The organism is Sphingobium sp. D43FB (assembly GCF_002312805.1).
GTDB lineage: Bacteria > Pseudomonadota > Alphaproteobacteria > Sphingomonadales > Sphingomonadaceae > Sphingobium.
The window spans coordinates 1-57,671 of the sequence record NZ_NMUA01000013.1; the positions used below are offsets into that span (position 1 = coordinate 1).

Here is a 57,671-nt window from a genome sequence, read left to right on the forward strand (position 1 = left end):
AACTGCCGCCGCGAACCTAAGCCTCTGCAAGCTCAACCAAACCCAAAAATGTAGTGGTAACACTCGCGCCGGTGCGTGCATGTCATTGAACAAAAATGCCTTTTCCAAAAGCACTGTTCAAGTTGGGTCAAAGCTTCCACGCGGCTGAAAAAATATCAGCTCGCCGACATTGCTACTCAGGTATGGGTGATGCGCAGCTGCGGTCTCACCATTTCACGGGCAACCATTCGTCACCTCGCTAGGCCGCTGAATTGGAAGCGACCCGATTATAACGCGGTATGCTTTACTGACGCCGACGTGACTCGACGAATAGAGAGCCATCTCGCCAGCCGCGAGGAAATCGCAGCAAGCGCTCGCGCAGTAATACGCGGCGCGGAGGTGCTGCGTGAAATGGGATCTCACTGCACACGCCCGTTCGCCTGCGAATTTCTGCGCCATTGTGGAAGTGCGTGCCAGGTGCCAACTCAATTTTGAAATTTTGGGCTGACCGCTTAGGGTCGTGAACTCCGCTGGCACGAAGGTAAGGTGATGGTGCCGACCTCGGCGTGCTGCGCTTCAATGCCGTTGCCGCCCTTCCTACAGCGCCTGGCCGATGCGTTTTCATCAGGAGCACGACTTCGAAGAGATTATACAGTGTGATGGGCTGCGTCAGAAAAAAAAGGCTACACACATGTGACCGGTAAAGATATTCTCGTGCCCTTATCAAATCAGTTACCCCGCTTTACTAATTCGTGGCACCACTGGATTAAAGTGGTCGAGGCACAAATTTTGACGGGGGTGTATGCTAGAATATCTGCCTATCCAGGCCCACTATCACGCCCATCGCTTAACGGTTGCCGGTACAGCGGAAGATGCCTTTACCCGATCGTTGACATCTGCCCGTGTGGAGATGAACCCGCACCAGGTGGACGCCGCACTGTTCGCGTTGAAAGCTCCCTATGCGAAAGGGGTATTGCTCGCCGATGAGGTGGGCCTTGGGAAAACGATCGAAGCTGGACTGGTCATTTCTCAAAAATGGGCGGAGCAGAAAAAGCGTATTTTGCTTATCGTGCCCGCATCGCTTCGTAAGCAATGGCAACAAGAGTTGTTCGACAAATTTTCGCTACGGAGCCAGATACTCGAAGCCCGCACTTACAGCGAGCTGAAGAAGGGGGGGCAGGTCCGCCCGTTTGAGATTGGCGGCGGAATCCTTATCGCGTCCTATGAGTTCGCCGCCCGCAAGGCTGACGAAATTCATGCGGTCCGTTGGGACTTGGTGGTTTTTGACGAAGCCCACCGTCTCCGCAATGTCCATCGGAAAAACACCGCGAAGGGGGCAAAGGCGCTTAAGCAAGCAGTCGATGGCGCGTTCAAAATCTTGTTGACCGCCACCCCCCTACAGAACTCTCTAATGGAACTATACGGCATTGTGTCGATGATAGACGACATGCATTTCGGCGGCGAAAATGCCTTCCGCACACAATATGCCGGAGCCTCTACTCCGGCATCGCAGGAGATGTTGCGCGAACGCCTGAACTCGATTTGCCATAGGACTTTGCGGCGTCAAGTGCAGGAGGCTGGCCATATCAACTTCCGCCAGCGCCACGCCGTCACATTTAAATTTGACCCCTACGACCAGGAAACATCGCTTTACGAGATGCTTTCGGCCTACCTGCAAGATACCGGCACAATCGCCTATGGTGGACGGACGAATGCACTCGTGGTCCTTCAAGCTCGTAAAAGCTTGGGGTCATCGACCCGCGCGGTTGCCAGCTACCTCGATACGCTACTGCAACGGCTCCTCACCAAGCAGCGCGCAGCGCCCGATATGACAGACGATTTCGAAGACAACTTTGACGAGGAACGCGACGCGTTTGAAGATGACAGCGCGGACGGCGGCGAGGAGCCAATTGATCCGGTCAAGCTGGCGGCAGAGATAGCTTTGGTTGAAGGGATGCGCGATCTTGCCCGGTCAATCGGCATCAATGCCAAGGGCGAGAAACTAGTCCACAATCTCCCCGGCGTGCTGGACGAGATCAGGGCTAAGGGCGGTAAGCGTAAGGCGGTAATTTTCACCGAAAGCGTGAGAACGCAGAAATATCTGAATCAACTGCTCACCGACCACGGGTACGGGGGCGAGATCGTCCTCATGAACGGCTCGAACAACGACGATGAGAGTCGCGCCGTATATGCGGAATGGAAGGCGCGCCACGCCGGAACCGACCGTATTTCAGGTTCGAAAACAGCCGACATGAAGGCAGCTATTGTCGAAGCCTTCAAAAGCGACGAGAAAACGATCCTAATCGCCACCGAAAGCGGCGCTGAGGGCATCAACCTTCAATTCTGTTCACTTCTCATCAACTATGACCTGCCGTGGAATCCCCAGCGCGTCGAACAGCGGATTGGCCGATGCCATCGTTATGGGCAGTTGGTCGATGTCACCGTCGTAAACATGCTCAACATGAAGAACCGGGCGGAAGCTCGCATCCACGAACTACTGGAAAAAAAGCTACACCTGTTCGACGGCGTATTCGGGTCGAGCGATGAGGTGCTGGGTATCCTCACCGATGGCATCGACTTTGAAAAGGAAGTGCTACGGATCATGCAGAAGGTCCGTTCCGATGAGCAGGCAGATCGCGAGTTTGATGAACTGACCGCTCGGATTCAGGATAGCATCACTGCCGACCTTGAAGCTGCCCGCGCGAAGGTGCTGGAGAATATGGATGGCGATGTTGTCGCCAAGCTCCATCGTCGCAACGAGGCTCTGGCGATCATCGTGCCGGACTTCAAGCAACGCCTGCTGATGCTGGCAAAAGCCGAATTGCCCGACGCCGTGTTCCCGCGTCCTGACAGCGAGGATTTCGCGTGGGACGGAAAACAGTGGACCACAAAATGGCCGCTGGCGGACGAAAACGATTGGCAATTTTTTCGCGCTAATGAGGGTCTTGGTAATGACCTGATCGAGCGGGCTAAGGCGCGTGTGCTGAGCGAAGGCGCGGAAACGATTACCTTCGACCCAACCGCCTATGCCTATCCCGGCCAGCTCGGCGGCGTGGTGGCACTGACAGGACAATCGGGGTGGCTTCGGGCATTCAAGGCGGTGATGCCAACGCCAGGTGCGGAGCGTGAAGAGATCATTGTCGTTGGTGAAACCGATGGGGGCGAGATGGCCCCCCCGCCGGTCTGCGACAAGATGATGCTGGCTCCGGCCCAATCCAGTGGGCGGGCCGAGAACATACCCGCTGCCCGGTTGTCCCAGCTACAGGATTACGAGTTTGGCCACTTCTCCGAGCGGATGAAGCAGGACAATTACAAATGGCTGATCGAAGAGGATGAACGGCTTAACCGCTACGCTCGCGACATGGAAATCGAGATCGAGTCCCAGATTGCCACGCTCGACGCCGAGCTGAAGGATTTGCAACGGCAAAAGCTTTCTCCCAGCCTTAGCATGGAGGAAAAGGTGGAGTTGATGCGCGAAGTCAAAAAGAAAAATGATACGCGCGACGACCTGAAAATGAGCCAGTTCGAGGTCAAGAAGCAGATCGGCAAGGAGATAAGCGAGAAGCTTGATGCGTTCTCTGACTTACTGAACAAGGAGCCTCGCTTGGAAGAGATGTTCACCCTGCGCTGGACGGTGGCGTAACCCATGCTCGCGGAGTTCGGACAAGCTCCTGTTTGCCTCGAACTCGACCTCAACAGCTATGACGGGCCTTGGACGCATGTTGAGCGCTTTCGGGCGCGGTCTGGTTGGCTGATGGTGGCCGATGCTCGTTTGACGAGTGGCCAGCATGAACATGAGACGAGTGTAGTGGTTGCCTGTGATGAATGGGGGGAGCCAGTGCCGAGTTTCATGGCACCTAACCTGCTTGCCTGCGCCTGCTCATTCCCAATGCCATGCGCGGATTACCCTCCCGACGAATTGGAAGAACTGCTTCGCCTGGAAGGGCGCGAACTGAAGCGTCGCTGGCTTCGCGAAAACAACATGCACCTCTCGCGCCTGCATTCACGTGGGATTGAAGAGATCGCCATATTGGAGGGGCGAGCCGCGCGGGATGTGGATTCCATTGATAAGCACGTCGCCGATATACGGCGAAGGCGTCGATTGTTAGGTGTGTCGGAAAGCCATCGGCGATTTTTCGACGAAACCATCGTGGAACTGGAGCAGGCGCAGGATGCTGTTGTAGCGCAACTTACCGCCGACAGGGCTGTGATCCGACATCGGATGGAGCAGGCGGAGAGTGACCTGATTGCCCAAAGCCGGATAAAAATCGAGTTCCGGCCTGCCTATCAGGTGAACTGGTTCGTCCGGCCTGAGCGGGACGAGGTGGCCGATATGGTGGATGACATTCGCAATGCCCCGCCCATTCCTCGCGACCTATTTTCCCACGCATTGTCATGGCCTCAGCCATCTTTGGCATTTCGGGTAGACGCTGATCGCCAGATACGACGGGTCGATACAGAGATTTCGCGCTTGGAGAGGCGGGCCGCCACCATCACCTACTCCCTTGGCGAAGGTTCGGCCTCATTGCGTTTCGGCGATCGAACGGCATTGCGTCGGGATATGAAAATCGTGAAGACGGCATTGATTGCCGCGCGCCAAGAGCGGGCGGGTTGGATTGCGAAGAGAAACGGTAGCGGATGAGTAAGAAAACCAAGCTGGAACTGACCTGGCCCGGTAAGGAGGAGCGTCCCAAGCTGGAGCCGCGCATCCTGATCGAACATCCCGAAAAGAGCTATCACGCGGCGACGCGCCGTGAGGGCGACGTGTTCGACAATATGCTCATCAAGGGGGATAATCTGCTCGCGCTCAAGGCGCTGGAAGCGGATTACGCGGGCAAGGTGAAATGCGTTTTCATTGATCCGCCCTACAACACGGGATCGGCTTTCACCCATTATGATGACGGGCTGGAGCACTCGCTTTGGCTAAGTCTCATTCGCGACCGGCTTGAAATGATAAGATGCCTGCTTTCCGACAGCGGTTCATTATGGATTACAATTGACGATAACGAAGCTCATTACCTCAAAGTTTTATGCGATGAAGTCTTTGGGCGCAGAAACTTTGTATCGAACATAGTTTGGCAAAAGACACTGACCAGACGTAATGACGCTCGCGCTGTTTCCGCTGCTCACGATCACGTCTTGGTTTACGCGAAGTCATTTTACGGCTTTGAGGTCAACAAGCTTGATTCAGGGGCAAAACAACGGGCTACCTACACCAATCGTGACAATGACCCACGAGGGGATTGGCTGGCAGTGCCATTTCATGCGCCGAATATAAGGCCCAATCTCACTTATGAAATCATTACTCCAGGTGGGCGATCATTATGGCCTCCAAAGGGTAGGTGCTGGAGCACGACAAGGGAACGCTTCGAGGAGCTTCTTGCGGATAATCGGATTTATTTTGGGCTGGACGGCAATGGAATGGCTCAACGAAAGAAGTTTTGGGATGAGTCGGATAACAAAATGGTTCCTTGGTCTTGGTGGGGATACGAGGAAGCAGGAGACAACAGAGAGGCGAATAAGGAAGCAAAGGCTATTGCAGAGAATGCCGGTATTCAGGAAAAATTTGACACTCCAAAACCTGAAAAATTGCTCAAACTGATTATCGACGTAGCAACCAACCCCGGCGACATTGTGCTCGACTCCTTCGCAGGTTCCGGCACCACGGGTGCAGTCGCCCACAAAATGGGCCGTCGCTGGATCATGGTCGAGATTGGCGACCATGCTGACACGCATATCGTCCCGCGCTTGCAAAAGGTGATCGACGGCAGCGATCAGGGGGGCATTTCCAAGGCGGTCGATTGGCAGGGCGGCGGCGGGTTCCGCTATTACACTCTGGCACCTTCGCTGCTCGAAAAGGACCGTTGGGGCAATTGGGTGATTGCGCGCGAATATAACGCGGCGATGCTGGCGGAGGCGATGTGCAAGCATCTGGGCTTCAGCTATGCCCCCTCGCAGGACGAGGCGGAATATTGGCGGCACGGCCAGTCGAGCGAGACGGACTTTCTCTATGTCACGACGCAGAGCCTGACGCATGAGGCGCTACGCCTGTTGGCCGAAGAAGTCGGGCCGCATCGCACGTTAATGGTCTGCGCCAAGGCATTCAGCGGCAATCTGGACAGCTTCGCCAATCTCACGTGCCGCAAAATCCCCTCGACCATCCTCACCAAATGCGAATGGGGGCGGGACGATTATTCGTTGAATGTCGCCGCCCTGCCCGAACCGGAAGCGCCTAAGCCGGAAAGTGCCGGGCCGTTGTTCGATGTGAGCGATGCTGGGGGACAAGCCGATGGCTGATGCTCCCGTCACGCTGACGCAAAACCAGCGCATCCGCCGCCAAGTCGCGCAACGCCTCTCGCTCCGCAAGCCGCAGGAAGAGGCGCTGAACATCCTCACCGACATTGCCGACCGGATCGACTGGCGCGGTGAGGTCGATTGCGCCGCGCTGCTGGCGGAGATTGCCGCTGCTTATCCATCGGTCGAAAGTTTTGAGCGGGCCTTCCCCTCGCTGTGCTTCGCGCTGGCAACCGGCGTCGGCAAGACGCGGTTGATGGGCGCGTTCATCACCTATCTGTATCTGACGGGCCGCTCCAAAAACTTCTTCCTGCTCGCACCCAACACAACGATCTATGACAAGCTGGTCGAGGATTTCTCGCGTCAATCTTCCCCCAAATATGTATTCCGGGGTGTTGCTGAGTTCGCCCAGACCCCGCCGATAATCGTCACCGGCGACACATGGGACGAAGGGCGCGGCATTCGCGGTAGCCAGCTTATCGGCGACGCTATCATCAACATCTTTAACGTCGATAAGATCAACAAGGAAAAGGGCCGCATTCGGTCTTTCCGAGAGACACTGGGCGAGAGCTATTTCGATTATCTGGCGGGTCTCGATGACCTGGTCATGTTGATGGACGAAGCACACCGCTACCGGGCGAAGGCGGCCGCGAACGCCGTATATGACCTGAAGCCCAAGCTGGGTCTGGAACTGACCGCGACGCCGAAGACCGTCGGAGCCAGCCCCAAGGACTTCAAGAATGTCATCTACCAATATGGCCTCGGCCAGGCGATGGCGGACGGCTATATCAAGGAACCCGCCGTCGCCACACGCGAGAACTTCCGCCGCGCCGATTATGACGATGCCCAGCTTGAGCGGATCATGCTTGAAGACGGCGTCACCTACCACGAACAGGTCAAGGTTGAGCTGGAGCTATATGCGCGGCAGACGGGCCGCGCCGTGGTGCATCCGTTCATGCTGGTGGTCGCGCGCGATACCGCCCATGCGAAGGATTTGCACGCCTATCTGGAAAGCGATGCCTTTTTTGGCAGCGCGTATCGCGGGCGCGTGATTGAGGTTCACTCCAACCAGACCGGCGAAGAGAGCAACGAGGCGATGGCGCGGCTGGTGAGCCTTGAGCATGACGCGCAGACCGACATCGTGATTCACGTCAACAAGCTGAAAGAAGGCTGGGACGTCACCAACCTCTACACCATCGTGCCGCTGCGCGCGTCGGCATCGGAAATCCTCACCGAACAGACATTGGGGCGTGGTCTGCGCCTGCCCTATGGCGCGCGGACGGGTAACGAGATGGTCGATACGCTGACCGTCATCGCCCATGACCGGTTTGATGATGTGATCCGGGAGGCGCGCAAGCCCGACTCCATTCTCGCCATGAAAACGCTGACCATCGGCGAAGGCGGAGACATTACGCCGGAGCATCGTGAAGTCGTCTCCATGCCCACTGCAGCGGAAGCGGTGTTCACCGGCTGGCAGTTAGCGCTTCCCGGCCATGTTGCCGAAGAGCGCGCCGCATATGCCCCGCCCACGCCAGAGCAGGTGGCCTATGCCGACGCGACGATGCTGTTCATCCGCGATAAGTATGAGCGGACGCTGACGGGTGGGCTTGCCGACCTTCGCAAGCCCGAAGTGCAGGCGGAGATTGCCCGCGACGTGCGGAAGGCTACGGAGGCAGCTCAGGGCAGTTTCGAGACGGTCATGCCGACTGCCGACGTTGAACGGCTGGTCGCTGAGATTGCCGTTTCTGTCGCCGACAATAGCATCGAGATACCCGAAATTGTCGTCCTGCCTAGCCGTGAGGTCAATTTCTGGTTCGATGACTTCGACCTGAGCAGGCTGGAGACGATCCGCTTTCAGCCCAGCTCCGACACCATCCTGATCCGCAATCTGCGGACGGATGTGCAGCGCGAGTTGGCGCGCGCGCAGGAAGGGCCGCGCGAGACGCGGACAGAAAACTATATCCTCCGTCATCTGATGGATTTCCCGGAAGTTGATTACGACAGCCAGGCCGACCTTCTCTACAAGCTATCAGGCCAGATGGTAGAAAGGCTCCGCACTTACCTCTCCACACAGGAGGAGGTTGATGCCGTCGCGCTGGAGCATGGCAAGGCACTGGCCCGTTTCATCTTCGAGCAGATGCGCGCTCATTACAGGGAGACCCCCGCCGAATATCGTGCGCGGCGGGTCCGATCCTTTAAGGCATTAAAACCACAGCAGTTGGGGGTGAGCCTGGCGAAACGATTGCCACTTATACAGGCAGCGAACCCGCTGTCGTCTACGCCCGGCTACCTGTTCTACGGCTCCAAAAAATGCCCATACCAGTTTCAGAAGTTTGACAGCGACCCTGAACGCCGGTTCGCCGCAATCGTCGACAGCGACCGGATGCCTGCCGTGCTCAAATGGCTGCGTCCGGCCAGTGGCCAATTCGACATCGAATATGATCGCGGGCGGCGTTACGAGCCGGACTTCGTCGTGGAATGCGATGACTGCAAATTAATTGTGGAAATCAAAGCTGAGCGCGAATTGACCGATCCGATCGTTCTGGAGAAGGAGCGGGCAGCGATGATCTGGGTCGCCAATGCGAACAGCTTCGCGACTGAGGGGGACGGTAAACCCTGGCGATACATCTTGCTCGCGGACACCCAGGTCATGGAGAGCCTGACATTGTCAGGCCTGTTGTCGCGCGCCAGCGAATGAAGTGCTCGCGCGCCGGCGCGCATCATGCGGCATAAAAAGTAGGGAGAGGACGCGAGAATGCCATTTAATCTAAAAGGCGGCCGCCCGAAGAATATGAACCAAGGCACCTATTGGGTGCAGCGGCAGGTCGCCGGGCAAACCCGTGTCGAAGCTCACGAGAGGCGTATCGCAATGGCAAATGAAAAGGCGACTGCCTTCAATGAGCGATATGAGAGGATCGTGCAGAACTGCATTGGATATCACTCCCGGCACCAAGGTGAAGCCATGTCTGGGACGCAAAAACAGGTTACGGCCCTGACGGAAAAAATAACGGAATATGGTAATCTGAAAGAATGGATCGATAAGCATATCGATGATGCCAAAAGCACAGATTTGAACAGATTAGCGACTCTTGGTCGCGCCGTCATCGTGAGTTGTGCAAAGGCCCGAAAACAGGATGTGCATTATGAGGCGTCATCGAAAGTCCTGACCGTATCTGGCGTCGCCATGAAATTCGGCTGATCCAGCAGAGGGGCCACTAGTTTTGTGACGAAATTACCAACATTTTACGGTCGTGTCGCCTTGGCTGCTTTTGCTGACTATCTCGCTGAGGATCAAGGCGGGTGGGAAACGCCAGAAAAGTTGCGCGGGGTCACCAAGCGAAATGGATATGCCAATCATCTCGCTGTTTCCCACTTTCTGGATGAGCTGAAAGCTGTCCGTGCGCGACGCGTCTATCTGGCAGACGGCCGCACGAGCCCAATCTGCCGCGCTCGTTTCCGACAACCCGGTGAACAGCCTGATTTACCCGCTCAAGAGGGGGTCTTCGGCTTTGGCAAAGTCGTAATTGGATTGAACGGCATCAGGGCGAGGTCGTACGCGACAGGCGTTCTCATGATCGCCGACAGATGGGGAGATGCTGTGTGCTACGGAACATCGCCTAACGCAGCGTTTGCCGACATTGCCTGGGAAGCCGATGAGTGGGACTTACCTGACCCTACCTGTTGATTGCCATTGAGAAGTGATCGTGGGAAACCTGCCCCCAAACTGAGGGCCTCGAAGCCGCGATACCACCGGCACCTAAGTGAAACGGTAGTAGCCAAAGCGCTGAGGCCCGTTCCAATTCACGCAACTCAGTTCAAATCAATTATGTTTGCCAGCTGAGCCGCAACGAGCGGCTCCGCTAGGGCGCGGACGCTACGATGGTGGGTAAACAGAAGCACCTGATTGATCTTGCCGAACTCAGCAAGCAACTCGAGCGTGGACCGGCTGCGCTCATCATCGAAATGCACCAGAATGTCGTCCGCGATGAAGGGCAAAGGCTCCGTCGCACCGGCATAATTCTCAAGGCTAGCCAGCCGGAAGGCGAGGAAAAGCTGGTCGCGTGTGCCGTCGCTCATGGTAGCGACCGCAGCAATACCGCCATTGGCTCGCCGTCCGACCACGACCGGATGGCCTTTTTCATCGATATCGGTCTCGATTCCGGCAAATTCACCAAGTGTCGTGGCTCTGAACAGTTCGCCTGCCCGCGCAATGAGCGGATCTTGCTGTTCTGCGCGGATCGTTGCCATGGCAGAAGTTACTAATTCGCGCGCAACCGATAGCTCGAGATAGCGTTCGAGGGCGAGATGCATCTGCGCTGCCGCCGCTTCGCGTTCGGCAACGGCGTGATTAACCTCGCTCTGGCTTAGATAGGCAGCAAGGTTGTCCTTTCCCGCCTTCTCGGCGAGAATGGCTGCCTCAATTTCGCTCTCGATCTCGGCAGCACGCGATGTCTGCTCGTTCAGTTCCGCGCGAACCTCATCAAGGTCGCGTTCATTCCATTCCGCCCGCAATGCAGCAAGATCAAGCTTGTCGCCCACGTCCGTCGCGGTGCGTTCCGCAAGAGCGATCTCATCGCACAAACGCATGCGTGATTCACACCGTGATGCTGCGTCCAGAAGGGCCCCATCATCGCCGCCATCAAGTTTTGCCGAAGCAGCGAGGGTAGCCAGCTCCTCGCGAGCAGTGCCGAGGGCCTCTTCCGCTTGGTCGGCCTCAACCTTCGCTTCCTCAAAGTCGGGCAGTACCCCATCATATTGGGTTTGCGCTGTTGCGTTGTCGGTAAACCGGGCCAGCAGCATCTGCGCTGCAACCACACAGTCTTCGCCGATCTCGATGGCGAGTTCAGTCGCGACGCTGCGGACATCCTTCGCAAGGCTCGCCTCGTCTTCGTCCATGCGCTTCAGCCGCTGGCGGGCCTGCCCTATTGCCGAAAGCACACCGCGTGCGCCAACCCATTCGGTGACCGCACTGTTGGCATCTACCGGCGAAATGTCGGGTTTGAGCCCCAGCGCGCCTGTTGCCGCAGGCCATGCTGTGTCCCAGGCACCCTGTGCGTCCGACAGTCGTTCCACTTCCGCTTCAACCAGCTTGTGCTGCCGTTCGGAGTCGAGGCGGTCCCGTGTGTCCCTGGTATATTCGGCATGTGCATGTTCGTGCCGGGAGATGGCGTTTTGCACAGCGCCGACCCGGGCCGCGAATGACAATGTGGTATCGAGCTTTCGGTTCTGTTCGATCCGTTCGAGCAACTCAACGGTCGGCGCAAGCTGGGCCTCCTCCAAAGCCAGCGCATTGGCCGAAATCCGCAAGCGTTCTGATTCATCCAGCACCAGTTGCCGTGCTTGGCCAAATTGGAGCAGAGACGCCAGTTCTGGGTGCTTGACCAGAACCTGGGGAAAACTGTTCCGCCATTGCGCGATGCGCACTTCCGTCTGCGCGACAAGCGCGGCCGCCTCAGCCTCTGCCGTCTTGACCGCTGCCCTTGCCTCCGCGACCCGCCGCAAGGTGAGTGCAAGCGATGCAGCCCGCTCTGCCTCTGCGGCGCGGCGATCGGCAAGTTCGTCTGCAGACAGGATTGCCGTTTCCAGACCGTCAGCAAGAGCTAGGCGAGCAGTGCCGTCATCGGGCAGCTGGCCCGCGACATATGCCGATTTTATCGGCCTCCAGGCATCGGCGCGCAGGGTGCGCGCCTCGGCAAGTGATACATCACTCGCAATGGTCCCGGATGCCTGAAGCGCGCCAATCTCTGCCTCACCGGCTGAAATCTCGCGCTCGGCCTGTCGCTGTAGCTTAGCTTGATCCTCGATTTGCGAGGTCAATGTTTCGCGCGCGGCCTGCTCACTGCGAATGTCGTCAACGCAGGGGCATGGCAGGGCAGCAAGCCCGTCAACGGTATCGAAGCCAAGCGCTTTGAGCCGTCCGGTCAATGTTGCGCTGTCAGTATCCAGCGACTTCTGACGTGCCTGGTGTGCCGACTTCTGGGAAGCGAGGCTGGCAAAGGTCGATGATGACGCCTCTGGCAGAGCATCATGCCCTGCCAGGCGTGCCGCCTTCAAACGATTGTCAATCTCGGCAAGTGTATCCGCGATTTCGCCAAGGCGCGTTCTGGCAGAGGCAAGGCTGGGACGGCGCTCCATCATCTCATCGGCAAGCGAGCGCACAAGATTGAGGGCAGACTGGTCCGGAATCAATTGGGCAAGGTTCGCATCGGCCGGCAGGCCAAGCATGCGGCGCAGTGCCGCCAGTTGAGCCTCACCATCGTCAATTTCCCGCTGACGATTGGCACGATCGGAGCGGGCTTTGCTGACGTGAATGGCGCGTTCGGCCAGATCACGCACCCTCTGTTCGGAGGCTTTGAGACCTGGGTTTACCACTAGCGCATCAAGCCGCGCCTTCAGGCGGTTCCGCCGCTCTATCGCGCCCTCGAGCCGCTTTTCAGCCCCGTTGCGCTGGTCCAGAGCATTCCGCATCCTTACCGCGAAATCATCCGGAAAGGGCGCGACATCATCATAGCCGACCAGATCCAGAATAAGGTTGGCCAGCTGGCGCAAGTGCGGCGCGACGCGTAGGACGCGCTCCAGCCGGGACGTTGATGCACCAAGGCTGCGCCGCTCGGTGCGTAGGGCCTCGAGCTTTCCCCCGGCTGCGAGCGATGCCTTACGCGTCTGCTCAAAGGTTTCCCGGGTGAGTTGCGCGCCGCGTGCCGTCTTTTCGGCTGCCTCGAATGCCGTCAGCTGCTGGTAGAAAACACGATTTACCGACCGCCTCGTATCGAAGAGCTTGTCCGCTTCGCCGTTGATACCTTCGAGGCGAGATACCAGCGTGCGCAAGCCGCCGCCTGCTTCGACGATCAGACGCCCGATGTCGCCATCGGCGTGAAGCAATCGCTCCCCGCCGTTGCGCAAGGTTTCGTGGTTCAGACCGAAGAGCGTTTCGAACCGCTCTCGTGTGATGGCACCCAGCACCGGCGCAAGAGCGGTGTCATCTAGCGCCGTGCCGGACAGGTCAGCCAGTGTCTTGCCGTTGCCCTTGCGGCGCTTGAGCGTCAGGGTGCTGCCATCAGCCATCAGCATCGAAGTCCCGACGCGCATGCCATCATATCCGAACAAGCTGCCGCGCTGAGTATTCTTGGGGATCGAGAACAGAAAGTCGCTGATCGCCTCGAGACAGGTACTCTTGCCCGCCTCATTGGCACCGTACACCACCGTGAGGCCCGCCGTTTCCGGAATGGTGAGCTCGCGACTGGCGAAGCCGCCATATTTCTCGAGGCCGAGTTCAGTCAGGCGCATGACCAGCCTCGCTAACTAGACTGCGCGCAAGGGCCGCCGCGCGTTCGGGGATCTCAGCACGCATCTGCTCGATAAAGGCATCGGCATGCGCGCCAGCGGGCAGTTTTGTCCGAATATCGGCAAGACGCGCTTCGAGCACTTGTGCAATCGCGCCGTCCTGGCTTAGGCGGACTACCTCCTGATCAAGCCTTCCAGCCACCGTCGGATCGACCATGCCGAGGGCCGCCGGATGTTCGGTATCCAGCCTCAGCTTTTCGAGCCACACATCATCCGAGAGCGTTGCCAGCAATGTTTCCACGTCCTCGCGGAAGACGGTGCGCTCGAGGATCAATCTGGAATGGAGCGGTGTCGTTCCAATTACCGTCAGGCGAAGGGCGATAGGCCGTCCGTCGGCCTGCTCTGCGCTTTGTGCAATATGTCCGCGAATGACATCCAGTAATTCCCTGTGTTCGCTCGTTCCTGACACATCAACTGTGATCGATGCCCAGCGCACCACATCGAGCGCGCGATGCTCGAGACTGGTGACCTTGCCGTCATTGACTTTGACCAGAACCGCCCCCTTGGGACCCGTCTCTCGTGGGTGTCGGCCCTGAAGATTGCCGGGATAGACGATGTGCGGGTGCTCGCCGAGCACGGCATGGGCGTGGACATGGCCAAGCGCCCAATAGTCGTAGCCATGATTGGTGAGCTGCTCGGGCGTGCAGGGCGCATAACGAGCGTGATGACCTTCGCTGCCCGCACATGCCGTATGGAGAACGCCGATGTTGAACAGCGCCTGGGTTGCTGCCGGATATTCGCGTGCCAGATCTTCGGAGACATCCGGACGGGGGAAGCTGCGACCGTGGATTGCGACCCCGACATCCTCCAGACGATGTGTGGCGGCCTTGGTCTTTGGAAAGACATGGACATTGCCCGAAAGGGACAGCTTGTCGGCAAAGCGATTGGCTGAATCATGGTTCCCCAACACCATGAAGACAGAAATCCCCGCTTCGTCGAGCCGTCGCATGCCCGCCATAAAGTAGAGCCCCGTCTGGAAATTACGTAAATCTCCATCAAAAATGTCACCGGCCAACAGAACAAATCGACAGCCTTCATCAATCGCAAGCGCGATGAGATTGTCAAACGCTTCGCGGGACGCTGCTTCTACGCGCGCTGCAAAGTCAGCCGATTTTCCCGCTAATCCAAGTAGGGGGCTATCAAGATGAAGATCAGCGGCATGAACAAACGAGAATCCAGTCAATCTATTGCACCTCTTTTAGGCCGGATTGACACATGCTCCGCAGCCGTGCCTTGATATCATCGCCGCGAGCGACGTCGATGGAAAAAAGTTCAAGGCGATCTTGGCACGAATTGACGCCGTAATCGCCGATCAGTCCCTCATCGCATCCGGCTTGGTCATGATGAGGGTAAAGTAAGGTCAGCCTCTCGCATTCATAAAGGCGACCATAAGCCATCATCTGATACACGTCGGCTTGCGATACGCCACGTTTGGGGTCATCGATCCTTGCGGTAATCCGTTTCCATTTGGTGTCGACCACCTGAACTACAGCATCGCCCCGCTTAATCAGGATGTCCGGTCGAGTCTGGAAGACCTGCCTCAGATCGTCTGCCTCCAGGCAGTACAGCCGCCCGCCTTGGCTGACGACACGCAAGTCAGTGTCACCAAGGGCCCGTTTGAGCATCCGTGCGATATATTCCTCAAACAGCATGTTCATTTCGAACAGCAGTGAAAAACCATCACTGCCTCCGGCAGACGTGGTCTGAAACCGCTCGCCCAGCAGCAGGCGCGCTAGGTTCAGCAGTTCACGCCAGCGCCCGTTCGTGCGGTCTAGGACCACATCGTCCCACCGAAGTGCCTGCACCGGCAGGTCGGCGATATCCGCATAGGCAAACGTGAGTTCTCTAAGACGTCTTTGGTTGTCAGTCGTTCGAGCTATACGGGAGAGACGGGTGATCGCCGCTTTCATGATGCGATTGAGTGCGATGTCCGACGTCAGCGCATCGTAGCGGCAGGCCAACCGTGAAGGATCGACCGCCAGCGTTGTGAACTGGCGCGTCACATTCAGCCGCCCGCGTAAGGCTGGAAGATCGTCGGCGTGCTCGACATAGCGGCGAGGTATGCCCTGCCGCACGGCATTAACCAGCTTCTCGGAAAAAAGGCGGATCAGGATCTCAAGTAGTGTTTCACGCTGCCAATCAAGCGCTGTGACTTGGCCAGCATCGATCTTCAGGTCAAGCGCAACCGCGAGCATATGGACGAGGCGACGACGAATGCTTCCGGTCGCCTGAGAGCCATCTTCGTTGGGAATATCGATCTTCGGCAGGATTTCGAGCGCACAGCCCCCGGCGGCTATGACGCCGACGACGCCGCGTGCTCTAAGCGCCTTGCGACCATGGTCCAGCACCCCACCTCCGCCCCGACCCGCTAACGGCGAGGCCGCCGCAACAGCAGCGATCCGATCCGCCGCATGGGCAGGGATTTCGTCTGCGGCATCACCATAACGCAGCGTCTCCCATTCAAGAATTGTCCGGCGAATCACGCCGAGGCGAAGCCGCCATAAGAGAAGGTGTCGCGCACGCTCCAACGATAGCGCGGTGCAGCATCCTCATCGCCGCCCAGACCCTTGGGCGCTTTTAATCTACGTCGATCGATGAAGCGGCCTTCCCGATCACCTTCGCCATCATCGCCGTCACCCAACACGGCAGCGACCTTCGCCCAGTCCTCGTAGAAATATTCAGCAAGGAGCGGGATAACTTTATTCCGCATGACCTCGTCCACCTCGTCGCGCGTTTCACAGCGGATGAAATAGGCATGGCCGATCTGATGCTCGCGGTCGAAAAGATATTCGATCCGCTCGTTGACTGTCGCGAGCAATGCGGCAAGATCGATGCCATCGACCGTTCCCAGCAGCGATGCGTCAGGCATAAGTTCGCGAAACTCAAACCGACGACGCAGCGCGGTGTCGAGAAGCGCAATTGAGCGGTCAGCGGTGTTCATGGTGCCGATGATGTGGAGATTGGCGGGCACGCCAAATTCCTGCTTGGAATAGGGCAATCGGACCGTCAGTGCATTCTCCTGGCCAATCCGCTTGTCCGGCTCCAACAGTGTGATCAATTCACCGAAAACCTTGGAGATGTTGGCGCGGTTGATCTCGTCGATGATCAGCACGAAGGGCTCCGGCGTGCCGAAGGTCGCCGTCGCGCCACCGCTTGCAACGATCTGCTCCAAACCATCCCAGTTCACGTGTCGGCTGTTCATTTGATACGCGGAAACTTGGCTTAGCTCCTTATCGTAGATGAGCTCCCGCGGCAGGCTTTCATCGCCATGCCAGAGCCAGCGCACAGATCGACGATGATTATATTCGCCGTTCGTCCCGGGCACGAACTGGTAAGGACCAGTAATTTCACCGACCGCGCGGAACTTACGATTGCCGTCGGAGATGACGATTAGCGATCCGATCTGCATGTTGATGCGAAAGGCATACATCTGAGACATATTGGGATCGTTGCCGCTGGCGTCGGGAAAATCTTGCCGCCAACGTTCTTTGATTGCATCCCACGCATCGTAGCGAGGGTCCGACCAGTCGACTTCTCCACCCCAACCAAGCACGACATAGCCGTCGCGAATTGCGTCCTGATAAATAACATCGTCCTCAGACGCCCAACTGCGTCCCAGAGACATTTTGAAGATCTTCCGATTGCGGTCGATAACTGGGGCATCGCCACCTGCTGCCCTGCCGTGATTGCTCGCAGCGAGCTCTGCAATGAGCTTGAAGACGCCGTCTTGCGGCTGAAGGCTGAACCCCACGCTGCCGCTAGCGCCCTCGTCTTGCGCTGCTGTCACCGGCCGGAGCCCCTCGACAAAATCCTCATAGCTGAAATTTTGATGGAAGGTGACGAACGCGATCCGTCCTTTTTGGTGTAGCGATCGGTACGATGACATCAGCGCCTCGCGGTCGTCTCGCACCACGGTTTCACCGCACAAGCGGACAGCTTCCTCTGCGGTCGCATATGTTTTGCCGGTGCCGGGCGGTCCATAGAGGATAAGGTTCGTCGGCATTATGGTATGATCCCTCATAGCAGTATCGGCGGGTTCGTCAGCATTTTCGGAAATGCGCTTCTGGCAGGTCTCCCAAATGAAACCCTGCACATCCCAGAGATCGCGGGGGTTCCAACCCCATTCTTCGCGCATGATGCGCGCGATCTCTTCAGCGAGCGTGATGACGTGCCGCATTTCGTCTTCTGTCAGGGGCTGCTGCCCGAATGCCCCTTTGCCGAGCAGCATCTTCGACGCATTGTCAGTGGGCGTGGAGCGGATACCAAGGACGCGCTGCCCATCAACCAATGCGCGGATCATAGTGGGTATCGTGCGGCTTTCCGCGAAGGGACGCGCTGGCGTTCTTGTCGAAAGCATATGCCATGTGTCCGACGCAAAGGCGGATATGGCGTCTATCGGGTTATCACCGCGGGCTAGCCGACCTGCGGCTTGTTCGATCTCGCCTGGCTCCTCGCGCCGGATATCCGTCACCAGTTTGGCGATGCGCCAATCCAATAGGCTGCTTGGCACACCGCTCTTGCCAGCGACGAGGTCGAGCAGCATGGCACCTAAAACTTCATCGCTTTCAGCATGTTTCTCGCGCATGATAGCTGACGCCCGATCAAGCAGGACGCGTTTGGATTGATCTTCCGCAGCAAGATATCCGCCGCTGTCATCGAAAGCCTTGAAGTCTGGATATTTCACCTCAAAAAGCTGGCGCAGTCGCTCCAGAACGGACCGATCAAGGTCGACTGTTTCCAGAATACCTGACTGTGCGGGAATGCCAAGTTCTGCGGCTATCGCGGGGTCGAGTTCATATCGGACTAGCGTCCGCTTTCCATAGCCTACATAATTGGCGGGCCCTGTGCCGTCGGTGGCCTTAACCCGTGCTAGACGCCCATCGATCAGCATCGCCCGGGCTACATCTATGATCTTATCGACCTCTTCCGCGTCGCTTGTCTTGTTGGTGGTGCCTGGACGCTGGAGCCGGTAGGCTGATTTCTTTGTCGCGCGATTGAAGGTTCGCGTCGGTTGGAAAGCCTGACCGTTGGTGCTGAACAGGGTGAGCTGGCGTTTATGGGAACCCGCTGGATCCTTGGACAGGATGTCAAAACCGAGATGTTCCAGATGCTCGCGGGCCTCGGTCCCATTACACGTCTCGCTATTACGCGCTACATCGCCAGGCATGAAACCAAAGGCGCTACCGAAAATTGCCTTGGACGGATAGCTGCGCCCGTCGTGCTCGACCTCATAAGTTATATTGCGATCAGCAAATCCATATTTTTCCATGAAGGCCGGACGGCCGATCTGATCGAATTCCTCCAGCGCTGAAAGAACCGCATCCTTATTCGGGCGCATTATTCACCTTCCTGGATCATGCTCGGTGCAGCACAAGGCCACGACCACTGCTTCCGTATCATGCCCGCAGTCGGTGCGAAGCGCTGCCCCGAAGTTGTTCGGCGCAGTCAGGCGCGCGCCTGTCGGGCTCGCACAGCCAGTGCTGGATCCACAAGTTCACAGGTTGATCTGTCGCCAGGTTGATCCGTTCCCATTGGTGCATATCCGCCTGTAAGGTTGACGAAAATTGGATTGCTTGACGCGCCAACCAGATGCTTTTGCAATGGGTCCAATTCGCCCTTATCTGGATTAGGGGGCAAATTGGACCGCAATCTATGCGTCGTGGAGGTTAGGCGACCGAACTGCCTGTTCCTCGCCTGGTCATGAGCTTAGTATATTCAGCCTCTTCCTCAGGCGTAGGGAACGTCAATCCGTCGAGCCCGTCCACGACCGGCTGGAGCTGGTGGATAGATTGAAGATCCTCCAGGAGATGCGCCCTGCTGTAGGTATCGGGATCAAGAACGGAACCGTCGAAACGAAGGAGCTTCAGATCTTCGAGACCGTCATGACGGTTAGAATATCGGTCATATGGCCGGTCAAAGTCCTCACAGCGGCTGGGGAGCGACTTATGGGTCTCCCTGGTGCAAAACACTGTCGGTATGAGCCAGCAGTAAAGAAGGCGCTTACGTGCCTGCTCGATATCGCCATCGCGCATTGCCATCAGCACTAACGATTTGACCTGAGAAACTGGGAAGGCATGTTCGCGTTCCTTCAGGACGAGTTGACGGCCGTCGCGTTGCTCGCTGAAAAACTGAGGTCGCGCCTTGCTCGTCCAAGGCAGCAGATGTTGAGCCCGAATCAAGTCTCCAACGGCTTCTCGGCGCATCCGCTGCGCAACGCGCCCGAAGTTCGGCATTTTGTCGACCAAAAGGCTCAGGAATCGAACGTCGGCATCCAGCTTCGCGGGCAGGTAAAGGCCAGCCCAATCGGCAACTTTCACCCCGTGCCACCCCCGATCGAGCCATGCTGACCAGATTGCAAGCACATCCTTGGTGTCGGCCTTTACTTCGCCAAAACCCTCTCCATCATTGCGATGCTCTGGCCCAAAATCGTCATCGAACATATGCTCATTCCTCCACCTTTTCGCCCACACTATGTCTCTGAAATTGATAATATTTCGTGTCGGAAACCAATCTAGTCCAATAACCTGGTCTCTTTGCATTGCGCTTCATCTTGCGCGCAGCCGATGTGGTTCACATGCGATCATGCAGCCGTGGTACTATATGATGGTAACCCACATCATATAGTATCACGGCTAGGATACTCGCGTCGTCTGTAGGGTAGCTGCGTCAGGCGGCGCAACTGTCAGTTAAAATATCCAGGACGTTCTCCCGCTGCTCGTCAGCAAACTGCTTTGCCCAGCATAGCCCATCGACCAGTTCCATTTGAGCGATGGTCGAACAGGGTATCTCCAGCAGTCTTGGGTTAGCGTAGATTACCGCCAAGCACTTTGCCCTACTGATTGCGACATTCAGCCGGTTCCGACTGTAAAGGAATTCGATGTTCCTTGGCAGGTCGTCGCCAGATGACGTTGCCATGGACACCAGCACAACCGGAGCTTCTTGACCCTGAAATTTGTCGACCGTACCCACGCGCGCGCCTTCAGGTAGAACGCGTTTCAACAGCTCGACCTGCATATTGTAGGGCGAAACAACAAGGATGTCGTCTGTCCCGATCAGATGAGTTTCGCCATGCCGATCGGTCCAACGACCACCTAAGAGCGCGCGATAGGTCAGCGACAGGCGGTCGGCCTCCGGTTGAGAGCGCTGGGTACAATCGCTGTGGTGCACGTCCACGAAGCGCAGGCCCGCCGACGCGATCGCATCGGAGTCACGCGCGGGATCCACATCGAGACGCTGTCGCGCAGTGGAGGCCTCAGCTTCAAGGCGGCTTTCATAAACCGCGTCTGACACGAAACGACAGAGATCTGGATGCATGCGTCGCGTGACAGGCAGGAACACGCCCTGATCAGCAGGCACGGTAGCATGACCTTTGAGCAGATAATCAAGTGCGGACAAGCCACTATCGCCCGGATGAGTCCCCTTGATCGGCTGCGACAGCTGCATTTGGTCACCCACGAGAACAATGTTGCTTGCTGCCACCCCCATTGCAATAATATTGGCGAGGCTGACCTGACCGGCCTCGTCGATGAAGAGATAGTCGAACGCCTCGTCCAGTTCCTCGCGAGCAAACAACCATGCAGTCCCGGCTACCAGACGGTGGTGTGCTTCAACCCCGCTGCCACTGCCGCCAACAACGTCTTCAATCCAGCCGCCGGTGCCAAGGGCTTGATCTTCGCGCGTCGATTTCTTCATACCACGACATTGCAGGCCCTGAGCGATCGCCTTCGTCTCCACGTCCGAGAGCAGGTTATTGATCGCCTTGTGGGAGTTCGAGGCGATCCCAACCCGCTTGCCTGCCGCCAGCAGAGCGACGATCGCCTGTGACGACGTGTAGGTCTTGCCTGCGCCGGGCGGACCTTGGATTAGCAGGTAGCTGCTGTCGAGAGCTATCAGCGCGTCAACAGCACCGGTAGTCGCATCGACACCTTCCGCCACAATCTCCCGCCCCGGCTCGCGATCAACTAAACGCGGTCGATCCCTGCGTAGTATGGCAGTGATCGCGTTATATCGTTTACCGCCAGCAGCGATGAGCTCGGCATATCGGTAGATGGCAGCCCGGAGCACCGCGTCGCCGATTGGGCCAGTAGGGATCAGCGCTGTTCCAGGTTCGATCGGGGATCGGCTGGGACCGAGTTTCAACTCGATAATTCCCTTATCTTCGTCAAGCGAAACAATTTCGCCAGCCGGTTCCAGCGTTCCGGAGCGTAGAGGTGTGTCACCGATACGCAGCTTGAAATCTTGCGCTGGGAACGTGAACGCGTGAATGACCGAGCGCTTTTCTTTTCGAGGCGGCATCGTTGGATGAGGCATCAGGTTTGCAAGGCATTCGGCATCATTCAGCAGGGCCTCTTCGTCCATGTCTTGGCGAGCGAACATAGCCCACCAGGATGGCTTCGCCTCGCGGCGATGGAACTCCAGCAGATTTGCAAGGAGCTGTCGCCATGGTTCATCCCTACGATCCGTCAGCGCTTCGGCAAGCCTGCGGGTGCGTTCGTCAGCGTCTTGGCGCGCAGCCGTCTTGACCGGATCTGCAGGAGCGATCTGCCGCCCCTCAAACCATAGCGTTTCAGGAGGCCGCAGGGATAGCAGCCAATCGCGACACATACGCGTCGAGCGGCAATCAATCTCGTTATATTCGGCTATCTCGCGCAGAAGTTGTTCGCCACCGATCTGCCGCCACCGCTCGTAGATAATGATGCTGTCACCACCATTCTTTACCTCGCCCTGACGTCCACCAGGAAGGTAGAACGCCTCCATGTTCTTGATCGAGTAGCGCGGCTCAGACGTTCGAATGGATTCAACCACCACCCGGTAAAGATCTACCATCCGGTCACTACGCAGCAGATCGTCCACTTGGGTTTCACGCGTGCCGTGATACATCGCCAATTTTTTGAGCGCAGTCTGCTCATAGGCCGCATAATGGTAGATATGCGCATTTGGATGACGCGCGAGACGATCGATCATGAAATCGATGGTTTGCTCGAACGCAATCTTTTCGCTCGCGCGGTCATGCGCCCAAAATTCGTGGAAGCAATCTTCGTTTGCATGGTTGAAGGCTACGATGCCGAACAGATACTCCAGACCGCCATCGAAGAGGGGGTCGCCTTCCATGTCGAAGAATAAGTCACCATGATCTGGCAGAGGTAGCCTCTCGAAGCCCCGACCCGACGATGGCGGGAGAAGCTCGACCAAGCGGTCGCCCGTCTGACGTTGATGCCCTTGAAGGCGGGCCTGATTAACAAGCCTTGTCAAAGTGGCTGGCTGCATTCCAGGGACGCGGGTCTCGACGGGGGTGGCTGCAAGCTGTCCGATCTCATCAATACCCTCTGCACGCAGGGCGCTGATCTGGCCGCGTCCCATACCTGCAATGATCGAGAGATGGTCTGCCGCATCCCACTCCGCCCCGCACTTCTCGGTCCAGCGGCAAAATGTGCAGTGGCCACAGGGGTCGCCTGCCGACGTGGTAGGCGGCAAATTGACAAATGTTTCGAAGCGTCGGCGTGCAACATTGAAGTAATGGAGTACCGAAGATGTGCGAAGAGAGGTAATTTCGCCCGATCCTAACACCACATGCATCGCAGGCGGCGCGACGCCCTGCACATCGGTGAGCATGTCTGCATACACACACAGCTGGAGTACGTGTTTCGCTTTCGCCGATCGAGCAAGCTTGGTATCGGCAACATCGTATGCGTATGAACCCAACGACGATGTCGCATCGTTCCGTCTGATCAGGAAGTCAGAATAGCCATGCCAGCGGCCAACTAGAAAAGCGCCTTGGTAGATGACATCATGCCCCTTCTGCATGGCCCGTCGCGTGGCATCAGCACGCTCCTCAAGCGGGCCGGTCGACGCAATCTCAACTACAGAACGACCTTCCTCCTGTAAGCGTCGAAGGTAGGCGCGCTCATGCTCGATGCCCTTTTGCTGTAGAAGGGCAGCGTATTCGTCGTCTGACGCGGCAACCATGGGCGTGACCAAATTAGTCGTGTCCAACACCGTAGCATGCGCGCAGCCCATGAAGTTCACGAGGTCGCTTGCTGAGAAGATGGTATTGCCGCCGTAGTTCCGCATTTATCCCCCTATCACGGACTGACGTCCGCTGGACTGCATCATTCATGTCTAGCATGATGGAGCCACACGACAGATCCTGTCGCATGGGAAAGGTTTAGGATGTCCTATCGCAATGCGATCGATCTTCTGACTATCGCTGCTCATGCAGCAAGTGCGCGTGGTATCAGCCTAGACGAGATATCCGAAATTTTGGAGCGAGACTATCGGACATCGCAACGCGTCATTGCGGCACTTCGAGAACGCTTCCCTGAGTTGGATCATTTCCGCGATGAGGAATCGGGAAAGACGCGCTGGCGACTTCCTAACAAGGCCATCGCACCATTGCTCGTGCCGACAGCCGAAGAACTCGCGGCACTGACTCTAGCAGAGGAAATGCTTACAAACGGCGCTGGTGCCGATCAGGTGCAAGCATTGCGCTCGTTGCATGCGAAGATTTTAGCGCTGATCCCAAGTGAGCGTAGCCGCAAAATCGAAGCTGATGAAGAAGCCCTTTTGGTTGCTCTCGGTCATGCGACGCGCCCAGGGCCAAGGCCCGTTGGCCGCGAAACGATCGACCTGGCCATCTCAACTGCCCTCAAAGGCACATCGCGGCTGCGCATACGCTATCGCGGCTGGAAGGATGCCATCTCTCGCGAGCGAATCGTTGCGCCACACGGCTTGCTGTTGGGCGCAAGGCGGTATTTGGTCGCTGTCGATCTCGAAAAGGTCGGCGGCGGGATCCAACATTTCCGCGTCGATGCCATTGAAGAGGCTGTAGTGCTGCCAGAATCGTTTGTTCGAAGGTCGGGCTTCGACCTCGACACACACGCGGAGCGATGCTTCGGTTCCTACCAACAAGAAGATGGAATACACGACGTGGCGTGGCGTTTTGCAGCTCACGCCGCCTCGCGTGCGGAAGGCTTTCTTTTTCATCCATCCCAGATCGTTGAGCATGAGCCCGGCGGATCACTGCTTGTTAGATTTCGCGCGTCCGGCCTACTCGAAATGTGCTGGCACCTATACATGTGGGGAGACGCGGTTGAGGTGATATCTCCACCGGAGCTTATGTCGATGGTGAACGCATATCGCCGATCAGACTTTGCATCGATGCCATGACGATGTGGGGCCGGAGAGATGCCCCTCCAGACCCCTTATCCCGGCATCAGCAGTCCGGAAGGTCGTCGAGATTATTTTTCGACGTCGTGTCGCGATCGGTACGCAAATATTTTCCGGTTGATCCGTTCACCACTCGGATTTTGGTTTCCGGATAATGCGTCCAATTCACCCAATATTCGTGGGTGCCGGATTCGATATCGCTGATCGCGTCCGCCTTGACCCGCGGGGACCAGATTTCTCCAGAGTTGCAGAGCTTTGTGATGTCACCCTGCGAATTTTTGCCCGTAGCTCGGACGTATCGTTTCGCCATAATATTCTCCATCGCGTTAGCGACTCATGTTTGTCGCAAGTATCAAGATGGGATCGTGACACGACAGATCTTGTCGTAGTCACGGATGGCAATCGGAATGTTTGCTTTGTTCAGGGCATGGCTTATGGCTTAGCGGGGACTCCTGACTCCCGGATAGTTGCTATGGCGAACCTGATCGCCCGCCGAATCGAATCATTGCGCCTGCAGCACCGCCATCGCCCTTATGTCCGAGTTTTCCACCTGCCCGCGCCCACCACATAGGATGCTGGTAAGGCGGCCACCCGTGCGCTGGAGCCCGGTCCAGTTCATGATGCAGGTCCCGGCGCTGGCAGGGATTGGATTGTCGCCGCTCGCCAGGTAGATCCGCTCGACGGCCATCATCTGCATAAGGTCGGCACCGAAGCCCTGCTTTCCCTCGATGGTTCCCGCGAACCCGAGAATCCTGCCATCGTCGCCGCTCTTGTCTGTGAATTGGATAAGCACGGTTCCGCGCTCCGTGCGAGCGATGACCGCACTGTCGCAAGCGAACCGACTAGGGTCGCCATTATCGATCGTGACACCGGACTTTGGATCACAGGTGCCATTTATCACAATGGGCTCGTCGGGAGCCTGAGCATGCACAGATGAAAAAACGCATAGGGACAAGGCGATGCCGAGGATGGCCTTCATGCTTTTCGCTCCATCTGATTGGGTTGTGTTTGCTTTGAAGAGCCAGGCGCGACCGGCCGGACGTGGCCGCATTGGGGGTGGCGTCTACAGCGGATCGTCACTGCACCATCCTCCGCGGTATGCTCCACCAAGCCTCCCGTAATGCACTTCGGGCATTGCTGCAGCCTGGCACCATCGACCGTCTCGAAGCGGAGGTCGTCGCCCGCAATACCGCATAGTTCGGCTATGTAGCGGGAGGGTTGCCTGTCATTGTAGAGCAGGAATGCGCCACGGCTCGCACGCGTCAGGGCGACGTAGAAGAGGCGGCGCTCCTCAGCATATTCAAATGTCTCGGGCCTTGGAATGACGAGATTGAGAAGTTCGTCGTCCTCGATCCGGCTAGGGACACCATAGTCGCCCTCACTGACATCGAGAAGGATCGTGTAGTCCGCCTCGAGGCCCTTCGAGCGGTGGAACGACAGGCCTGACACTTCGATATTCCGGTATGAGGGCGGTTCTCCGTCGAACGGATCCAGTAGGTTGTAGCGCCACAGCACCAGAACCTTCAGCCGATCGCCCTCGTGCTTACGCCACTGCTCCGTTATTCCCTCAAGGAAGGTGTCCAGACGGTCAAGCAGCCTATGGCAGGCGCCCGCGAACTTCAACTTGGTCTTTTCCACCTTAACCGGGATCGCCCGGATCGAGCGCGGAATCGCCGGACGCGACGATTTCACTGTCTTGGTCATCTGCGCCGGATTTTTCTGAATGAAGGCGGCGGCAGTGTCGGCGAGTAACTGGTTGCACCGGTATGTGCGTTGCAGGCGGCCTTCCCACGATGCCCCGAAGTGCGTCTCGAAGTCAGTAAACAAGGTGATGTCGGATCCGGTGAAGCGATAGATGGACTGCCAGTCGTCTCCGACCGCGAAGAGCTTGGTGAAGGCGCGCTGATGCTTGAGCGCCTTGATCAGCCTAGCCCGCGGATCAGATATGTCCTGGAACTCGTCTACGAGGATCAGCGAATAGGGGGACTGATATCGGCCAGTCTCAACCAGTCTGACGGCGTCCCCGATCATCGAGTCGAAGTCGATGCGGCGCTGCTCCTCAAGCTTTCGGGTGTATGCATCCGTTATGGCCGCCACTACCCTGGCGAATCGCTCGGCGCGCTGTGGATCGTGAAGGGACTTCGCCTTTTTGAGCAGAATGTCGAGGGTCAGGTTGCTCGCGCGGATGTGCTTGATGCAGACGGCGATGATTTTGCGATAGTGATTGAGAACAACGGGATCGACAGCCTTCATTACCTCCTCCAGCGGTCGTTCCACGAGCGGCATTCCGCGACTTTCGAGTTCACCCTTCAATCGGACGAGCAGCGACCCATCGCTCGCCTGTGCCGAGGTCGTCTCGAACAAGTCCGCACCCAGTCGCGCATAGGCGGCGCGCTTCAGCCCGGCATGCTTCACATAGTCAGGAAAGGGTGAGGTTCCATCGGCATTAATGGCGAAGTGTTCGTGGATTGTGTTGGTGGCCGGGTAGTAGAAGTCCGGATCGATCCATCTGTCGCTTCCGTCCTCGTCCTGGGTCTTGGTCCGGCGCTCGTATGTGAAATCGACAGTGTTCAGCCAAAGCCAGTTGGCAATGGTCTGCTCTTCCAGTGACTTGACGTATTCGCCAGAATAGGTGCCGATCTCCTTTGGCCTTCTGCCCTTATTGTCGGCCATGTAGGCGCGATAAGATGCCTGATCCTTGAACTCGGCCGGCGGAATGTGCGCCTTTGGGTAGAGAATGAGGATTTCCACCCATAACCGGCGGAACTCCTCGTCTGTCTCGACCAGTTTTTCGATGATGCCGTTCAGGAAGCGCGCTTCGCCTGTTGCGCTCTCCACCCAGTTCACCATCTGCGGAGGTCGTCCCTCAACTTCCTTGATGATGCCGAGTCCAAGCGCGTGGAAGGTCGTGACACGGCATTTCAGGTCTTCGGCGGGGATGCCAAGCTGGCGGGCGATGCGCTCCTTCAATTCGCCCGCGGCATGCTTGCCGAAGGCGAGCACGAGAATCTCCTCCGGCTCGTGCAGCCCCTTTTCAAGGACATAGGCCACCTTACCGACCATGGTCGCCGACTTTCCTGAACCCGCCGATGCGACGAGCAGGTTGCTGTCCTCGAGCCGGATGCAGGCTTCCCGCTGTTCCTCGGATAGCGGGAAGCCGCCTAGATCATTGAAGAAGCCCTCGAAGGCCTGCATCTCATACTCAACGAAATCGTCGTTATAGCGCTGACGCTGGCTGGCGTCGGTCAGGATGCTGAACGAGGCTGGCAGGCTGGACCGCATTTCAGTGGGCATGTGGCCATAGCTGAAAAGCGGATGGGTCAAAGCCGCCGAGGCGTCCCCTGGGACCGATGCGATCGCCCGGCTGATGTCGGACTGCGCCAGATACTGTCGTCTCGCCCTGACGATGCCGGTGATGGCGTCATCGACGACCTTCAGTTTCTCCCGGTCTTTGCCGATCAGGTCTGAAAGATGGTGATTTACGAAAACGCGCAGATCTTCATGGAGGCCACGTGCGGATTCGCCGGTCAGGCCCGTAAGGGTCTCGAGGCGGTTCCTCATCCGTATCTCGACGGAATGCCACAGCAGGGCCTTGCTGACCGAAACGGCGGTGAGGTCCATGCAGGATATGTCATCCTCGCCGAGCCGTAGCCGGTCGCGACGCGAACGATCGAGCACCAGCTTCCAGTTCCTGCCCAGAAGCAGGCGAGCCCAGAGGCTCGGGCGATATGTCTGAAAACGGCTAAACATCCTGATCGATTAGACTTGCTGGACAATCAGCTTCGATGGCTTGCCCAAAGATCGGTCTCCACCGCAGCTATCGCCCATCTGCCTACACTTTATGCCGCTTGTTTCCACCACCGGTGCTGCAGTTCCGGTCGCCGTGCGACCTATGCAGACGGTTCCACTGCTGGAGAGGCAGCCGGATGATCCGCCGTAGCTTCTGCCTCCGCCGTTCCGTTTCCTTGTGAAGGACTTCCTCCGGAATTCCTTGGTACCAGAGGTTAATGAGTAAGGCCTTGGCAAGGAGAAGCGCGATGATCTGCCTGAATCCTTTCCGCAGGTCGTCTGCGGATATGATCGAACCGGACCGACATACTCGGGCGCAAGGATCCGAGCGATAACGTCAATGGTATATTCCGCTATCGGAGCAAGCGCGGCGGCTGCCGAGGCGTCATTCGGCGACCAGTGTTCCAACCGCTTCCCAATCACTCAGTTTCTTCGAGAATATTCAGATTAACAGGCAAATACCTAAAATCCTGCAAACGGGCGCGCCATCCGCAGATGTTTAGTGACCGCTTAACGGGCAATATCACGCGCCATTGCCCACCTTGCCTGCCACGCCACCTCGTTGTTCGATAGTGGCGAGTCACGCGTTACCCAAGCAGGTATGCGATGTCGGCCTCGGTCAGCTTGGCCCGGATTGCACTGTCACCCTCCCAGAGCATAGCGGCAAGCGCTCGTTTTTTCTCCTGAAGGCCGAGTATCTTCTCCTCGATTGTGCCTTTGGCGATGAGGCGGTGGACAAAGACGGGCCTAGTTTGGCCAATCCGGTGCGCACGGTCGATGGCCTGCGCTTCGACCGCTGGATTCCACCAGGGATCGTACAAGATCACTGTGTCAGCAGCGGTAAGGTTCAGACCGGTTCCCCCAGCCTTGAGGCTTATGAGGATGACGTGAGCTTCGCCGGCCTGAAATTTGCGCACAGGGGTGTTGCGATCCTGCGTCGCACCGCGGATTTCAACATAAGTTATGGCCAGCGCGTCGAGTTCGGGCTTGATCAGGTCGAGCATGGACGTGAACTGGCTGAACAGGATGATCCGTCGCCCTTCGCGCAGCAGTTCCGGCAGCATCTCCATCAGCCTGGCGAGCTTTGCCGAGCCGACGGCCTTCTCCATGCCGTTGCCGTTCGTTTGCGGTAGAAGGCGCGGATCGCAGCACAGTTGCCGCAGCTTGAGCAAGGCATCGAGGAAGACGATCTGCGAGCGCAACAGACCGACGCGGGCAATCTCGTCGCGCACCCGCTTGTGCATAAGCAGGCGCAAACTTTCGTAAGCGGCCAGCTGGTTCTTTTCGAGGTCGACCCAATCTTGAATTTCCGTCTTGTCGGGCAGGTCGCCAGCAACTTCATCTTTGGTCCGGCGCAGCATGAAGGGCCGAAGGCGGCGTCGGAGCATTGCTTTGGCGGTAGGATTATCATCTCGGGAGATCGGACGGTCGAGCACCCGTTTGAACTGGTCAAGTGAGCCGAGCAAGCCAGGCGTGACCAGGTCGGTCAAGCTCCACAGGTCGGTCAGCTGGTTTTCTACTGGTGTGCCCGACAAGGCGATAATCTGTCCTGCTTTCAGCGCCTTTGCCGCCTTGAAGCCAGCTGTTTTGGGGTTCTTGAGCGTCTGGGCTTCATCAAACAGGATGAGTGACAACGTTTGGGCGGCAAACTGCGCGGTGTCGCGCACCAACAGGGGGTAACTCGAAACGATGATGTCGGCGTCACCGAACTGGTCATGCAGGTTGTGCCGGTCATTGCCGTGCCAGAGAACGCTGCGCAGTTCGGGAACAAAGCGGGCAATTTCTGCCTGCCAGTTGGGCAGCACCGAGGTCGGGCAGATGATCAGCGCGGGGTCCCCCAGCTTTCCCGCGGCTTTCAGCGTAGCGATGTGCGCCAGGGCCTGGACAGTCTTGCCAAGCCCCATGTCGTCCGCCAGCACGCCGCCAAATCCAGCGCTGTGGAGCACTTGCAGCCAGTCCAGACCGTGCTGCTGATAGGGGCGGAGCTCTGCTTTAAAGCTCGTCGGCGTTACGGTCGGCTGCAGATCGATGCGGGCAAGGGCGCGGGCAAGTTTGCGCAAGTCATCACTGCCGCGCCAGCCAATGCGGCCTGCGCTCGCCGCTTCGAGATCGGCCAGCACGGCGATATCGCTACGCGGAAGGCGCAATTTTCCTGATGCCTCACGATCGTGGAGGGCAAGCTCGAGCAGCATCGCCAGCACCGGCCTGATCTGTTCGATAGGCAATTGCACCAGCTTACCCGGACGGATCGCGATGGTGATACTGTCCCCAGTCTGGTCCAGCAATTGCGGGCCGAAGTGCGCCAATAGCTGTCGCAATATGGGCAGGATGTCGACGACTTGCCCATCAATCCGGGCACCAAGGCTGATATCGAACCAATCCATGCCCGATGTCGTGACATCGAACTGCACATCCTCACCGCCGACCTCGGTGATGGTGAGCTGCCACCTGGGGCCATATTCGATGCGCCAGCCGTCGGTGCGCAACTTTGGCAGCGCGGTGTGCATGAACAGCGCGAAATCGGTGGCTTTGGCCAACGCGACCGGGGCAAAATCCCATTGCAGCGCAGGTTTGGTTTTCAGCTCTGGAAAGCCATCCAACGGGATGAGGCCATGCACAAGCATCTGGTCGAGCGCCCGGGTTTCTGCCGCAAGGTCGCGTCTGAAACGGATAAAGCCCGCATCGCTGTTGGTTATGATCTCTGCTGCATTTGCGTTCGGCGTCACGCGGTATCCCGTATAATCAAAGCTGATCCGCGCGCAGGCCATATCAGCCTTGTACGTGGACGATGCCTGATAGCCGCGCCGACGCGGCATGATGGCATCAACCTTGTCTTGAACGAAGGTCAGCACCGGGACCGGGTGTATAGCGCCCAAGTCCTTGAGGCCCGTGAGCGTTGGTGCGGGTACGTCAGCGCCAGCGATGTCTTCCCAATGGATTGCTAATTGCGCTACGGCATCGGGCGGCACCGGGGGCATCAGCAACACGCGCTGGGCCAGCGCTGGATCGGTGATGCCGGTCACGCGGTGCACCGTTCCGGTGGCGTCGTCGATAATGACGGGTGGTGCGTTTGCGAAAAGCAGTTGCCCCTCGGCCAAGCCCTCCAGCGATGGGCGTTGTTCGCCGTTTGTAAGGCTCTTCCAGCACCATCTCGCCGTTTGATCTTCGCCCCAATGCAGGGTTGGCCCATCGGCCTTTCGCCAGCGTGCCCGGCCGGTCGCGATCGCCTTTTCGACCAAATCGCTTCCCGCCAGCCCTTTGGGCGAGGTGTGCGTGTCGAGATCGCCGGTATAAGGATCCATCCGGCGCACCAGCCATTGATCGACCGGATCCAGTGGCATCTGGCTGCTGCGCAACTGATAGGCATTGGGTTTCTGCCATCCGGTCTGGCCGCTGCCGCTCTGCCCCATTATCCAGGCCGCAATGGCCAGGCGCTGCGGCAGAATCTGTCCCGATATTGGCAACGCCTTGCCCTTGCGGCTCTTGCCGTCGTGCAGGGCGCGTGGCGAAAAGACGTAGGCCAGATCCACAGTGCCGCGTGCGCGCACGGTTGCTTCGGCCTGGGTTTCGCTCAACCATTGCTGCAAGGGCGCGGGCAGTGGAAGCGGCTTTGAAGCCGCGTTCGGCACTATGCGATGCTGCACCGCACCCGATGGTCCGTCAGCGTCTGATGCAGCGCGTGCTTGTGCGGCAAACAGCACGGCGGCACCATGCTTGCAATCGAAGCCGACCGGGCAGGTGCATTCGATCAAGGGTTCTTCGTCTTCGCCATCCAGATCAGTGAAGGCAATCGTAACCTCATACGGGTGTCTGGCACTGCCTTTGACGGCGGCGATGATCAGCGCCATGTCCGTGTCAATCGCAAGGTCGCTCACCCGGCCTTGCTGCCAGTAGGCATAGCCCGCCGTGACCATATTCTTGGTCTGGACGGCGTTTGCGATCAGTGTCGAGGTTATCGGCGGTATCATCGCCCACAGCATTGCCGATGATGTCGGGTCTGATCAAGGGACCGCGCATCCGGCAGGAGGCGCTATATGGCCACGACATATGGGGTGAACCGCCCCGGCTTTCCCGGAGGCATTTTCAATTCAGTCATGCGACCATATCGAGGTTCTCAATGGCCGCATAGTAGTTGGCTTCGGCTTCGGCGGGCGGGATTTGCCCGATGGGGCCGAATAGGCGGTGATTGTTGAACCAGTCGACCCATCGCAGCGTGGCCATTTCCACGGCTGATACGCCCGGCCACGAGCGCTGCCGCCAGATGACCTCCGCCTGGTAGAGGCCGTTGATCGTCTCGGCCAAGGCGTTGTCATAACTGTCGCCGACACTGCCGACCGAGGGCACCAGATTGGCCTCGGCAAGGCGCTGGGTGTAGTTCATGGGCAAGTATTGAACGCCCCTGTCGCTATGGTGGATCAGGTCGTCCTCGGCACTTGGTCTGCGGGCACGGATGGCTTGCTCCATGGCATCCAGCACGAAGCCTGCCGTGGCGCTGGTGCCGACCCTCCAGCCCACGATCCGCCGGGCGAAGGCATCGATCACGAACGTGACATAGACGAACCCCGCCCAGATATGGACATAGGTGAAGTCGACCACCCACAGCGCATTGGGCCGGCTAACGCGGAACTCGCGGTTGACCTTGTCCAGCGGGCATGGAGCCTTCGGGTTACTGATGGTCGTCACCGTCGTCTTGCCCCGGCGCACGCCAGCCAGTCCCATGGCGCGCATCAACCGCTCCACGGTGCACTTGGCAACGTTGATCCCTACGCGGCGCATCTGGTGCCAGACCTTGCGGGACTATAGAGGCCAAACCTGTTCTCGTCGATGCGCTTGATCGCCTCGCGCTTCTCGTCGTCGCGCCGAGATCGGGCCGGACGCCTGCCGGGATCGGCAAGGCGGGCAGCGTGTTCGTGGTAGGAAGACGGGGCGACCGCCAGTTCGCGGCAGATCGGCTCGATACCCAGTTCTTCCCGGTGAGCGTCGATGAACAACATCACCATTTGCCGTGGCGGTCGAGTTCCGCCTGCGCAAAATATGCCGATGCCTTGCGCAGGATCTTGTTCGCCCGGCGAAGCTCCTTGACCTCGCGCTCCAGCGCCTTGAACCGATCACGATCACTGAGGGCCTGCAACGCTGGCCCCGCTCGTCGGCTTGCCTGCGCACGGCACCAGCGGCGCAGCGTCTCGGTCGTGCAGCCGACCTTCCCGGCAATCGACGTCAGCGCCGCCCATTTCGACGGATAATCTCCGCGGTGCTCTTCCACCATCCGAACCGCACGATCACGAAACTCAGGCGAGAACTTGTTCCTTGTATTGCTCATCGTGGCTCCTTCTCACAGATAGGAGCCTCCGGGAAAGCCGGGGCGGTTCACTGGCGGGATCGCGACGGCTTTGGAGAAAGTTAAGCTAGGCTAAAGCATTTGTTCCTAGTCCCCGCGCTAGCGAGGAGCGAAGGAGCCTGTATGCCGGACTATATTGAAGCCTACACACATAATCAGGTTGCAGTAGATTTCTTGCTCGATGGGTTTAGCGATAAGCTGGGCGACAATCGCCTGGGGGATGACCTGCCCACGCTCGTTGAAGCTGAAGATTTTCAGCGTCTCTCGCGGACCCTTCAATCATTCAATGCCTTCTACGCCATGGGGCGCCTGTCGAACGAAATCCGTCACAGCAATTACATCGCCTTTCTCCTCTCGCCGACCGAAAACCACGAATTTGGGGCACGTCTCCTACACCGGCTGTTTCCAGTATTTGCAGGAACGGGGCCAGATGATGCCTCGGATGTCGCTGACATCGTGGTAATGCGCGAATATGACGTCGTAGATGAGGAGACCCGCGACAATATCGGGCGCCTGGATCTGCTGGCATATGACCGACGCAAATGTAGGGTTGGCGTTGTTGAGGTGAAGGTAGGGTCAAAACTAGGCCCGCAGCAGCTCGAACGCTATCGGGGGTGGGTTGATCGCTATTTTTGTGCGGCCGACGATGACATCTGCTGGGACGGCAATCTAATATATCTAACGCCATCACATGGATTGTCAGAAGCCGCTCCAATCATTCCCTATCGCATCGATACTGTGTCCACGCGTGACGTGGCGGAAGATCAATATTGGACTGCGCGCAGTTTTGGAGACATCTCAGCGATATTTGACGCTTTCTTGGATGAGGAGAGGGAAGCGGGACGGAATAATCCAGCGCTCGATTCTCTGGAGCAATATATCATCTATCTGGGCCACCACATTTGCCCCCGCGAGGGATGCCTCGCCCCTATGGCCCGAACTATTGCGGAGGTGCACGGCCCAGCGCTTCGGCGCCTGCGCGAGGCAAGGCGTGATCTGCGTGAACAGGCTGTATGTGCATTGACCTCGCACTTTGCGGCCATTGGCCTTCAATTGAAGCCCAAAAGGGGCGGTCATTTCTTGAGTGAGAGGAAATCGGTCGTCGATCTTGTCCCAATAGAGGCAGCTTTCGGCTGGCAGGACGACGTCTTTGATGACCTTCGTTTCAGCTTCAATCTCTTCGATGCCATCCCCTGCATCACCGTCGAAACTCGGACAAACGACAACGAGCGTTGTCGTAAGTGGCGTGAAATACTGAACTATAAGGTCACGGATCGAAAGCCGGGAAAACGCGTACTCACGTGGAAATTTGCCCTGCCTAGCCCGATCAATCCTTACCCTGTGACCAGCGAAAATATTGGAGGATTGGTGACACATGTGGCGTTACGGATCGCACAAGTTGATGCAGCTTTCTTGAGAAAATTAAAGGCCTAAAGCGGAGAGCCTTAATAGTTGACGATTTGGTCCAATCGTCTGCTACAAAGCTTGCCTTGTTGGCACTGTTTGATTGTCCAGATTTCGCAGTTTTGCTGGGGATGGAAAACTCGGTTGCGGCTCCTGCCGCCCCAGCCAATCCTTCTTCTCCACGCTATCCCGCCGCGCGCCAGCTTGCCCTTCGCGTCCCGCTGTCCTAAAGCGCGGCCATGCCCGACATCACCGCCGCGCCGCTTTCGTCTGACCTCACCGGTCGGGCGCTGTTTCCGCATCGGCATTTGCTGTCGATCGCTGACTTGAAGCCTTGGGAAATTCGTTTCCTGCTGGACGAAGCGGAGCAATGGGCGACGGCCAATCGCGGCAAGGCGCGCAAGCATGATGATCGGCTGGCGGGCATGACCCAGATCAACGCTTTCTTCGAAAACAGCACGCGCACCCTTTTGTCGTTTGAGATTGCGGGCAAGCGGCTGGGGGCGGATGTCGTCAACATGCATGCGGGCCAATCGAGCGTGAAGAAGGGCGAAACGCTGATCGACACGGCGATGACGCTCAACGCCATGGCCGCCGATGTGTTGGTCATCCGGCACGCCAGTTCGGGTGCGGTCGCGCTGATCGCGGACAAGGTGGACTGCGCGGTGTTGAACGCGGGCGATGGCTGGCACCAGCATCCCACGCAAGCGCTGCTCGACGCGCTCACCATCCGGCGGCGCAAGGGCGGGTTCGAGGGGCTGATCGTCGCCATTTGCGGCGATGTGCTGCACAGCCGCGTGGCGCGATCGAACATGCTCTGCCTCGCCGCATTGGGCGCGCAGGTGCGCGCGGTCGCCCCGCCCACGCTGATGCCGCCTGAAGTCGAGATGCTGGGGGCGACCCCTTACACCCGGCTGGACGAAGGGCTGGAGGGTGCGGACGTGGTGATGATGCTGCGGCTGCAGAATGAGCGGATGGACGGCGCCTTCATTCCCTCGGCGCGCGAATATCATATGCTCTATGGGCTGACACCCGAACGGCTGGCGATCGCCAAGCCCGACGCCATCGTCATGCATCCGGGGCCGATGAACCGGGGCGTGGAGATCACCAGCAGCGTTGCCGACGATCCCGATCGGTCGGCGATCACCGAGCAGGTCGAGATGGGCGTCGCCATCCGCATGGCGTGCCTGGACGTGCTGACGCGCCGGGCGCGCGGCGTGGCGGGATGGGCATGATGATTAGGCTTTTTCTGTCTGTCATCCCCGCGAAGGCGGGGACCCATCTCCCGGCCTTGCACCGAGGGAAAGCGTCGGAGATGGATTCCCGCCTGCGCGGGAATGACGAACTTTTATGTTGGATGCGCCGCGCATGACCAAGATCGCCATCATCAACGGCCGCCTTGCCGATCCCGCAGGTGACGCGCTCGTCCCCGGCACGATCCTGATCGAGGGCGACCGCATCGTCGCGTCCGGTGACGTCACGCTGCCCGACGACGCGCAACGGATCGACGCGGCGGGGCTGGTCGTCGCGCCGGGCCTCGTCGACCTGGGCGTCTTCGCCACCGACAAGCCCGCCTTCCATTTTGGCGGCATCACTCGCGCGGCGCTGATGCCCGACCAATCCTCGCTGCTCGATGATGCCGCGCTGATCCGGCAGGCGACGCGCGCGGGCAAGCCCGATTTCTGGGTCCACCCCATCGCCGCGGCCACGCGCGGCCTTGCGGGCACCGAACTGGCCGAGATCGGCATGATGCAGGCGGCGGGTGCCAAGGCGGTCGGCACGGGTCGCCAGTGGATCGCCGATTCGGGCGTAATGCTGCGCGTCCTGTCCTATGCGTCGGGGCTGGGCCTCACCGTCATATCCCATGCCGAAGATAGCGGGCTTACCGCGCGCGCGGTCGCGACCAGCGGCGAAACCGCCACGCGCCTGGGCCTCCCCCATGCCCCCGCCTGCGCCGAAGCGATGGCGATCGCGCGGGACGTGCTGCTCGCGCGCCAAACCGGCGCGGCGATCCATTTCCGGCTGGTGACGACCAAGGCGGGCTTCGACCTCATCCGCGCGGCCAAGGCGGAAGGGCTGCGCGTCACTTGCGGCATCAGCCCCGCCTATCTGTTTCTTGCCGACAATGCCGTCACCGATTTCCGCACCTTCGCCCGCCTTTCCCCCCCGCTCCGTTCGGAGGATGACCGCAAGGCGTCGATCGCGGCGGTGGCCGATGGCACGGTCGACGTCATCACCTCCAGCCACGATCCACGCGGGGCGGAGGACAAGCGCCTTCCCTTCGCCGACGCCGCGCCCGGCATGGCCGGGGCCGAGACGCTGCTCGCGCTTTCGCTCAATCTGGTGCGCGAGGGGCATGTGAGCATCAACCGGCTGATGACCTTGCTCTGCGCCAATCCGGCGCGGATATTGGGCGTCGATGCCGGCCATTTCGCGCCGGGCAGCGCCGCCGACCTCATTTTCATCGATCCCGATGCGCCCTGGATCGTGGATTCGGCCAGGATGGCGGCGGCGGCGGGCAACACCCCGTTCGACCGCATGCCGGTACAGGGCCGCGCGCGCCGGATTATGAAGGGCGGCGTGTTTCTGTAGGGATGGGATTGAAGGGAGGCTTTTGCGGCCGAACCAAGACGCTAAAAACATACGATAGAGTCGCGGGACAGACAAAGCGCAACGCCCGCGTTGCTTCAAAATCCTCCCCTGTAAGGGGAGGGGGACCACGAAGTGGTGGAGGGGTGTCACCCCATCGATAGCGTGACACCCCTCCGTCAGGGCTGCGCCCTGCCACCTCCCCTACTAGGGGAGGATAACTAAAAGCGGCCATTTGCGGCCGTTCCACACCCCAAACTCGGTTCCCTATTGCAGACGTTGATGCAGCCGCTAACAAATCAGCATGGGCGACTTTCTTTACCTACTAATTGAGCTTCTGGCGTTAGCACTAATTGGCGCTGCGATTTATCTGATATTCCGTAGCAAGCGTGCCAAAAGCGCGATCGGGATCAACCTGAAGCCACCAAAATTCTGCCAAAATTGCAAAGAGCCACTTCCTATTTTCCGTTTTCCTAGAACCTTTAAACAGGCGTTGGTAGGGGGATGGACATGCTCACGGTGCGGTTGTGAAATCGACAAGTGGGGGACGATTACGAAGAGCAGCAGCCCCTAAACAGACTATCCGCCACCCACCCCCTTTCCCGGCTTCACTCGAAACGACCCAAGCTGCGGCGGAACCCCCTCCCCCTTCATGCGCTTGCCCTATGGAGCAGCAGGGGACGTCCATGACCGAGAAGATCGCGCAGCAGGTGCATGTCGATGCGCCGTGGAAAATTCCGCCACGGGCCTGGTGGGAAATATTGAAGCGCGTCTATGCGTCGCTCGGATCCAATAATGTCGGTCTGCTGGCCGCTGGCGTTGCCTATTATGCCTTTCTCTCGATCGCGCCGATGTTCGCCGCCGTCGTGCTGACCTATGGCCTGTTCGGCGATCCAGCGATGGTCGGGCGGCATATGCAGGCGATCATCGCCGTCGTGCCCGCCGACGCGGCCAAGCTCATCAACGACCAGTTATTGGGTGTCGTCAGCACTGCCAAGCCCGCGATCGGATTCGGCCTGCTGACCGCGCTCGCCATTGCGGTCTATGGCGCGACGCGCGCGGCTTCGGCGGTGATGCAATCGCTCAACATCGTCTATGGCCAGCTTGAACGGCGCAATATTTTTGCCTTTTATCGGGTGTCGCTGGGCATCACCTGTTCGGCCGTGCTGGTGGTGGTGGCGGGCGTGTTCACTGCGACGGTGATCGGCCTCATCCAGAAATTCCTGACCGACTGGGGACCGGGCGTGCTGTTCGCGATTAAGGCCGCGACCTGGATTTGTGCGGGGTTGCTCGCCAGCGTCATCTTCGGCCTCATCTACCGCTTCGGTCCCAATCGCCAGCAGGCGCAGTGGCAATGGCTGACGGTCGGGTCGGTCACGGCGACGCTCTTCTGGCTGATCGTGACGCTTGGCGTGTCCTTCTACGTCTCGACCTTCGGCAATTATAATGAGACCTATGGATCGCTCGGCGCGGTCGTCGTGCTGCAGCTATGGCTGTTCGTTTCCGCTTACGTCGTATTGCTCGGCGCGCAGATCAATGCGGAAGCGGAGCGGCAGACCAGCGTCGATACCAGCGTTGCCGCGCCCGTAACGGATGCTGCATAATCCTGCTTGCCCTACCACCCATGCCACGCTAAAGCGCCCTCCTTCGCCGGCACAGGAGTGTAGCTCAGTTGGTAGAGCGTCGGTCTCCAAAACCGAATGCCGTGGGTTCGAGTCCCTCCACTCCTGCCAAGCGCCAAGTCCGCTAAACCTTGTAGTATCAGGGTTTCGCGACTAGGTGCGCAGGCGAACATGTGTCGCGAAGCATGCGGCCGCTTCCCCCGGACGTCCCATAGGACGGGAACGGGAGGGCGGACTGTTGCTTCGCGAATTGGCGTTGGTTTTGAAGATAGAGGCAGGCGATGGCGAAGGTATCCCCCGGCGAATTCGTCAATCAGGTGAAGACCGAAGCGTCGAAGATCGTGTGGCCCACCGGCCGCGAAACGATGATGACCGGCGTAATGGTCGTCATCATGACGACGCTGCTCGGCCTGTTCTTCTTTGGCATCGACACCTTCTTCGGCGCGATCGTCCAGTGGCTGCTGGGCCTTGCGGCGGGTCAGGCTTGAGCATGACAGCCTTGGTTTTTGGGAGTTTGACACGGTAACATGGCGCGCTGGTACATCATCCACGCCTATTCGGGCTTCGAGAACAAGGTCAAGGAATCGATCCTGTCCGAAGCCGAGCGCATGGGCCTCACCCAATTGGTCGAACAGGTCGAAGTGCCCGTTGAAACCGTCACCGAAGTCAAGCGCGGCAAGAAGGTTCAGGTCGAACGCAAGTTCATGCCGGGCTATGTCCTCGCCAAGCTGGCGATGAACGACGATATTTATCACCTGGTCAAGAACACGCCCAAGGTCACCGGTTTCCTGGGGTCGATGGGCAAGCCGCAGGCGATCAGCGAGACCGAGGCTGCGCGCTATTTCGGCGCCCGCAAGGAAGCCGAAGCCGCACCCAAGCACAAGGTCAGCGTCGATTACGAAATCGGCGATAGCGTCAAGGTGCTGGACGGTCCCTTCGCCAGCTTCAACGGCGTGGTCGAGGAACTGGATTTCGAAAAGAACCGGGTCAAGGTGTCGGTGTCGATCTTCGGTCGCGCAACCCCTGTGGAACTGGATTTCGAGCAGGTCGAACTGTCGAAGTAAGGTTGTTTCCGTCATCCCGGACTTGATCCGGGATCCATGCGCTTCAGCGCGGCAGAAACGAGCCAGCGTAGAGCAAATGGATCCTGACTTTCGTCAGGATGACGGAGAAGAAGATTTTTCGTTTCGTCAGCTTTTTCTGGCGCGACGATCAAAGAGATTTCCGGGCAACCGGGAATATATGCGGGAGAAGGCCTGGCCTTCGTTTGGACCGCTAAACTTGAACCGGGCGCGCCTTCGGGTACGCCCAGCAACAGAGTGAGTGACAATGGCCAAGAAGATTACGGGCTACATCAAGCTCCAGGTGCCCGCTGGAGACGCCAAACCTGCACCGCCGATCGGCCCAGCACTGGGTCAGCGCGGCGTGAACATCATGGAATTCTGCAAGGCGTTCAACGCCCAGACCGCTGGCGTCGAAAAGGGCACCCCCCTGCCGACGATCATCACCGTCTATGCCGATCGCAGCTTCACCTTCACGATGAAGCAGCCGCCTGCCACCTTCCTCATCAAGAAGGCGATGAACCTCAAGTCGGGTTCCAAGGAACCAGGCAAGATTGTCGCTGGCAAGATCACCCGTGCGCAGCTGGCGGAAATCGCCCAAGCCAAGATGGTTGACCTGAACGCGAACGACATCGACGCTGCAACGAAGATCATCGAAGGCTCCGCTCGCGCGATGGGCCTCGACGTGGTGGAGGGCTGATTATCATGGCAAAGCTGACCAAGAAGGCGAAGGCCCTGGCCACCGCGGTTGACCGCGAAAAGCTGCACGGCGTTGACGAGGCGCTGGGCCTGATCAAGACGCATGCGACCGCCAAGTTCGACGAAAGCGTCGAAATCGCGATCAACCTGGGCGTTGACCCCCGTCATGCCGACCAGATGGTCCGTGGCGTCGTCACCCTGCCTGCAGGCACCGGCAAGGACGTGCGCGTCGCCGTGTTCGCCCGCAACGAAAAGGCACAAGCGGCGCTCGACGCCGGTGCCGACATCGTGGGTGCCGAAGACCTGCTGGAATCGATCCAGGCTGGCAACATCGATTTCCAGCGCGTCATCGCGACGCCGGACATGATGGGCCTGGTCGGTCGTCTGGGTAAGATCCTCGGTCCCAAGGGCCTGATGCCGAACCCCAAGCTCGGCACTGTGACCCCGAACGTCGCAGAAGCCGTGAAGGCCGCCAAGGGTGGCCAGATCGAATTCCGCGTCGAAAAGGCAGGCATCATCCATGCGGGCCTGGGCAAGTCGAGCTTCACCGCTGAAGACCTGCGCAAGAATTTCGACGCCTTCGTCGATGCGATCGTCAAGGCGAAGCCGACCGGTTCGAAGGGCAAATATGTCCGCAAGATCGCCCTGTCGTCTTCGATGGGGCCGGGCGTGAAGGTCGACGTGGCAGAAGTCGCCGCCGTCTGATTTTCATGCTATAGACTAAGGACAAGCCTCTTTCCTCGAAATGGGGAAGGAGGCTTTCCTGTTTTCAATTGATCCTCCCCTGACCGGGGAGGCGGCTGGCGGAAAGCCGGACGGAGAGATGCAACGCGAACGAAAGGGGCAAACCCCTTCGCTGCCAGTCATGCTGGCGGCTCCTGCCCTTGCCGGGTGGGAATGTGAAAATCAGGGTGTGTGGCCTATCACTCTGAACGTCTGCTTTGGCAGGCGTAAGGCACAGGTCTTATGAGTATCCGTCGGAAGAGGCGGGTCGCTTAACCGACGAGAAAAACTAGACATGGCATTTGATACCCTCCCCCCCATCCTCGCCCAGGCGCTGACGACCAAGGGTTACGAAACCCTGACCGAAGTGCAGGCATCCGTTATCGAACCCGAAGCGATTGGCCGCGACATGATCGTGTCGGCCAAGACCGGATCGGGCAAGACCGTCGCCTTCGGCCTCGCCATGGCGGGCGAATTGCTGAACGAAGAAGGCCGCTTGCCCCCCGCTGCCTGGCCGCTGGCGCTGGTGATCGCGCCGACGCGCGAACTGGCGCTGCAGGTCAGCCGCGAGCTCGAATGGCTTTATGCCGGTGCGCGCGCACGCATCGCCACCTGCGTCGGTGGCATGGATGCAGCCCGCGAGCGCAAGGCGCTGGCGCAGGGCGCGCATATCGTCGTCGGTACGCCGGGCCGTCTGCGCGACCATCTCGAACGCGGCGCGCTCGACCTCTCCGCGCTCAAGACCGCCGTGCTGGATGAAGCCGACGAAATGCTCGACATGGGCTTCCGCGAAGATCTGGAAGGCATCCTGGATGCCACACCCGATGGCCGCCGCACCTTGCTGTTCTCGGCGACGATGCCCAAGCCCATCGTGGCGCTGGCCCGCCGTTACCAGAAGGACGCGCTGCAGATCGCGACCACCTCGACCGAGCGTGGCCATGGCGACATCAGCTATCAGGCGATGACCGTTGCCCCGTCGGACATTGAAAATGCCGTGGTCAACCTGCTGCGCTTCCATGAGGCCGAAACGGCGATGCTGTTCTGCGCCACGCGCGACAATGTCCGCCATCTGCACGCCAGCCTGACCGAGCGGGGCTTTGCCGCCGTCGCGCTCTCGGGCGAGCACAGCCAGAATGAACGCAACCATGCGTTGCAAGCGCTGCGCGACCGTCGCGCCCGCGTCTGCGTCGCCACCGACGTCGCCGCGCGCGGTATCGATCTGCCCACGCTAACGCTCGTCGTCCATGTGGAAATTCCCCGCGATGCCGAAACCATGCAGCATCGGTCAGGTCGTACCGGCCGCGCGGGCAAGAAGGGCACCGCCGTCCTGATCGTCCCCTATCCGCGCCGTCGCCGGGTGGAAGGGATGCTCAAGGGCGCCAAGATCCCCGTCGAATGGACGTCCGCGCCCAGCAAGGAAGCCATTGCGGCGCAGGATGCCGAACGTCTGCGCGCACGCCTGCTCGAACCCATGGAACTGGAAGAGTCCGATTGGGCGCTGGGCGGCGAACTGCTCGAAGCCAAGAGCGCCAAGGAAATTGCGGCCATGCTGGTGCGTTCGGCACGCGCAGCACTGCCTGCGCCCGAGGAGCTGCTCGACGGCAGCGATGCCCCGGCCCGCCGTGAAGGACCGCGTCCCGGTTTCGAGGATACCCAGTGGTTCCGCATGAATATCGGCCGCACGCAAAATGCCGATCCGCGCTGGATCTTGCCGCTGATCTGCCGTCGTGGCCATGTGTCGCGTGGCGACATCGGCGCGATCCGCATCACCGCCACCGACACGATGTTCGAAATCCCCAAGGCGATCTCGGCCAAATTCCTGGCCGCTGTCCGCCGCACGGGCGAAGCGGGTGACGAGGGCGCGGATGTGATGTTCGATCCCATCGATGGCGCACCGCGCGAGGAAGCCCGTGGCAACCGCAAGCAGTTGCGCCCCGCCAATGGCGATCGTCCCAACCGCAGCGGCCCGCCCCGTGGTGGCCCCGGTGCCGGGTCGCGCGGCGGTGCGTCGCCGCACAGCCCACGCCCCTTCAAGGGCGCAGGCGCCGGTGGCCCGCGCAAGGGTCCGCCGCGTAGCCGGGGCTAACGCCCTTTAGGACAGGTGGGAGCCATCGGGGCCGTCGGTCATTGCAGCACGCATGACCGACGGCCCTTTTCTCATTCCCGTGCTGGGCGACCAGCTCGACCCCGACATCGCCGCGCTGCGCCACGTTGATAAAACACGCAGCATCGTGCTGATGATGGAGGTGGCCGACGAAACCACTTATGTCCGCCATCATAAGGCCAAGATCGCCTTCATCCTGTCCGCCATGCGCCATCATGCCGATCGGCTGCGGGCGCTGGGCTGGACGGTCGATTATGTGACGCTGGACGACCCGGCCAATAGCGGCAGCTTCACCGGTGAAGTCGCCCGCGCCATCGACCGGCACAAGCCCGCCGCCATCCATGTGACCGAGGCCGGCGAATGGCGGGTCCGGGCGATGCTTGAAAGCTGGGCGCTACGTTTCGGGCTGCCCGTCACCATCCATGAGGATGACCGTTTCCTCTGCACCCATGCCGAATTCGATAGCTGGGCCGCCGCGCGCAAGCAGTTGCGGATGGAATTTTTCTACCGCGACATGCGGCGCAAGACCGGCCTGCTGCTGACCGAGGATGGCCAGCCCGAAGGCGGCCAGTGGAATTATGACGCCGACAATCGCAAGCCGCCACCCGCGCGCGACCTGCTGATGCCCCGCCCCATCCGCTTCCAGCCCGATGCGGTCACGCAGGATGTGCTGGCCATGGTCGCCACGCGCTTTGCCGACCATATCGGCAGCCTCGATCATTTCCACTTCGCGGTGACGCATGAGGAAGCGATGCGCCAACAGCGCCATTTCCTTGATGAAGCGCTACCCCGCTTTGGCGACTATCAGGACGCGATGCTGACCGGCGAGCCGTTCCTGTGGCACTCGATCCTCTCGCCCTATATTAACACCGGGCTGCTCGACCCGCTGGCGCTGTGCCGCGCGGTCGAGGAACGCTATCGGGTCGGCAAGGTGCCGCTCAACGCCGCCGAAGGCTTCATTCGCCAGATCATCGGCTGGCGCGAATATGTGCGCGGTATCTACTGGCATGAAGGGCCGGACTATGCGCAGCGCAATGCGCTGGGGGCGACCCGCGCCCTGCCTGGTTTCTATTGGACCGGGCAGACCGACATGCATTGCCTGTCCCAGGCGATCGGCCAGACGATCGACCATGGCTATGCCCATCATATCCAGCGGCTTATGATCACCGGCAATTTCGCCCTGCTCGCCGGTGTCGATCCGCATCAGGTGCATATCTGGTATCTGGAAGTCTATGCCGACGCCTATGAATGGGTCGAGCTGCCCAATACGCTGGGCATGAGCCAGTTTGCCGATGGCGGCCTGCTCGGTTCCAAACCCTATGCGTCGAGCGGCGCCTATATCAACCGCATGTCCAACTATTGCGGGTCATGCCGCTATGATGTGAAGCAGCGTGTCGGCAGGGACGCCTGCCCCTTCAACGCGCTCTATTGGGACTTCCTGGCCCGCAACCAGCGCAAGCTGGCGTCCAATCCCCGCATGGCCCTGCCCTATCGCAACTGGGACAAGATGCCGGAAGATGACCGTACCGCCATCCGGGAACAGGCGGCACGGTTCCTCGGCTCAATGGATTAACTCGCACCACACAGCGTCAGCATCCGCCCGGCCAGTTCCCGCTCGCCCATGACGATATGCCGCACGCCCAGCGTTTCGAGATGCGCGACCTCCGCATCCGAATGGGCGCGGGCGATCACCTCCAGCTTGGGGTTGAGGTGGCGGGCATGTTCGTGGATCGCGCCGCCTTCAAATCCTTCGGGCACCGCGATCAGCAGGTGATGGGCTTCGGTAATCCCGGCGCTGCGCAGCGCCTTGTCCTCCAGCGCATTGCCGCGCACGACGGACAGCCCGGCTTCCTGCGCTTCCTCCACTTTATCGGCATCATCCTCGATCACCGTGAACGGCATCTGCCGCTCGGTCAGCCGGTCGGCGATCAGCTTGCCGACCCGGCCATAGCCGACCAGGATAATATGCCCGATCGCGGGCCGCGCCGCCGCGACGCGCGCCGCTTCCGCCACTACCTCCTCCTGCTTGCGACCGCGCACGGCCAGCGAGAAGAGGATGGGATTGAGGAAGATCGACACGATCGCACCTGCGAGGATCAGGTCGCGCGCATCGGCCGGAAGCACGCCAAGCCCTGTCCCAAGCGTCGCAAGGATGAAGGAAAATTCGCCGATCTGCGCCAGGCTGACCGCGATGGTCATCGCCGTGTCGCCCGGTTTGCCGAACAAACGGACGATGGCATAGGCGGCGATCGACTTGCCCACGATGATGATCGCGACCGTCGCCAGCAATGGCAGCGGCTGTTCCCACAGCACGGCCGGATTGAACAACATGCCGACCGACACGAAGAACAGCACCGCAAACGCATCGCGCAGCGGCAGCGTCTCCTCCGTCGCCCGCCTGCTGAGCGGCGTTTCGCCCAGGATCATGCCCGCGAAGAAGGCACCCAACGCGAAGGATACGTCGAACGCATAGGCTGCACCAAACGCGACGCCCAGAGCGATCGCCAGCACCGCGAGGCGGAACAGCTCCCGCGATCCGGTATGCACGACCCAGTGCAGCGTCCAGGGAATGACCCGCCGCCCGACGATCATCATCAGCGCGACGAAGCCGGCCACCTTGAGCAGCGTGCCGACCAGCGGCGCGATCAGCGCGCCCGCCCCGGCCCCGGAGTCCGCGTCGCTTATGACGGCGGCCAGCGCAGGCAGCAGGACGAGCGCCAGCACCATCACCAGATCTTCGACGATCAGCCAGCCGACCGCGATCCGCCCCCGCCGCGTCTCGACCAGATCAGCGCTTTGCAAGGCCCGCAGCAGCACCACTGTACTGGCGACCGACAGCGCAAGGCCAAAGACGATGCCGCCCATCAGCGGCCATCCCATGAGGGCGGACAGCCCCATGCCAAGGCCGGTCGCCACGCCGATCTGCACCAAAGCCCCCGGAACGGCGATATGTTTGACCGACATCAGATCCTTGAAGGAGAAATGCAGCCCCACGCCGAACATCAGCAGGATGACGCCGATTTCGGCGAGTTCCTTGGCCAGTCCGCTATCGGCGACGAAACCGGGCGTGAAAGGGCCGACCATGATCCCGGCGACGAGATAGCCCACAAGGGGCGACATGCGGAGCCTGTGGGCGATGGCGCCCATGATGAAGGCGACGACAAGGCCGGCGACGATGGTGCCGATCAGGGGCGTGTGATGGGGCATGCAAGCCTTTCGATGCGAATCATTCTATATCAGAAAGTCAAAGGATGGAGCAGGACCGCCAGCAGCAGGGCGGCCGCAGCCAGACCTGTCATGATAGCGGGCATGAACCACCAGGGCGGACGGCGACGCTTGCCGCCGGGCTCAGGCTTATCGGACATCTTCATGGTCCTCCTTTCGACGACGCCCATCGAAACGGGCCATGCAGATCGTCAGAGGGCGGCGGGTGGGGCGCGCGCCCGGTGGGCGCTGGACAATAGCAGAGGTGCCGCCGCAATCTGCCGCCGCGAAAAGAAAATTCGCAAGCGGCCTACGGAGGCCACGAGCGCCAACGTCGCGATGATGCAGAAAAGAAACACAGGCGGCGTATCATCACCATCCACGCGCGCGGCCTGCGCGACGTGCGGCGGCGTCGGTGCGCGCGCCTTGACCACCACATCGCTCGTTGCAGGATTGAAAGCGGAGCCGGTCGGGCGACTGAGCGGCGGGCCGATGGGGGCCAGCGCAGAGAGGAGCGTCACCACGATCAGCATCCACAAGGCGACGGATAGGCTATAGCGGCTAAGCTGCCGATCGCCCTTTCCTGTCTCGCCTGTTATATGCCGCATCGCTCGCTTCGGTCCTTTCGCGGACAAGATAGGGCCTGTGCGAACCGAAAACCACCCCGGTTCCGCGCCGCCATCGGTTGACACCCGCGAGTCATTCCACTAACGGGCCACATTCCCGCGCGGGTCGGCAAGGCGTCATGTCTTTGGTGATTTGCGTAAAGCAGATTTGAACGAGAAGAGACAAGCCATGTTCGCTATCGTGCGCACAGGCGGCAAGCAGTATCGCGTCGCCGCCGGAGACAAGATCGTCGTCGAAAAGATGGCCGGTGAAGCCGGTGACAAGATTACGCTGGACGACGTCCTGCTGGCCGGTGAAGGCGGCGATCTGAAGGATGTGGCCGGTCTGACCGTCGCAGCCGAGATCATCGCGCAGGCGAAGGGCGAAAAGGTCATCGTCTTCAAGAAGCGTCGCCGCCACAATTATCGCCGCAAGAACGGCCATCGTCAGCGCCACACGATCCTGCGCATCGTCGCAATCGGTGCCGAAGACAAGAAGGCCGCCAAGGCCGAGGCCAAGACCCAAGACGCAGCCCCGGCTGCTGCCGAAGCCTGATCGCTTCGCGCCTGATATTCTAGGAGTTTAGACAATGGCACATAAGAAAGCTGGCGGTTCGTCGCGCAACGGTCGTGATTCGGAATCGAAGCGCCTTGGCGTCAAGAAGTTCGGCGGTCAGGAAGTGATCGGCGGCAACATCATCATTCGTCAGCGCGGCACGCGCGTATATCCCGGCCGCAATGTCGGCATGGGCAAGGACCACACGCTGTTCGCGCTGGGTGAAGGCCGCGTGGTATTCCACGCTGGCAAGCTCGGCCGCAAATATGTGTCGGTCGACGCGATGGCCGAAGCGGCAGAATAACGGACGACGAATGACGGGTCGTCCTTTTGAGGGGCGATCCTTTCGTGACGCGAACCTTTAGGTTCAAGTGACGATGTTCGAGGGATAAAGGGGCGCTCCTTCCATCAGAGGGGCGCCCTTTTTCCGTTGGGCGAAACATCCTCTTAAATTCCCTCAACCCACTGGAACTCCACGCCTTCTCACGCGTCATGCAGGCGGGGAACATGCCAGACATCGACCGTCGTCAAGTCGTCATCATTGGCGGCTATGGGCACGCCCAAGAGGAGAGAGAAGAATGTTCGCCCGCACCCCCCGCCTGCTGCTGCGTCCAGGCTGGATGGAAGACGCGCCCGCGCTGGCTCATGCGATCAGTGATCCTGCCATCCTGCGCAACCTGACCCACGCGCCCGCCCCCTATGCGCTGGACGATGCGCAAGCATTCCTGTCGCTGCCCCATGATTCGCGCCTGCCGCGCCTGCTCGCCTTCACCCGCACGCGCGGCGCACCGCGCCTGGTCGGCGGGTGCGATATTCATCTGGACGCGCATGGCACGCCGGAACTGGGCTATTGGATCGCGCGGCCCTATTGGGGCCTGGGCTTTGCCACCGAAGCCGCCCGCGCGGTCCTCAGCATGGCGCGCGCCCATGGTGTCCAGGGCGTTCGTGCCGCGCATTTCCTCGACAATCCCGCTTCGGGCAATGTCCTGCGCAAGATCGGCTTCCGCTTCACCGGCCGGGTCGAGCAGCGCTACAGCCTTGCTCGCCGGACGATGGTCGATTCGCTGCTGTTCGAAGAAGGCGAAACCCACGGCATGCACCCGGACCCAGCCATGGATCTCTATCGCGACGCTACGCAGGCGATGGCGGCCTGATAGTGCGGGCGGGGGAGGTGTCTTCCCCGCCCGTCATGCCGAATGCGACTGCCGGGGCCGGTCGAACACCCGCGTCGGCGTGTCGCCCAGCATCCTGTCGGCCAGCGCGACGAAACCCAGTTTCTCGGCTACCCTGATCGACGCGCCATGGTCCGGCGCGATGATACAGCGTAGCGAGGGCGTATCGAGATGGGCGTCGGCCCAGCGCACCACCGCATCCATTGCTTCGCTGGCGACGCCCCTGCCCCATGCCTGCGGCCCCAGCACCCAGCCCGCCTCCGGCACGCCCTCCAGTTCGGGCAGGCCGCGTGCGGCGCTCAGCAGTCCGCCCTCGCCCAGAAACGCGCCGGTCGTCCGATCCTCGATTGCCCACATGCCATAGCCCAGCAGCGACCACATGCCGGCATAGCGGAGCAGACGAAACCACACCGCCTGCGCGTCGAGCGGCACGCCACCGACATGACGCACCACCTTCGCGTCCGCCCACAGGGCGCGGCACGCCGCATAATCGGCGATGCCGTGCGGGCGTAGGATCAGGCGATTGGTGTGGAGCGTGGGCGCATCAGTCATGGCTCGATAAGATCGCGCCCCACCCCGCCCGTCAAGCCGCCGACGGCAGCGGCCCGGTCATCCGCGCATCCGCATAGTCGCTGTCCACCAGCGCGATCAGCGCCCGGTCATCGACCGACCAGGGATGAAAGCCCGGCTTGAAATAGCTGAGCCACGGCCCCGCCACCCGGCGCAAGATGCCCGGCCGCATCAGCGCATAGCCGAGCAACCCGCCCCAGGCGCGCACGCCTGTCACGCCATCCTGCCGCAACAGGTCCATCATGCCGCGCGCCCGATGATGCAGGAAATGTTTGGTGGCGATCAGCATCATCACCGATCGCAGCCGCCAGCGGGCAAAGCTGCTCCAGTCGCGCGTCGCATGGACCCACGTGTCATGCGCCACGCCCTTATGCTCGATCTCCTCGACCGCATGCCAGCGCCACAGCGCCGCAATCTCCGGGTCCGCGCCGTCGAGCAGGCGCGGGTCGCGCAACAGTTCATGGGCGAGGATCGCGGTGAAATGCTCCAGCGCCATGGTCGCGGCCAGGCTGACGATCGGCGGACGGCGCTTTGCTAGGTCACGCACCCGCACCACATCGGCGTCGAGCCGCGACAACTCATAACCATGATCCGCCACCTGCCGGTTGAAGGCCAGATGCTCGCGGCTGTGGACCACCTCCTGCTTGATGAAGGCCGCAATCTCGCCCGCCAGCCTGTCCGGGGTGCCATCGCGAAAGGCGCGGACACTCTCGATGAAATAGGCTTCGCCGCGTGGAAAGGTCACGGACAGGGCGTTGAAGAAAGCCGTGGCGATCGGATCGCCATTCAGCCAATGTCGGGCCGCAGCGCGGTCCCGCCCGAAACGGCGGTCGCGCGGCGTGATAGTGAGGTCGGTCGGGGTCATCTCGCACTCCTTACTTACATTGATGTAAATAAGAGTTACTGACACCTATGTCAATAAAACGTGTCCGCCTCAGCCCGGATGAAAGCCGCCTCGCCGCGCTGGAGGCTGCGCGCATCCTGTTGATCGAAGCTGGCCCGCAGGCCGTGACCCTCAAGGCCGTCGCCGCGCAGATCGGCCGCACCCATGCCAATCTGCTCCACCATTTCGGATCGGCAGCGGGGTTGCACAAAGCGCTCGCCGCTTATCTTGGCGACACCATCACCGCCACCATCGGCGAAGCGGTCGATGCCGCGCGGCGCGGCAAGGTCAGCCCGCGCACCATCGTCGACATGACCTTCGACGCCTTTGACCGCGAAGGCGCAGGCGCGCTGGCCAGCTGGATGCTGGCGCTCGGCAATGAAGACGCGCTCGACCCGGTGGTGGAGGCGATCCACAGGCTGGTCGACAAGCTGACCGCCACCGCGCTGACCCCGCATCTCGCCGACCTCATCCGCGACAATACGCTGATGCTCGTCCTGCTGGCGCTGGGTGATTCGCAAATGGGTGGGCCGATGGCGGGTGCGCTGGGGCTTCCCCGCGAAAAGGCGCGCGAAATGGCCACGCGCAGCCTGACCTTTGCCCTGATGCAGGAGGCCGCGACGCTTGCCGCGCAGGCCGAGGTTTAACTTTTCGCGCGATGGCGCTATGGGCCGCCCATGCATTTTCTCGATCAAGCCAAAATCTTCATCAAATCCGGCTGGGGCGGCCCCGGCGCGGTCAGTTTCCGACGCGAAAAATATGAGGAATATGGCGGCCCCGACGGCGGCAACGGCGGCAAGGGTGGCGACATTATTTTCGAAGCGGTCCAGGGCCTCAACACCCTGATCGACTTTCGCTACACCCAGCATTTCAAGGCGCAGCGCGGCACGCCCGGCATGGGCAAGAATCGCTATGGCGCGGGTGGCAAGGATCTGATCATCCAGGTTCCGGTCGGCACTCAGATCCTGTCTGATCCCAAGCCGATCGAAGGCAGCGAGGACGAAGACGGCATCCCCGATTATGAGGATCAGGACATCCTCGCCGATTTCACCGAAGTCGGCCAGCGCGTCACTTTCCTGCGCGGCGGCGATGGCGGCCGCGGCAACATGTCCTACAAGACCAGCACCAACCGCGCCCCGCGTCAGCATGGTACGGGCTGGCCAGGCCAGGAAATGTGGGTGTGGCTGCGGCTGAAGCTGCTGGCCGATGTCGGCCTGGTCGGCATGCCCAATGCGGGCAAATCGACCCTGATCAATCAAGTGACCAATACCAAGGCGAAGGTCGGCGCCTATGCCTTCACCACCACCAAGCCGCAATTGGGCGTGGTGCTGCACAAGGATCGCGAATTTGTGCTGGCGGATATCCCCGGCCTGATCGCGGGCGCGGCCGAAGGCGTCGGCATTGGCGACCGGTTCCTGGGCCATATCGAACGCTGCCGCGTATTGCTCCACCTGATCGACGCCACTGTCGATGATCCGGTCGAAGCGTTCCAGATCGTCAGCGACGAACTGGCCGCCTATGGCGAGGGGCTGGACGAAAAGCCGCAGATCGTCGCGCTCAACAAGGGTGACCTGTTGGGGCCAGAACTGATGGAGGACATTGCCGAGCAACTGCGCGATCAGGTCGGCGTGGAGGATGTCTTCATCATCTCCGGCGCGACCGGCGATGGCGTGGGCAAATTGCTCGACGCCATCCTGCCGATCCTGGGCGAAGCCCGCGCCGCCGCGCGGCAGGAGGCACAGGACGACGAAGACGGGACATGGTCGCCGCTATAAGCGACCTGCATGACACCCGTTCGCTTCGAGCGAAGTCGAGAAGCGGGTGCATGGCGGTTCTCGACTTCGCTCGAACCGAACGGACCATTTGCCTGTGACTCCTTCCCTCTCCGGCTTCCCCCCCGCCCTGATCCGCCGCTTGGTCATCAAGATCGGCTCGGCCCTGCTCGTCGATCCGGCGGGCAATGTGCGGATCGACTGGTTGCGCACCTTGGTCGCCGACGTCGCGGCGCGGACGCAGGCGGGGCAGCAGATCATCATCGTCTCGTCCGGCGCGATCGCGCTCGGCGCGCGGCGCCTCAAATTGCCCAAGGGCGGGCGCGGCAGCCTGGAGGATGCGCAGGCCGCCGCCGCCACGGGGCAGATCGCCCTGTCGCAATGCTGGGCGAGCCTGCTCGACGAGCAAGGCATCACCGCCGCGCAGATGCTGGTGACGCTCGATGACCTCGAAAATCGCCGCCGCTATTTGAATGCCTCGGCGACGCTCGAACGGCTGATGGCCTTGCATGTCGTGCCGGTGGTCAATGAGAATGACAGCGTCGCCACCGCCGAAATCCGCTTCGGCGATAATGACCGGCTGGCGGCGCGTATCGGACAGGCGGCACGGGCTGACGCGGTTGTGCTGCTTTCCGATGTCGACGGGCTTTACACCGCCAACCCGCACGTCGATGCGAGCGCGATGCTGATCGAAACAATAGACCGCATCGACGCGCGAATCGCGGCCATGGCCGACGGTGGCTCCGCCTCCGGCATGGGATCGGGCGGCATGACGTCCAAGATCGAGGCCGCGCGCATCGCCACCGGCGCGGGCGCGCACCTCGCCATCATCTCCGGCAAGGTCGATGCACCGCTGTCGCACTGGACGCAGGGCGGCAAAGGCTCGATCTTCCTGGCCGCCCAAGGCAAAGGCGCGCGCAAGGGCTGGCTCGCTGGCCGCCTCACCGTGCGCGGCCGCATCATCGTGGACGCGGGCGCGGAAACCGCCTTGTCGAAGGGCAACAGCCTGCTCCCCGCCGGTGTCGCCGCTGTCGAAGGCGTGTTCGCGCGCGGCGATGTGGTCGATATCGTGACGCAGGACGGCCGGGTGATCGCGCGCGGGCTGATCGAATATGATAGCGATGCCGCCGCGAAGATTGCGGGCCGCCGCAGCGAGGATATTGCCGCGCTGCTGGGCGAAATGCCGCGATCAGTGCTGGTCCATCGCGACCATATGGCGATGGTCTGACACGCATGTCCCTCCGCATTGCCATGACCGGCGCGACGGGTTTCGTCGGCGCTGAAACCTTGGATCAGGCGCTGAGCGTCGGGCACCATGTTACCGCGCTGACCCGCCGGGCGCAGCCGCCGCGCGCGCGCCTCAAATGGGTGCCGGGCTCGCTCGATCAGGCGGCAGGCCTCGACACGCTAGTGCGCGACGCCGATGTCGTGATCCATATCGCGGGCGTGGTGAACGCGCCCGATCGCGACGGCTTTGAAATGGGCAATGCGCGCGGCACGATGGCGGTGGTGGACGCCATGCGCAAACGCGGGGTACGGCGGCTGATCCACATTTCCTCGCTCGCCGCGCGCGAGCCGGGTCTGTCCGACTATGGCTGGTCGAAGGACTTGGCCGAACGCCATGTGAGGGCCAGCGGCCTCGACTGGACCATCGTCCGTCCGCCCGCCATCTACGGCCCCAATGATCGCGAAATGCTCGAACTTTTCCGCATGGCCAAGCGCGGCATCATGCTGCTGCCACCGGGCGGACGGCTGTCAGTGATCCATGTTGCCGACCTCGCCCAGTTGCTGCTGGCGCTGGCCGACGATCGCGACCTCAGCCTTGCCCAGACCTACGACCCCGATGACGGCACGCCCACGGGCTGGGACCATAAGGATTTCGGTGCCGCCATCGGTCGCGCGGTGGGCCGGTCGGTGCGGATCTTGGCGACTCCGGCCTGGCTGCTCGGCGTCGCTGCGCGCACGGATCGCCTGTTTCGCGGCAATGGCGCCAAGCTGACCCCCGATCGCGTCGATTATTTCTGCCACCCCGACTGGGTCGCCGCAGCTGACGCGCATGTTCCCAAGCAGCTATGGATGCCGCAAATCCCGACCGAAGAGGGATTGAAGGCGACAGCGCAGGCCTATCGCACCAAAGGCTGGATTTAGGCGGCACCCATCGCCCAGTTCAGTTCGGTTCGAGCGTGTCGAGAACAAGGTCGTTCTCGACAAGCTCGAACCGAACGGAGGCTAGTCGGCCTCGACCGGCTTCTTCGCCCGCTGTTCCGCCAGAAATTCGCTGACCGCCTGCCCGCTGGCATTGAGCAGCGGGAAGGTCCGCGCGTCCGACAGCCAGTCGGGACGCCGCGCGCCGCTGCCATACATAGTGTCATAGACCAGGCTGAACGCCAGGAAGGCCAGCGTCGCGCCGATCAACCCCTTGACCGCGCCGAAGCCACCGCCCAGCACGCGGTCGACCGGCCCCAGCACGGATTGCCGGGTCCGCCGGCCGATCGCATGGGCGACCATCTTGCCGACGCCGAAGGTAACACCGAACACCAGCACCAGCGCCAGGATCGCTGCGCCGCTCGCCGTGCCAACGAAGGGCGTCAGCAGATCGGCCACCGAGGCATGAAAGAGCCGGATGCAGAAGATCGCCAGCACCCACGCCATCAGCGACAGGGTTTCCAGCACGAACCCGCGGAGCAGGCCCAATATGGCGCTGCCGCCAATGGCGAGCAGGACGATGATATCGACGGCGTTCATCGCCCGCGTGGCTATCCCCTGCCCAGCATCTGGTCAACCAGTTGCGCAAGCGTGCGAAAGCCGCTGACCGCTATCCCCTTCACCCCGTCGGTCGCCGACGCCGGGATGAAAGCGCGGTTGAACCCCAGCTTCGCCGCCTCGCGCAGCCGCAGCGGCGCATGCGCCACCGGGCGGATCTCGCCCGACAACGCGATCTCGCCGAACAGCACGACGTCGGAGGGCAAGGGCTTTTCCGACAGCGCCGACACCAGGGCCGCTGCCACCGCCAGGTCCGCCGCCGGGTCCGACAACCGATAACCACCCGCGACGTTCAGATAAACTTCGCAGGTCGAAAAGCTAAGGCCACAGCGCGCCTCCAGCACCGCCAGTACCATGGCCAGCCGTCCATTATCCCATCCGACCACCGCGCGGCGCGGCGTCGCGCCGCTCGACAGCCGCACCACCAGCGCCTGGATCTCCACCAGAACCGGCCGCGTCCCTTCCAGCGCGGGAAACACCGTCGCGCCCGTCACCGTCTCGTCGCGATGCGTCAGGAACAGGGCGGACGGATTGGCAACCTCCTCCAGCCCTTCGGACACCATCGCGAATACGCCGATCTCGTCAGTACCGCCAAAGCGGTTCTTGATCGCGCGCAGGATGCGATATTGATGGCTGCGCTCACCCTCGAACGCCAACACCGTATCGACCATATGCTCCAGCACGCGCGGCCCGGCGATGCTGCCATCCTTGGTCACATGCCCGACCAAAATCAGCGCAGTACCCCGCTGCTTGGCGAATTTGATCAATTCCTGCGACGAGGCGCGCACCTGGCTGACCGTCCCCGGCGCGCCTTCGATCAGGTCGCTGTGCATCGTCTGGATCGAATCGATCACCAGCAAGGCCGGCGGCTCGCCCTGGCTCAATGTCGTCAGGATATCGCGTACCGAAGTCGCGCTCGCCAGCATCACCGGCGCATTGCCCAGCCCCAGCCGTTGCGCGCGCAACCGCACCTGGTCGGCCGCTTCCTCGCCACTGATATAGGCCACAGACAGCCCGCGCGCCGCGACCCGCGCCGCCGCCTGCAACAATAAGGTCGACTTGCCGATGCCCGGATCGCCACCAATCAATATGGCCGATCCCGCGACGATGCCACCACCCAGCGCCCGGTCGAACTCGGCAATACCCGTGCTGGTGCGCGGCGGCAATTCGACTTGCGTGTCCAGCCCGACGAGCGTGATCGCGCGTCCGCCCGTATGCAAATCATGCCGTGCGGAAAAGGCGGTCTGCGGCGCCTCTTCGACAATGCTGTTCCATTCGCCGCAATCCTCGCACTGTCCCTGCCACCGTGCCGCCACGGTGCCGCATTGCTGACAGACGAATTTCCGCTTTGTCTTGGCCATGGCCCGGATATGCCGTCGAGACACGAACATTGCAAGAACATCCGTTCGCCACTGGAAACATGCCTGCGCCTTGGGCATTGGTGCCCCATGAAGACATTGCGCGTTGCCAGCTATAATATCCACAAGGCCGTCGGCACCGACCGCCGTCGTATGCCGGAGCGGGTACTGGAGGTGCTGGGCGAGATCGACGCAGACATCGTCGCCTTGCAGGAGGCAGACATGCGCTTCGGCATCCGCTCCGCCGCCATTCCACCCCGGATGCTCGAAAGCCATAGTGGTTATAAGGCGGTCCCGCTCGATGTTCAGGCCGATTCGATGGGCTGGCATGGCAATGCCATCCTGGTGCGCAAAGATGCCGAGATCGACGCGCATGACGTCCTCCATATCCCCTATCTGGAGCCACGCGGCGCAACCATGGCGCAAGTGACGCTGGGCGGCACGACCGTCCGCGTGTTCGGCATGCATCTCGACCTGTCAGGCCTGTGGCGCAGGCGGCAGGCGGCCGCCGTCATCAACGCCGCTGCGCAGGGCGAAGCCATGCCCACCATTTTGATGGGCGACCTCAACGAATGGAGCGCGGGTCGCGGCTGCCTCGCCGATTTTGCCCGCCATTACAGCTTCGCGCCCTGCGGACGCAGCTTCCACGCCCGCGCGCCTGTGGCCCAGCTCGACC

At 60.4% G+C, this 57,671-nt stretch carries 42 protein-coding genes, 1 tRNA gene, 1 pseudogene and 1 other annotated feature (1 of these 45 running past the window's edge); of the genes and pseudogenes, 26 read left to right on the plus strand and 18 right to left on the minus strand.

What is annotated here, in order from left to right; genetic code table 11:
* Positions 1 to 781 precede the first annotated feature (781 nt).
* From SxD43FB_RS12500 to SxD43FB_RS24785, 6 genes are read left to right on the plus strand one after another with little or no spacing between them, the layout of a single operon-like run.
* The gene (locus SxD43FB_RS12500) at positions 782 to 3,622 is read left to right on the plus strand and encodes an SNF2-related protein (RefSeq protein ID WP_255245711.1); all 2,841 of its coding nucleotides are present in this window, start codon (positions 782 to 784) and stop codon (positions 3,620 to 3,622) included.
* 3 nt (positions 3,623 to 3,625) lie between these two features.
* Positions 3,626 to 4,621 (plus strand): hypothetical protein, encoded by a 996-nt coding sequence (locus tag SxD43FB_RS12505; protein ID WP_096062474.1) that lies wholly within the window; start codon positions 3,626 to 3,628, stop codon positions 4,619 to 4,621.
* Positions 4,618 to 6,276, plus strand: a complete 1,659-nt coding sequence (locus SxD43FB_RS12510; RefSeq protein ID WP_096062475.1) for a site-specific DNA-methyltransferase — start codon at positions 4,618 to 4,620, stop codon at positions 6,274 to 6,276. Before SxD43FB_RS12505 ends, SxD43FB_RS12510 begins: the two co-directional genes overlap by 4 nt.
* Positions 6,269 to 8,971: a DEAD/DEAH box helicase family protein gene (locus SxD43FB_RS12515; RefSeq protein ID WP_096062557.1), complete on the plus strand. Its 2,703-nt coding sequence runs from the start codon at positions 6,269 to 6,271 to the stop codon at positions 8,969 to 8,971. The genes SxD43FB_RS12510 and SxD43FB_RS12515 overlap by 8 nt, the downstream gene beginning before the upstream one ends.
* A 57-nt stretch (positions 8,972 to 9,028) precedes the next feature.
* Entirely contained in the window at positions 9,029 to 9,472 is a 444-nt protein-coding gene (locus SxD43FB_RS12520; protein WP_141249506.1) for a hypothetical protein, read from the plus strand.
* 24 nt (positions 9,473 to 9,496) lie between these two features.
* Positions 9,497 to 9,958 carry a hypothetical protein gene (locus tag SxD43FB_RS24785; protein WP_141249507.1) on the plus strand — a complete coding sequence of 154 codons (462 nt, stop codon included), beginning with the start codon at positions 9,497 to 9,499 and terminating at the stop codon, positions 9,956 to 9,958.
* 125 nt (positions 9,959 to 10,083) lie between these two features.
* On the opposite strand, the gene SxD43FB_RS12530 is transcribed toward SxD43FB_RS24785, so the two are convergent.
* The 6 genes from SxD43FB_RS12530 to SxD43FB_RS12555 form a co-directional block, all read right to left on the minus strand.
* On the minus strand, positions 10,084 to 13,560 hold the full coding sequence (locus SxD43FB_RS12530) for a YhaN family protein (RefSeq protein ID WP_096062478.1): 3,477 nt from the start codon (positions 13,558 to 13,560) through the stop codon (positions 10,084 to 10,086).
* Positions 13,547 to 14,800, minus strand: a complete 1,254-nt coding sequence (locus tag SxD43FB_RS12535) for a DNA repair exonuclease (RefSeq protein WP_096062479.1) — start codon at positions 14,798 to 14,800, stop codon at positions 13,547 to 13,549. The genes SxD43FB_RS12530 and SxD43FB_RS12535 overlap by 14 nt, the downstream gene beginning before the upstream one ends.
* Before the next feature lies 1 nt (position 14,801).
* Positions 14,802 to 16,100 carry a restriction endonuclease gene (locus tag SxD43FB_RS12540; RefSeq protein WP_096062480.1) on the minus strand — a complete coding sequence of 433 codons (1,299 nt, stop codon included), beginning with the start codon at positions 16,098 to 16,100 and terminating at the stop codon, positions 14,802 to 14,804.
* Positions 16,097 to 18,955, minus strand: a complete 2,859-nt coding sequence (locus SxD43FB_RS25910; protein WP_255245712.1) for an AAA family ATPase — start codon at positions 18,953 to 18,955, stop codon at positions 16,097 to 16,099. Before SxD43FB_RS25910 ends, SxD43FB_RS12540 begins: the two co-directional genes overlap by 4 nt.
* A 328-nt stretch (positions 18,956 to 19,283) precedes the next feature.
* Positions 19,284 to 20,057, minus strand: a complete 774-nt coding sequence (locus tag SxD43FB_RS12550; RefSeq protein WP_141249508.1) for a hypothetical protein — start codon at positions 20,055 to 20,057, stop codon at positions 19,284 to 19,286.
* Positions 20,058 to 20,283: 226 nt separating this feature from the next.
* Positions 20,284 to 23,688, minus strand: a complete 3,405-nt coding sequence (locus tag SxD43FB_RS12555; RefSeq protein WP_096062482.1) for a TM0106 family RecB-like putative nuclease — start codon at positions 23,686 to 23,688, stop codon at positions 20,284 to 20,286.
* 99 nt (positions 23,689 to 23,787) lie between these two features.
* Between SxD43FB_RS12555 and SxD43FB_RS12560 the strand changes: the two genes are divergently transcribed.
* Positions 23,788 to 24,783, plus strand: a complete 996-nt coding sequence (locus tag SxD43FB_RS12560) for a WYL domain-containing protein (protein WP_096062483.1) — start codon at positions 23,788 to 23,790, stop codon at positions 24,781 to 24,783.
* Between the two features lie 46 nt (positions 24,784 to 24,829).
* On the opposite strand, the gene SxD43FB_RS12565 is transcribed toward SxD43FB_RS12560, so the two are convergent.
* The 5 genes and pseudogenes from SxD43FB_RS12565 to SxD43FB_RS12585 all read right to left on the minus strand — a co-directional run bounded on the left by SxD43FB_RS12565 (position 24,830) and on the right by SxD43FB_RS12585 (position 33,892).
* The gene (locus tag SxD43FB_RS12565) at positions 24,830 to 25,093 is read right to left on the minus strand and encodes a DUF3892 domain-containing protein (protein ID WP_096062559.1); all 264 of its coding nucleotides are present in this window, start codon (positions 25,091 to 25,093) and stop codon (positions 24,830 to 24,832) included.
* Between the two features lie 192 nt (positions 25,094 to 25,285).
* Positions 25,286 to 25,762, minus strand: coding sequence for a hypothetical protein (locus tag SxD43FB_RS12570; RefSeq protein WP_096062484.1), 477 nt, complete (start codon positions 25,760 to 25,762; stop codon positions 25,286 to 25,288).
* The gene (locus SxD43FB_RS12575) at positions 25,759 to 28,404 is read right to left on the minus strand and encodes a UvrD-helicase domain-containing protein (RefSeq protein WP_255245713.1); all 2,646 of its coding nucleotides are present in this window, start codon (positions 28,402 to 28,404) and stop codon (positions 25,759 to 25,761) included. The genes SxD43FB_RS12570 and SxD43FB_RS12575 overlap by 4 nt, the downstream gene beginning before the upstream one ends.
* A 755-nt stretch (positions 28,405 to 29,159) precedes the next feature.
* On the minus strand, positions 29,160 to 32,486 hold the full coding sequence (locus SxD43FB_RS12580) for a DEAD/DEAH box helicase (protein ID WP_176482768.1): 3,327 nt from the start codon (positions 32,484 to 32,486) through the stop codon (positions 29,160 to 29,162).
* Positions 32,487 to 32,664: 178 nt separating this feature from the next.
* Positions 32,665 to 33,892: pseudogene (locus tag SxD43FB_RS12585) on the minus strand (IS3 family transposase).
* Positions 33,497 to 33,611, minus strand: a sequence feature (AL1L pseudoknot). It overlaps the preceding pseudogene by 115 nt.
* Before the next feature lie 141 nt (positions 33,893 to 34,033).
* Here SxD43FB_RS12585 and SxD43FB_RS12590 point away from each other — a divergent pair.
* From SxD43FB_RS12590 to SxD43FB_RS12645, 11 genes are all read left to right on the plus strand, one after another.
* Positions 34,034 to 35,344 carry a PD-(D/E)XK nuclease family protein gene (locus tag SxD43FB_RS12590; RefSeq protein ID WP_141249509.1) on the plus strand — a complete coding sequence of 437 codons (1,311 nt, stop codon included), beginning with the start codon at positions 34,034 to 34,036 and terminating at the stop codon, positions 35,342 to 35,344.
* 209 nt (positions 35,345 to 35,553) lie between these two features.
* Positions 35,554 to 36,549 (plus strand): aspartate carbamoyltransferase catalytic subunit, encoded by a 996-nt coding sequence (locus SxD43FB_RS12595; protein ID WP_096062488.1) that lies wholly within the window; start codon positions 35,554 to 35,556, stop codon positions 36,547 to 36,549.
* 133 nt (positions 36,550 to 36,682) lie between these two features.
* Positions 36,683 to 37,906 (plus strand): dihydroorotase, encoded by a 1,224-nt coding sequence (locus tag SxD43FB_RS12600; RefSeq protein WP_096062560.1) that lies wholly within the window; start codon positions 36,683 to 36,685, stop codon positions 37,904 to 37,906.
* A 683-nt stretch (positions 37,907 to 38,589) separates the two neighbouring features.
* On the plus strand, positions 38,590 to 39,507 hold the full coding sequence (locus SxD43FB_RS12605) for a YihY/virulence factor BrkB family protein (RefSeq protein WP_096062561.1): 918 nt from the start codon (positions 38,590 to 38,592) through the stop codon (positions 39,505 to 39,507).
* A 53-nt stretch (positions 39,508 to 39,560) separates the two neighbouring features.
* A tRNA-Trp gene (locus tag SxD43FB_RS12610) sits at positions 39,561 to 39,636 on the plus strand.
* Positions 39,637 to 39,806: 170 nt separating this feature from the next.
* Complete coding sequence (secE, locus tag SxD43FB_RS12615) at positions 39,807 to 40,013, plus strand: preprotein translocase subunit SecE (RefSeq protein ID WP_037472331.1); 207 nt, start codon at positions 39,807 to 39,809, stop codon at positions 40,011 to 40,013.
* 39 nt (positions 40,014 to 40,052) lie between these two features.
* On the plus strand, positions 40,053 to 40,589 hold the full coding sequence (gene nusG / locus SxD43FB_RS12620; RefSeq protein ID WP_037472329.1) for a transcription termination/antitermination protein NusG: 537 nt from the start codon (positions 40,053 to 40,055) through the stop codon (positions 40,587 to 40,589).
* Between the two features lie 265 nt (positions 40,590 to 40,854).
* Positions 40,855 to 41,286, plus strand: a complete 432-nt coding sequence (gene rplK / locus SxD43FB_RS12625) for a 50S ribosomal protein L11 (RefSeq protein ID WP_037472327.1) — start codon at positions 40,855 to 40,857, stop codon at positions 41,284 to 41,286.
* 5 nt (positions 41,287 to 41,291) lie between these two features.
* The gene (gene rplA, locus SxD43FB_RS12630) at positions 41,292 to 41,990 is read left to right on the plus strand and encodes a 50S ribosomal protein L1 (protein WP_037472325.1); all 699 of its coding nucleotides are present in this window, start codon (positions 41,292 to 41,294) and stop codon (positions 41,988 to 41,990) included.
* Positions 41,991 to 42,303: 313 nt separating this feature from the next.
* Complete coding sequence (locus SxD43FB_RS12640) at positions 42,304 to 44,094, plus strand: DEAD/DEAH box helicase (protein WP_096062490.1); 1,791 nt, start codon at positions 42,304 to 42,306, stop codon at positions 44,092 to 44,094.
* A gap of 52 nt (positions 44,095 to 44,146) precedes the next feature.
* Entirely contained in the window at positions 44,147 to 45,685 is a 1,539-nt protein-coding gene (locus tag SxD43FB_RS12645; RefSeq protein WP_096062491.1) for a cryptochrome/photolyase family protein, read from the plus strand.
* On the opposite strand, the gene ybaL is transcribed toward SxD43FB_RS12645, so the two are convergent.
* The 3 genes from ybaL to SxD43FB_RS12655 are packed head-to-tail and all read right to left on the minus strand — an operon-like array spanning position 45,682 to position 47,924.
* Positions 45,682 to 47,319 (minus strand): YbaL family putative K(+) efflux transporter, encoded by a 1,638-nt coding sequence (gene ybaL / locus SxD43FB_RS12650; protein ID WP_096062492.1) that lies wholly within the window; start codon positions 47,317 to 47,319, stop codon positions 45,682 to 45,684. The two genes, SxD43FB_RS12645 and ybaL, sit on opposite strands and share 4 nt — an antisense overlap.
* 29 nt (positions 47,320 to 47,348) lie before the next feature.
* On the minus strand, positions 47,349 to 47,477 hold the full coding sequence (locus tag SxD43FB_RS25915; protein ID WP_255245714.1) for a hypothetical protein: 129 nt from the start codon (positions 47,475 to 47,477) through the stop codon (positions 47,349 to 47,351).
* A gap of 51 nt (positions 47,478 to 47,528) precedes the next feature.
* Positions 47,529 to 47,924 carry a hypothetical protein gene (locus tag SxD43FB_RS12655; protein ID WP_096062493.1) on the minus strand — a complete coding sequence of 132 codons (396 nt, stop codon included), beginning with the start codon at positions 47,922 to 47,924 and terminating at the stop codon, positions 47,529 to 47,531.
* A 187-nt stretch (positions 47,925 to 48,111) separates the two neighbouring features.
* Here SxD43FB_RS12655 and rplU point away from each other — a divergent pair, with 187 nt between their 5' ends.
* The 3 genes from rplU to SxD43FB_RS12670 all read left to right on the plus strand — a co-directional run bounded on the left by rplU (position 48,112) and on the right by SxD43FB_RS12670 (position 49,631).
* Positions 48,112 to 48,477 (plus strand): 50S ribosomal protein L21, encoded by a 366-nt coding sequence (rplU, locus tag SxD43FB_RS12660; RefSeq protein WP_037472318.1) that lies wholly within the window; start codon positions 48,112 to 48,114, stop codon positions 48,475 to 48,477.
* A gap of 34 nt (positions 48,478 to 48,511) precedes the next feature.
* The gene (gene rpmA, locus SxD43FB_RS12665) at positions 48,512 to 48,781 is read left to right on the plus strand and encodes a 50S ribosomal protein L27 (RefSeq protein ID WP_037472317.1); all 270 of its coding nucleotides are present in this window, start codon (positions 48,512 to 48,514) and stop codon (positions 48,779 to 48,781) included.
* A gap of 274 nt (positions 48,782 to 49,055) precedes the next feature.
* Positions 49,056 to 49,631, plus strand: coding sequence for a GNAT family N-acetyltransferase (locus SxD43FB_RS12670; protein ID WP_096062494.1), 576 nt, complete (start codon positions 49,056 to 49,058; stop codon positions 49,629 to 49,631).
* Between the two features lie 33 nt (positions 49,632 to 49,664).
* Here the strand turns inward: SxD43FB_RS12670 and SxD43FB_RS12675 are convergent, their stop codons facing one another.
* Positions 49,665 to 50,201 (minus strand): GNAT family N-acetyltransferase, encoded by a 537-nt coding sequence (locus SxD43FB_RS12675; RefSeq protein WP_096062495.1) that lies wholly within the window; start codon positions 50,199 to 50,201, stop codon positions 49,665 to 49,667.
* Positions 50,202 to 50,232: 31 nt separating this feature from the next.
* Positions 50,233 to 51,084, minus strand: coding sequence for a metal-dependent hydrolase (locus SxD43FB_RS12680; protein WP_096062496.1), 852 nt, complete (start codon positions 51,082 to 51,084; stop codon positions 50,233 to 50,235).
* Positions 51,085 to 51,131: 47 nt separating this feature from the next.
* Between SxD43FB_RS12680 and SxD43FB_RS12685 the strand changes: the two genes are divergently transcribed.
* The 4 genes from SxD43FB_RS12685 to SxD43FB_RS12700 all read left to right on the plus strand — a co-directional run bounded on the left by SxD43FB_RS12685 (position 51,132) and on the right by SxD43FB_RS12700 (position 55,022).
* Positions 51,132 to 51,749: a helix-turn-helix domain-containing protein gene (locus SxD43FB_RS12685; protein WP_052027499.1), complete on the plus strand. Its 618-nt coding sequence runs from the start codon at positions 51,132 to 51,134 to the stop codon at positions 51,747 to 51,749.
* A gap of 30 nt (positions 51,750 to 51,779) precedes the next feature.
* Positions 51,780 to 52,877, plus strand: coding sequence for a GTPase ObgE (gene obgE / locus SxD43FB_RS12690; protein WP_037472313.1), 1,098 nt, complete (start codon positions 51,780 to 51,782; stop codon positions 52,875 to 52,877).
* 94 nt (positions 52,878 to 52,971) lie between these two features.
* Entirely contained in the window at positions 52,972 to 54,102 is a 1,131-nt protein-coding gene (proB, locus tag SxD43FB_RS12695) for a glutamate 5-kinase (RefSeq protein WP_096062497.1), read from the plus strand.
* Between the two features lie 5 nt (positions 54,103 to 54,107).
* Positions 54,108 to 55,022 carry an NAD(P)H-binding protein gene (locus SxD43FB_RS12700; RefSeq protein ID WP_176482769.1) on the plus strand — a complete coding sequence of 305 codons (915 nt, stop codon included), beginning with the start codon at positions 54,108 to 54,110 and terminating at the stop codon, positions 55,020 to 55,022.
* An 81-nt stretch (positions 55,023 to 55,103) separates the two neighbouring features.
* Here the strand turns inward: SxD43FB_RS12700 and SxD43FB_RS12705 are convergent, their stop codons facing one another.
* Positions 55,104 to 55,619 carry a CvpA family protein gene (locus SxD43FB_RS12705; RefSeq protein ID WP_096062499.1) on the minus strand — a complete coding sequence of 172 codons (516 nt, stop codon included), beginning with the start codon at positions 55,617 to 55,619 and terminating at the stop codon, positions 55,104 to 55,106.
* 11 nt (positions 55,620 to 55,630) lie between these two features.
* Entirely contained in the window at positions 55,631 to 56,998 is a 1,368-nt protein-coding gene (radA, locus tag SxD43FB_RS12710) for a DNA repair protein RadA (protein WP_096062500.1), read from the minus strand.
* A gap of 87 nt (positions 56,999 to 57,085) precedes the next feature.
* Between radA and SxD43FB_RS12715 the strand changes: the two genes are divergently transcribed.
* Positions 57,086 to 57,671 carry the 5' portion of an endonuclease/exonuclease/phosphatase family protein gene (locus SxD43FB_RS12715; RefSeq protein WP_096062501.1) on the plus strand. Its footprint extends 110 nt past the window's final position, so the window shows 586 of its 696 coding nt (coding positions 1-586); its start codon is at positions 57,086 to 57,088; the stop codon falls past the right edge of the window.

Bases quoted from the DNA above. Each gene is read 5' to 3' on its own strand.
- SxD43FB_RS12500 (WP_255245711.1), top strand. From the start codon at position 782: ATGCTAGAATATCTGCCTATCCAGGCCCACTATCACGCCCATCGCTTA.
- SxD43FB_RS12505 (WP_096062474.1), top strand. From the start codon at position 3,626: ATGCTCGCGGAGTTCGGACAAGCTCCTGTTTGCCTCGAACTCGACCTC.
- SxD43FB_RS12510 (WP_096062475.1), top strand. From the start codon at position 4,618: ATGAGTAAGAAAACCAAGCTGGAACTGACCTGGCCCGGTAAGGAGGAG.
- SxD43FB_RS12515 (WP_096062557.1), top strand. From the start codon at position 6,269: ATGGCTGATGCTCCCGTCACGCTGACGCAAAACCAGCGCATCCGCCGC.
- SxD43FB_RS12520 (WP_141249506.1), top strand. From the start codon at position 9,029: ATGCCATTTAATCTAAAAGGCGGCCGCCCGAAGAATATGAACCAAGGC.
- SxD43FB_RS12530 (WP_096062478.1), bottom strand. From the start codon at position 13,560: ATGCGCCTGACTGAACTCGGCCTCGAGAAATATGGCGGCTTCGCCAGT.
- SxD43FB_RS25910 (WP_255245712.1), bottom strand. From the start codon at position 18,955: ATGCGCCCGAATAAGGATGCGGTTCTTTCAGCGCTGGAGGAATTCGAT.
- SxD43FB_RS12550 (WP_141249508.1), bottom strand. From the start codon at position 20,057: ATGTTCGATGACGATTTTGGGCCAGAGCATCGCAATGATGGAGAGGGT.
- SxD43FB_RS12555 (WP_096062482.1), bottom strand. From the start codon at position 23,688: ATGCGGAACTACGGCGGCAATACCATCTTCTCAGCAAGCGACCTCGTG.
- SxD43FB_RS12560 (WP_096062483.1), top strand. From the start codon at position 23,788: ATGTCCTATCGCAATGCGATCGATCTTCTGACTATCGCTGCTCATGCA.
- SxD43FB_RS12565 (WP_096062559.1), bottom strand. From the start codon at position 25,093: ATGGCGAAACGATACGTCCGAGCTACGGGCAAAAATTCGCAGGGTGAC.
- SxD43FB_RS12570 (WP_096062484.1), bottom strand. From the start codon at position 25,762: ATGAAGGCCATCCTCGGCATCGCCTTGTCCCTATGCGTTTTTTCATCT.
- SxD43FB_RS12575 (WP_255245713.1), bottom strand. From the start codon at position 28,404: ATGGACCTCACCGCCGTTTCGGTCAGCAAGGCCCTGCTGTGGCATTCC.
- SxD43FB_RS12580 (WP_176482768.1), bottom strand. From the start codon at position 32,486: ATGGTCACGGCGGGCTATGCCTACTGGCAGCAAGGCCGGGTGAGCGAC.
- SxD43FB_RS12590 (WP_141249509.1), top strand. From the start codon at position 34,034: ATGCCGGACTATATTGAAGCCTACACACATAATCAGGTTGCAGTAGAT.
- SxD43FB_RS12595 (WP_096062488.1), top strand. From the start codon at position 35,554: ATGCCCGACATCACCGCCGCGCCGCTTTCGTCTGACCTCACCGGTCGG.
- SxD43FB_RS12600 (WP_096062560.1), top strand. From the start codon at position 36,683: ATGACCAAGATCGCCATCATCAACGGCCGCCTTGCCGATCCCGCAGGT.
- SxD43FB_RS12605 (WP_096062561.1), top strand. From the start codon at position 38,590: ATGACCGAGAAGATCGCGCAGCAGGTGCATGTCGATGCGCCGTGGAAA.
- secE (WP_037472331.1), top strand. From the start codon at position 39,807: ATGGCGAAGGTATCCCCCGGCGAATTCGTCAATCAGGTGAAGACCGAA.
- nusG (WP_037472329.1), top strand. From the start codon at position 40,053: ATGGCGCGCTGGTACATCATCCACGCCTATTCGGGCTTCGAGAACAAG.
- rplK (WP_037472327.1), top strand. From the start codon at position 40,855: ATGGCCAAGAAGATTACGGGCTACATCAAGCTCCAGGTGCCCGCTGGA.
- rplA (WP_037472325.1), top strand. From the start codon at position 41,292: ATGGCAAAGCTGACCAAGAAGGCGAAGGCCCTGGCCACCGCGGTTGAC.
- SxD43FB_RS12640 (WP_096062490.1), top strand. From the start codon at position 42,304: ATGGCATTTGATACCCTCCCCCCCATCCTCGCCCAGGCGCTGACGACC.
- SxD43FB_RS12645 (WP_096062491.1), top strand. From the start codon at position 44,147: ATGACCGACGGCCCTTTTCTCATTCCCGTGCTGGGCGACCAGCTCGAC.
- ybaL (WP_096062492.1), bottom strand. From the start codon at position 47,319: ATGCCCCATCACACGCCCCTGATCGGCACCATCGTCGCCGGCCTTGTC.
- SxD43FB_RS25915 (WP_255245714.1), bottom strand. From the start codon at position 47,477: ATGTCCGATAAGCCTGAGCCCGGCGGCAAGCGTCGCCGTCCGCCCTGG.
- SxD43FB_RS12655 (WP_096062493.1), bottom strand. From the start codon at position 47,924: ATGCGGCATATAACAGGCGAGACAGGAAAGGGCGATCGGCAGCTTAGC.
- rplU (WP_037472318.1), top strand. From the start codon at position 48,112: ATGTTCGCTATCGTGCGCACAGGCGGCAAGCAGTATCGCGTCGCCGCC.
- rpmA (WP_037472317.1), top strand. From the start codon at position 48,512: ATGGCACATAAGAAAGCTGGCGGTTCGTCGCGCAACGGTCGTGATTCG.
- SxD43FB_RS12670 (WP_096062494.1), top strand. From the start codon at position 49,056: ATGTTCGCCCGCACCCCCCGCCTGCTGCTGCGTCCAGGCTGGATGGAA.
- SxD43FB_RS12675 (WP_096062495.1), bottom strand. From the start codon at position 50,201: ATGACTGATGCGCCCACGCTCCACACCAATCGCCTGATCCTACGCCCG.
- SxD43FB_RS12680 (WP_096062496.1), bottom strand. From the start codon at position 51,084: ATGACCCCGACCGACCTCACTATCACGCCGCGCGACCGCCGTTTCGGG.
- SxD43FB_RS12685 (WP_052027499.1), top strand. From the start codon at position 51,132: ATGTCAATAAAACGTGTCCGCCTCAGCCCGGATGAAAGCCGCCTCGCC.
- obgE (WP_037472313.1), top strand. From the start codon at position 51,780: ATGCATTTTCTCGATCAAGCCAAAATCTTCATCAAATCCGGCTGGGGC.
- SxD43FB_RS12700 (WP_176482769.1), top strand. From the start codon at position 54,108: ATGTCCCTCCGCATTGCCATGACCGGCGCGACGGGTTTCGTCGGCGCT.
- SxD43FB_RS12705 (WP_096062499.1), bottom strand. From the start codon at position 55,619: ATGAACGCCGTCGATATCATCGTCCTGCTCGCCATTGGCGGCAGCGCC.
- radA (WP_096062500.1), bottom strand. From the start codon at position 56,998: ATGGCCAAGACAAAGCGGAAATTCGTCTGTCAGCAATGCGGCACCGTG.